Origin of the sequence: Kitasatospora sp. NBC_01246, assembly GCF_036226505.1 — a bacterium.
Classification (GTDB): domain Bacteria; phylum Actinomycetota; class Actinomycetes; order Streptomycetales; family Streptomycetaceae; genus Kitasatospora.
Map to the genome: position 1 here is coordinate 6,283,388 of NZ_CP108484.1, position 57,671 is coordinate 6,341,058.

Below are 57,671 nucleotides of genomic sequence, written 5' to 3' on the forward strand. Positions count from 1 at the left end.
GACCGGCACGCCCGGACCGCTGCCGGCCCGGATCGCGCTGATGGTCGGCGCGATCGTGCTGAACGGCCTGGCCACCGGCCTCTACATCGGCGCGCGCTTCGGCCCGGGCCCGCGCGACGGCCTGATGACCGGCCTGCACCGGCGCACCGGCCGGTCGCTGCGGCTGATCCGGACCGGAATCGAACTCACCGTGCTGGCCGCCGGAGTCCTGCTCGGTGGTACCGCGGGCGTCGGCACCGTCGCATACGCGCTGGCCATCGGCCCGCTCGCGCAGATCTTCCTGCCCTGGTGCACCGTGCCCAGCCCCGCCGAAACGCCCCGGAAGGGATGAACTTGAGGGGCGTGGAGTTGCCGCTCGTCGCGCGCCGGGGCCGGAACCTCGTAAGGTCGTCACCGTGTTGGACGAGATGCGGATACGGGATCTAGGGGTCATCGACGATGCGGTGGTCGAACTGGCCCCCGGCTTCACCGCCGTGACCGGTGAGACCGGTGCCGGCAAGACCATGGTGGTGACCAGCCTCGGCCTGTTGCTCGGTGGCCGGGCCGACCCCGCTCTGGTGCGCAACGGCGCCGGACGAGCGGTCGTCGAGGGCCGCCTCGAACTGCCCGAGGGCTCCCCGGCGGCGGTCCGCGCGGTGGAGGCCGGCGCCGAACTCGACGACGGCGCACTGCTGATCAGCCGGACCGTCTCGGCCGAGGGCCGCTCCCGGGCGTACGTCGGCGGCCGGGCCGTGCCGGTCGGGCTGCTGGCCGAGCTCGGCGAGGACCTGATCGCCGTGCACGGCCAGACCGACCAGCAGCGGCTGCTCCGGCCGGCGCGCCAGCGCGGCGCCCTGGACCGGTACGCGGGCGACGCGGTGGCCGAGCCGCTGGCCCGCTACCGCGAGGTCTACCGCCGGCTGCGGGAGGTCTCGGCCACCCTGGAGGAGCTGACCACCCGGGCCCGCGAGCGCGCGCAGGAGGCCGACCTGCTGCGCTTCGGCCTGGACGAGGTGGCCGCCGCCGAGCCCGTCGCCGACGAGGACGTCGAACTGGGCGCCGAGGCCGAGCGGCTCGGCCACGCCGACGCGCTCTCCTCCGCCGCCACCCTGGCCCACGCCGCGCTCGCCGGCGACCCCGCCGACCCGGAGGCGCTGGACGCCGGCACCCTGCTGGCCCAGGCCCGCCGCGCCCTGGACGCCGTCCGCCACCACGACGAGCGCCTCGCCGGCCTCGCCGACCGGCTGAACGAGGTCGGCTACCTGCTGGCCGACGTCGCCGGTGACCTGGCCGGCTACGCCGACGACCTGGACGCCGACCCGGTCCGGCTGGCCGCCGTCGAGGACCGCCGGGCCGTCCTGGCCCAGCTGCTGCGCAAGTACGGCGGCCCGGAGAACTCCCTCGCCGAGGTGCTCGCCTGGGCCGACAACGGCTCCGCCCGGCTCGCCGAGCTCGACGGCGACGACGAGCGGATCGACGAACTCGGCGCCCAGGAGACCGCGCTGCGCGCCGAGCTGGCCGAGCTCGCGGGCGAGGTCTCGACCGCCCGGCAGGCCGCCGCCGGCCGCTTCGCCGAGGCCGTCTCCGCCGAGCTCGCCGAACTCGCGATGCCGCACGCCCGGGTGACCTTCGCGATCGCCCAGGTCGACGACCTCTCCGGCATCGAGGTCGACGGCCGCACCGTCGCCTACGGCCCGCACGGCGTGGACGAGGTCGAGGTCCTGCTCGCCCCGCACCCCGGGGCCCAGCCCCGCCCGATCGCCAAGGGCGCCTCCGGCGGTGAGCTGTCCCGGGTGATGCTCGCCGTCGAGGTGGTCTTCGCCGGCGCCGACCCCGTCCCCACGTACCTGTTCGACGAGGTGGACGCCGGCGTCGGCGGCAAGGCCGCGGTCGAGATCGGCCGCCGGCTGGCCAAGTTGGCCGAGTCGGCCCAGGTCGTGGTGGTCACCCACCTGCCGCAGGTCGCCGCCTTCGCCGACCGCCACCTGGTGGTGGTGAAGACCAACGACGGCACCGTGACCCGCAGCGGCGTCAAGGTGCTCAACGACGAGGAGCGGGTGCGCGAGCTCTCCCGGATGCTCGCCGGCCTGGAGGACTCGGAGTTGGGCCGCGCCCACGCCGAGGAACTGCTGGCCGCCGCCCGGGCTCCGCGCCACCGGTAGCCTCCGCCACCCGGCCCGGCGGCCCTCCGGCGGACCGCGACGCGCCCCCCGTGGCGCCGACTGTCCAAGAGGGCCGCCGACCTGGCATGGTGGCGGCTGGACACTGGCTTTCCAGTCCCGAGCGCCGTCGGCGGGCAATCCTCGCGACGCGGCGCGCGAACCTGATCGAGTCGGATGCGAGACGAAGTGGACCATTCCGCCGCCCGGGCCACCGCGGCCGCCCCAGAACCGGGTCAGCTGCACGTGGTGCTCGTCCTGGCCGCCAGTACCGGCGGCATCGGTGCGCACGTGCGCTCCCTGGCACAGGGCCTGGTCGCGCACGGAGTGACCGTCACGGTCTGCGCGCCCGCCGGTACGGACGCGTTGTTCGGCTTCTCCCGCACCGGAGCCAGGTTCCATCTGGTCGACATCACCCCCACGGCGGGCGCCCGCAGCGACGCCACCGCGATCGGCGAGCTGCGCCGTGCCTTCACCGGCGCCGACGTGGTGCACGCCCACGGCCTGCGCGCCGGGCTGCTGTCGGACCTGGCGCTGCGCACCGCCGGCCGCTTCCCGGGCCTGCGCCCGGAGACCCCCCTGGTGGTCACGTCGCACCACGCGCTGCTGGCCACCGGCATGGAGCGGCGGCTCCAGCGGCTGATGGAGCGCCGGGTGGCCCGGGCCGCCGACCTGGTGCTCGGCGCCTCCTCCGACCTGGTGGCCCGGGCCCGCGAGCTGGGCGCCACCGACGCCCGGCTCGGCCCGGTGGCCGCCCCGCCGGTGCCCGAGGGCCGGCTGGAGCGGGCCGAGGCCCGGGCGGCGCTGCTCGGCGACGGCCCGGACCGTCCGCTGCTGCTGGCGGTCGGCGGACTCGTCCCGCAGAAGGCTTTCGGGGTGCTGCTGGACGCCACCCGCGAGCTGGCCGGGCTGGATCCGCGGCCGCTGCTGCTGATCGCCGGCGACGGCCCCGAGGCCGCCGGGCTGCGTGAGCGGGCGGCCGTGGAGAAGGCCGAGGTCCGGCTGCTCGGCTTCCGCACCGACGTGCCGGACCTGCTGGCGGCGGCCGACGTGCTGGTGGTCTCCAGCCGCTGGGAGGCCCGTTCGCTGGCGGTCCAGGAGGCGATGCGGGCCGGCGTCCCGGTGGTGGCCACCGCCGTCGGCGGCATCCCCGAGCTGGTCGGCGACGCCGCCGTGCTGGTCCCGCCCGGTGACGCGGCGGCGCTCGGCCGGGCGGTGCGCGAGCTGCTGGCCGACCCGGAGCGCCGCCGGCGCCTTGTGGCCGCCGGCCGGCAGCAGGCCGAGACCTGGCCGGACGAGGCCGCCACGGTGGCCCAGGTGCTCAGCACCTACGACGAGCTGGTGCAGCGCACCCCGTAGCCGGGCCGAGCGGCCGGTCCGAACCGCGACGGGTGGGGCCGGGCCTGCCCGGGCCGTGGCCGCCCGGGCAGGCACCGCTCAGACCGTGGCCTGCTCGACCCGGTCGACGGCCGGGGCGTCCGGCTGGGCGGAGAGGTAGGCCCCGCCGCAGGCGGTCAGCCGCAGCGCGGTGTCGATCAGCGGGACGTGGCTGAAGGCCTGCGGGAAGTTGCCGACCTGGCGCTTCTCCCGCGGGTCCCACTCCTCGGCGAGCAGGCCGAGGTCGTTGCGCAGCGACAGCAGCCGGTCGAACAGCTCGCGGGCCTCCTGCACCCGGCCGATCATGGCGAGGTCGTCGGCCAGCCAGAACGAGCAGGCCAGGAACGCGCCCTCGTGGCCGGAGAGGCCGTCGACGTTGTTGCCGCTCTCGTCGTGGGTGGGGTAGCGCAGTACGAAGCCGTCCTCGGTGGAGAGCTCGCGCTGGATCGCCTCGATGGTGCCGATCACCCGCTTGTCGTCCGGCGGGAGGAAGCCGACCTGCGGGATCAGCAGCAGCGAGGCGTCCAGCTCCTTGCCGCCGTAGTACTGGGTGAAGGTGTTGCGCTCCGGGTCGTAGCCCTTCTCGCAGACGTCGCGGTGGATGGTCGCCCGCAGCGTGCGCCAGCGCTCCAGGTGGCCGTCGGAGGGGGCGTCCTCGGGGTTCTGCTCCAGCAGCTTGATGGTCCGGTCGACCGCCACCCAGGCCATCACCTTGGAGTGGACGAAGTGCCGGCGCGGGCCGCGGACCTCCCAGATGCCCTCGTCTGGCTCCTGCCAGTGGTCCTCCAGGTAGTCGATGAGCCGCAGCTGGAGGTGGTGGGCGTGGTCGTTGCGGACCAGCCCGGTCATGTGGGCCAGGTGCAGGGCCTCGACGACCTCGCCGTAGACGTCCAGCTGCAGCTGGCCGGCGGCGCCGTTGCCGACCCGGACGGGCTGGGAGCCCTCGTAGCCGGGCAGCCAGTCCAGCGAGGACTCGGTGAGCTCGCGCTCGCCGGCGATGCCGTACATGATCTGCAGGTTCTCCGGGTCCCCGGCGACGGCGCGCAGCAGCCACTCGCGCCAGGCCCGGGCCTCGTCGCGGTAGCCGGTGCGCAGCAGCGAGGAGAGGGTGATGGCGGCGTCGCGGAGCCAGGTGTAACGGTAGTCCCAGTTCCGCTCGCCGCCGATGTCCTCGGGCAGGGAGGTGGTGGGGGCGGCGACGATGCCGCCGGTGGGGGCGTAGGTGAGGCCCTTGAGGGTGATCAGGGAGCGGATCACCGCCTCGCGGTAGGGGCCCTGGTAGGTGCACTGGCCGGCCCACTCGTGCCAGAAGTCCGCGGTGGCGTCGAGCATCTCCTCGGCGTCCGGCGCCTTGGGCGCGTCCAGGTGCGAGGCCTGCCAGGTGAGCGCGAAGGCGATCCGCTCGCTGGCCTGGACGGTGAAGTCCGCGTAGGTGGTGAGGTTGCGCCCGTAGGTGTCGGCCTCGCCGTCCAGCCAGACCGAGTCGGGGCCGGCCACGGCCACCGTCCGGTGGCCGCCGTCGGCCTGCTCGACGCGGTGCACCCAGGGCACGACGCGCCCGTAGCTGAACCGCATCCGCACCGCGGAGCGCATCCGGACGGTGCCGGACAGGCCCTCGACGATCCGGATCATCTGCGGGACGGAGTCCCGGCCGGCCAGCGGGCGCGGGGGCATGAAGTCGATCACCCGGACGCTGCCGCCCCGGGAGTCCCACTCCTGTTCCAGGATCAGTGAGTCGCCCCGGTAGCGGCGCCGGTCGGCGGGGACGGCCGGCGCGGCCGCGGTGGGCGGGGGGACCCGCAGGTCGCCGGTGTCGGTGTACCGGACGTGTGGGGTGTCGGGGGCCGGCGCGGGGGTGGCCGGCAGCTCGGCGGCCATCACCTCGGCCGGGCCGATCCGCCAGAAGCCGTGTTCATCGGTGCCCAGCAGGCCGGCGAACACCGCCGGCGAGTCGAAGCGGGGCAGGCACAGCCAGTCGACCGCTCCGTCCCTGCTGACCAGGGCAGCGGTCTGCATGTCCCCGATGAGTGCGTAGTCCTCGATACGGCCGGCCACGTGGATCTCCAGTTCGCAATGTGGTCACGACGCATCGGCGATCCGGGGAGAGCCAGCGGGTCTGCGGGGCCGGGGGTCACCCCGGGACGTCCGGCCTGCCGGGGGTGGTGGCAGGCCTTGCTGGAGTGTCCGCGCGGGGCCCGGTCGAGCCCCAGGGTGGGTGGGGAGGTGCTGGATAACGGGGAGGTCCGGTCGCGCATCGGGGACCGAGAGGTGTCCTTGCCCTCCCACGCCCTCCGCTTGCTCGTGCTGTCGGCGATGCGTCCGTGCAGCTTACGACGGACGAAAGGGGCGAAGCACGCGGGCGCAGCCCTGCGTGGCGCCACAATTCGGCGGAAATGCCGTGCATCGTGGGGGAGCCGTAAAGGATGGCTCGGAAGGATCACCTCCGGATGGTCCGTCGGGAGGGGGCTCCATGACCCGCCCGAGCGCCGCGGAGTGGCCCGCTCGGGCCGGTGGTGCGACCGGTGTGACGCGTGCGCCGGGTGGTGCGCCGGTGGTGCGCCGACGGAGTGGTTCCCGAGCGCCGCGAGCGGGCCGGAACGCGTCCGGGCCGGGGCACTGATACCCTGGTATCCCGTGGACCGGTGGGATCAAACGCCCCGGACCAGCCGAACCGACGACTCATCGAGTGCCGTGCACCACACCGCACTCCCGTCGCGCCAGGCGAGCCGAGAGCTTCCCGCCCACGTCACCTTCGACACGCGACCCACGGGAGCCCCCTCTTGGCACAGCCCCATTCCGGCAAGGCATCGAACGGCCGCGCCGTGACGACCAAGCACCTCTTCGTCACCGGGGGTGTCGCCTCTTCGCTCGGCAAGGGCCTCACCGCCTCCAGCCTGGGCGCCCTGCTCAAGGCCCGCGGACTCCGCGTGACGATGCAGAAGCTCGACCCGTACCTCAACGTGGACCCGGGCACCATGAACCCGTTCCAGCACGGCGAGGTCTTCGTCACCGACGACGGTGCCGAGACCGACCTCGACGTCGGCCACTACGAGCGGTTCCTCGACACCAACCTGCACGGCTCGGCGAACGTCACCACCGGCCAGGTGTACTCGACGGTCATCGCCAAGGAGCGCCGCGGCGAGTACCTGGGCGACACCGTCCAGGTGATTCCGCACATCACCAACGAGATCAAGGCCCGGATCCGCCGGATGGCGACCGAGGACGTCGACGTGGTGATCACCGAGGTCGGCGGCACGGTCGGCGACATCGAGTCGCTGCCCTTCCTGGAGGCCGTCCGCCAGGTCCGTCACGAGGTCGGCCGGGACAACGTGTTCTTCGTGCACGTCTCCCTGCTGCCGTACATCGGCCCCTCGGGCGAGCTGAAGACCAAGCCCACCCAGCACTCGGTGGCCGCGCTGCGCAACATCGGCATCCAGCCGGACGCCATCGTGCTGCGCGCCGACCGCGAGGTCCCGCAGGCCATCAAGCGCAAGATCTCGCTGATGTGCGACGTGGACGAGGAGGCCGTGGTCGCGGCCATCGACGCCAAGTCGATCTACGACATCCCCAAGGTCCTGCACGGCGAGGGCCTGGACGCGTACGTGGTCCGCCGGCTGGACCTCCCGTTCCGCGACGTGGACTGGACCACCTGGGACGACCTGCTGCGCCGCGTCCACGAGCCGCAGCACATCGTCAAGGTCGCGCTGGTCGGCAAGTACATCGACCTGCCGGACGCCTACCTGTCGGTGACCGAGGCGCTGCGCGCCGGCGGCTTCGCCAACAACGCCCGCGTCGAGATCAAGTGGGTCACCTCCGACGACTGCGAGACGCCCGAGGGCGCCCAGGCGCAGCTCGGCGACGTGGACGCGATCTGCGTCCCCGGTGGCTTCGGCGACCGCGGTGTGGACGGCAAGGTCGCCGCGATCACCTACGCCCGGGAGAACAGGATCCCGCTGCTGGGCCTCTGCCTGGGCCTGCAGTGCGTGGTCATCGAGGCCGCCCGCAACCTCGCCGGCCTGCCCGAGGCCAACTCCACCGAGTTCGACGCGGCCGCCAAGTACCCGGTCATCTCCACCATGGCCGAGCAGCTGGCGATCGTCGACGGCAAGGGCGACCTGGGCGGCACGATGCGGCTGGGCCTCTACCCGGCCAAGCTCGCCGAGGGTTCCATCGTCCGTGAGGTCTACGGCGGCGAGCAGTACGTAGAGGAGCGCCACCGCCACCGCTACGAGGTCAACAACGCGTACCGCGCCGACCTGGAGAAGACCGGCCTGCAGTTCTCCGGCCTCTCCCCGAAGGGCGACCTCGTCGAGTACGTCGAGTACCCGCGCGAGGTGCACCCCTACCTGGTGGCCACCCAGGCCCACCCGGAGCTGAAGTCCCGCCCGACCCGCCCGCACCCGCTGTTCGCGGGTCTGGTCAAGGCGGCCATCGAGATCAAGACGGCCGCCCAGTAGCCGGTACCCGGTAGTCGGTACCCACTGCTCGGCGCCCGGTGAGTCGGCGCCGACCAGTGGGCGCCGACCAGGAGTAGTCGTCGACACGTCACCGGACGGCGGCCCCGCGATTCCCGCGGGGCCGCCGTCCGGCGTTAGATTGTGTCGTACTGACGAAAAGGGGAGAGCGATGGACGACCAGAGCATCTTTGACGTGGCCGAGGAGTGGGAGACCCGGGGGACCGCGACGCCCTTCCAGGGCAAGGTCACCGGCGTGCGCTCCGAGGAGGTCCGGATGCCCGACGGCAGCTGGGCCCGCCGCGACTACCAGACCCACCCCGGCTCGGTCTCCGTCCTGGCGCTGGACGACCAGGAGCGGGTGCTGATCCTGCGCCAGTACCGCCACCCCGTCCGCCAGCGGCTCTGGGAGCTGCCGGCCGGCCTCCTCGACGTCCCCGGCGAGAACCCGCTGCACGCCGCCCAGCGCGAGCTGTACGAGGAGGCGCACTGCAAGGCCGACACCTGGCGGGTGCTGGTCGACTTCTACACCTCGCCCGGCGGCACGGACGAGGCGCTGCGGCTCTTCCTCGCCACCGACCTCACCGCCGCCGAGGGCGAGCGCTACGAGGCGCACGGCGAGGAACTGGAGATCGAGACCGCCCGGGTGCCGGTCGCCGAGCTGATCCGGCTGATCCACGCCGGGGAGCTGCACAACCCCACCCTGATCACCGGCACGCTCGCCGTGCACGCCGCGCTCACCGGGCCCGGCGGCCTGGCCGCGCTGCGCCCCGCCGACTCGCCGTGGCCGGCGCGGCCCTTCTCGGCGTGACACCTCCGGCGTGACCTCGGCGCGGCTGCTTCGCGCGGTGTCGCTTCTGCGGTGCTGCTTCGTGGGGTGACCTTCCCGGCGTGGCGGTGGACGGCGCGTCACCCCGCGGTTGACCCGCAGGGGTGACTTACCGGTTCGTACGACCGGATGTCACCTCGGCGGAGCCGGACGGTCGAACTACGCTTCGCAGACAGGGCGCCCGTCCCGGGCCGCCTCCGCTGAGCGCTGGGTGACGTCGGGAGTGGCACGGGTGGCGAGGAAGACGGCGACCATGGACGCGGGGCCCGGCGTATCCGTCGAGGACGTTCCCGGGCTCGACCGGCTGCCCGCCGGTCCCGCGCTGCTCGTCGGCCGGCGGGCCGAGCTCGCCGCCCTGCGGGCCGCCGCCGCACGCCCGGCCGAGGGCCGCAGCCGGGTCCTGGTGCTGGCCGGCCGGCCCGGCTCCGGGCGGACCACCCTGGCCGTCCGGTTCGCCCGCACGGTCGCCGCCGACTACCCCGACGGTGTGCTGTTCGCCCGGCTCTCCACCCCGGACGGCGGCCGGGTGCCCCCCGCCAGGGCCGCCCGCCGGCTGCTGGAGCAGCTCGGCGCGGACATCGCGGGCGTCCCGCTGCCCGGCGCCGTCGAGGACAGCCGGGACGAACCGGCCTGCGTCGCGCTGCGCGAGGCGCTGGCCGGGCGGAAGGCCCTGCTGCTGCTGGACGACGTGCGGGACGCCGGACAGCTCTGGCCGCTGCTCGCGGACGAGCCCGGCTGCCTCGTCCTGGCCACCACCGCCGGGCCGCTCACCGGCATCGAGGACATCGACCCGGTCATCCTCGGCGGGCTCGACCGGCAGGCCTCGGGGGAGCTGCTCGGGGACCTGGTCGGCGGGACGAGGATCAGCTGCGACCCGGTCGGCGGGGCCGACCTGGCGGAGGCCTGCGCGGCCCGGCCGGCGGCACTGCGGCTGATGGCGGGGTGGCTGCGGGGCAATCCGAAGCTGGCGGTGACGGATGCCGCGAAGGAGTTGGCGCGGGCGGTGCGGGAGGCCGACGCCAAGCCGGCGGGGGGCGCGAAGGCGGCTGGTGGGGTGCACGCGGCCGGGGAGACGGCTTCTGGGGGGAAGGAGGGCGCCCGGGGCGGGCCCGGCGCGTCCGGTGGGCCGGAGCGTACGAAGGGCGGCGCCCTGCACGCGGGAGCCGGTGCGGGGGTCGGTGCGGGGCCCAAGGCCGGGACCGGGGCGGACGGGCGGGCTCCGGTCGGCGCCGGGACCGGGGCGGACGGGCGGGCTCCGGTCGGCGCCGGGGCCGGTCCGGGGGACGGGAAGGGTGTCAGGCGTCCCGCCGGGCCCGCGCGGGGCGGCGCGAAGCGCGGCGAACGGCGCGGCGGGACGCAGCCCGCGGAGCACGTTTCCGGGCCGGCTCCGGAGCAGGTCCCGGCCCCGGAGCGGCCCGGCCGGCCGGGCGGGGCCGGAAAGCCGGGGACCGCCGGTACCGCTGCGGGCGGTGCAGTCGGTACGGCCGGGACGGCAGGGACGGTCGGCTCGAAGGCCGAGCAGGTGGAGTCGGCCGCTGCCGCCGCTGCCGCCGTCCCGGTGACGGACCCCGCGGCCTGGGTGAAGCCCGCGCCCGAACCTGCCGAGCCCGTTCCGGTGCCGGACAACGATCCGCTGATCGGCGCGTTCACCCTGCTCTACGGCACGCTGTCGGCCCCCCAGGCGCGGATGCTGCGGGCGCTCACCCTCGCACCGGGGCAGACGGCCGACCTGCGGACCGCCTCGGCCCTGGTCGGCTGCCCGGCGCCGGAGGCCGCCACCATGCTGGCCGCGCTCGCCGAGCGGGAGCTGCTCGGTGCGGAGCCCCCCGCCGCCGACGGGACCCCGCGCTACCGGGTGCCCGGCCGGCTCTACCCCCGGCTGGTCAGGCTGCGCGAGAGCGAGGACCGGCCCGCCGAGGTCGAACTGGCCCGGGCCCGGCTGCTGGAGCGGCTGGTCCGGCTCACCGAATCCGCCCGCGCGCTGCTCGACCCGGCCGGCGGCCCCGGCCCCGACCCGCTGCCCGGCCCGCTCCGGCTGCGCTCCGCCGCCGACGCCCGGCAGTGGCTGCTCGGCGAGCGCGACGTCCTGCTCGGCGCGGTCGCCGACGCGATCGGCCAGGGCGATCTGGACGGCTCGGCCGGCCGGCTGGTCACCGCCCTGCTCCGGGCGCTGCCGCTGACCGGCGCGGCCGCCCCCGCCGACCTCTACCAGCTGCACGAGCAGGTGCTGACCGTGGCCGAACGCCACGGCAAACCGCGCCGGGCCGCCGCCGCACTGCTCAATCTGGGGGACCTCCAGGCCGCGGCCGGCCGCTGGGAGCAGGCCTGCGCGCACTACCGGGCGGCCCTGGAGCACGCCCGGTCGGCCGACGACGAGGCGCTCTGCGCCCGGGCCCTGGAGGGCGCGGCGGGCTGCTACCGGGCGCTCGGCGAGGCGGTTCGCGCCGCCGACTGGTACGGGCGGGCGCTGGCCCTTCGGCAGGCGATGGGCGACCACGCGGCCGAGGCCCGGCTGCTCGCCCGGGTGGCCGAGGCGCACACCGCGCAGCGCCGGTTCGAGGAGGCCGAGCGGGAGTACCGGGCCTCCCTGTCGGTGCTGCGGAGGCTGGGCGACGAGCGCGGGCAGCAGGTGGTCGGCGACGCCCTCGCGGAGCTGCGGGAACGCCTCGACGGCGGGTGGTAGGGGCGGGTTCCGGAGTATTGTCGGAGATGCCCGGTTGGCATTGCTTTGGCGGGAAGATCGCTGGGGAAGCCTACGAACCTGCCAATGTGTCCGGCAGATTTGTTCGCTTTGGAAGGCTGACACGCCGCCTGGGCTTCATTACACTCGAACTCAGTCGCGCAGCGATCCATGCCCCGGTGTCGTCCGGAGGCTTCCCCACGTGCGCGTCGCCCGCCGGTCTTCTCCGGTAGGGACCCCCATGGCAAGAGGACGTGTTTAGCCGTGAAGGTCGGCATCCCCCGCGAGGTCAAGAACCACGAGTACCGCGTGGCCATCACGCCCGCCGGCGTGCATGAGCTCGTCCGCAACGGACACGAGGTCTACATCGAGGACAACGCCGGTCTCGGCTCCTCGATCCCCAACGAGGAGTACGTGGCCGCCGGCGCCACCATCCTCCCCACCGCCGACGAGGTGTGGGCCACCGCCGACCTGCTGCTGAAGGTCAAGGAGCCCATCGCCCAGGAGTACCACCGTCTGCGCAAGGGCCAGACCGTCTTCACGTACCTGCACTTGGCGGCCGACCGCGCCGGCACCGACGCGCTGGTCGCGTCCGGCACCACCGCGATCGCGTACGAGACCGTGCAGCTCGCCAACGGCGCCCTGCCGCTGCTCGCGCCGATGTCCGAGGTCGCGGGCCGGCTGGCCCCGCAGGTCGGCTCGTACCACCTGATGCGCCCGGCCGGCGGCCGCGGCGTGCTGCCCGGTGGCGTGCCCGGCACCCACCCGGCCAAGGCCGTCGTCATCGGCGGTGGCGTCTCCGGCTGGCACGCGGCCACCATCGCCATCGGCATGGGCTACGAGGTGACCCTGCTCGACCGCGACATCAACAAGCTGCGCGAGGCCGACAAGGTCTTCGGCACCAAGATCAAGGCCATCGCCTCCAACGCCTTCGAGCTGGAGAAGGCCGTCCTGGAGGCCGACCTGGTGATCGGCGCCGTGCTGATCCCGGGCGCCAAGGCCCCGAAGCTCGTCACCAACGAGCTGGTCTCCCGCATGAAGCCGGGCTCCGTGCTCGTCGACATCGCCATCGACCAGGGCGGCTGCTTCGAGGACTCGCACGCCACCACGCACGCCGAGCCGACCTTCCAGGTCCACAACTCGGTCTTCTACTGCGTGGCCAACATGCCGGGCGCCGTCCCGAACACCTCCACCTACGCGCTGACCAACGCCACGCTGCCCTACATCGTGGAGCTGGCCAACCGCGGCTGGAAGGACGCGCTGCGCCGTGACCCGGCGCTGGCCAAGGGCCTGAACGTGCACGAGGGCCAGATCACCTTCGGCGCCGTCGCCGAGGCCTTCGGCCTGGAGTCCGTCTCCCTGGAGAGCGTGCTCGCCTGATCTCGGGTTCCCCCCGGTTCGGGACGGTCCGCGCCACGCCGGCGCGGACCGCTCCGACCTGGGCCGTTCCCGGTGGGACGGCCCGTAGGCCCCCGACCCTTCCTCCTCGTCCGCCAGCGGGCCGGAGGTCCCCGGATCGGGGGCTTCGCCATGCCCGCGAACGGCGCCGACGCGGGCGGGAGAACGGCGTCCACGGGGGCGGGTGAACGGTGCCGACGCGTGCGGGTGAACGGGGGCGGTCGGGGTGGGTGAGCGGCGCCGGTCCGGGCGCGTGAACGGGGGTGATGCGGGCGGGTCGCTCTGTCGTCAATTTCTGTGGGTCGTGTCACCCGACCGCAGAAACGTTAGGGTCAAGGGCCCGCGCATCCCTTGACAGAGGGTTGCCCGATAGTCGACACATCCTGCCCACTACCGTGGATTGTGTTGCTGCGAACGCCTTGAACGGCCTAGAGTCGCAAACCGTCGGCATGCTGCCACGCTGACGAATCGACATAGAGTCCTGGATGCCCAAGGAGGTAAGACGACTTGTGAATGAGTCGACATTTGCTCCCGGGGGTGGTCAGCCAGGACTGGCGGAGCACACCGCCGTCCAGCCGAGTGAGGAGTCCGGGGCCCGGCAGGCCACCGTGGGCTCGGCCGAGGTCGGCTCGGTCGCACTCCGCACTTTCGAAGCACGACAGAACACAGCACAGGTGACCACGGTGACCGACTACGACGTCGACCTGCCGGCCCACGGCCTGGCCTACGGCGAGTTCGCCTACGGCGCCTACGACGACCCGGACGCCGAGTACGAGCCGGACCCGGAGTACGCCGCCACGCTGGCCCCCGACGCCGCGCGCCAGCGGCGCGAGCGGGTCGGCCCGACCGGCCGTCCGCTGCCGTACTTCCCGATCCCCGCGCCGGTGGCCGAGCACGGCCCCGCGCAGATCATCGCGATGTGCAACCAGAAGGGCGGCGTCGGCAAGACCACGTCGACCATCAACCTGGGCGCGGCGCTGGCCGAGTACGGCCGCCGGGTGCTGCTCGTGGACTTCGACCCGCAGGGCGCGCTCTCGGTCGGTCTCGGCGTCAACCCGATGGAACTCGACGTCACCGTCTACAACCTGCTGATGGAGCGCGGCCTGACGGCCGATGAGGTGCTGCTGAAGACCGCGGTGCCCGGCATGGACCTGTTGCCCTCCAACATCGACCTCTCCGCCGCCGAGGTGCAGCTGGTCAGCGAGGTGGCCCGGGAGTCCGCGCTGGCGCGCGCCCTGAAGCCGCTGCTGCCCGACTACGACTTCGTCATCATCGACTGCCAGCCCTCGCTGGGCCTGCTGACGGTCAATGCCCTGACGGCCGCTCACAGCGTCATCGTTCCGCTGGAGTGCGAGTTCTTCGCGCTGCGCGGTGTCGCGCTGCTGACCGAGACGATCGAGAAGGTCTGCGAGCGGCTCAACCCCGAGCTGCGCCTGGACGGCATCCTGGCCACCATGTACGACTCGCGCACCGTGCACAGCCGTGAGGTGCTGGCCCGGGTCGTCGAGGCGTTCGGCGAGCACGTCTTCCACACCGTCATCGGGCGGACCGTGCGCTTCCCGGAGACCACCGTCGCCGGTGAGCCGATCACGACGTACGCGACCAACTCGGTCGGTGCCGCCGCCTACCGCCAGCTCGCCAGGGAGGTGCTCGACCGGTGCCGCCCCGCCGAGTGAGTCTCCCGGGTGCCGACGAGCTGTTCCGGACCACCGGCGGGATGGCGCTGTCGCCGTCCCTCGCGCCGCGTCCGGCCGCCGAGGCGCCCAGACCGGAGACCGCGCGGGCCGTCAACGGTGCCGGCCCGGACGGTGCCGAGGGCGCCGACGACGGCACCGGCGGTGCCGCGGGTCGGGCGACCGGGGGCGCCGCGAACGGCGGCGAGGCCGGTCGGCCGCGCGAGCACCACTCGGCGGGCGGCGCCCCGGTGCCGGCCCCCGCCCAGCCGGGCGGGGCCCAGGGCATCGGGCAGTCCGGCGCGGCGGGCAGTACGGCCGGTGGCGCGGCGGGTGCCGCGCAGGCCGGTAAGACGGCTCAAGGCGGCCGTGGCGCCGCTCCGGCGCCGCGCCAGCACGCGGGTGCCACCGAGGACCAGGCGGGCGCCACAGGGCGCCCCAGGCCGCGTGGACGGGCACCGCGCCGCCCCACCGGGCGGGAGCGGCACGACGAGAAGATCACCGTGTACGTGTCCGCCGAGGAACTGATGGACCTCGAACACACCCGGCTGGTGCTCCGCGGTGAGCACGGGCTGGCGGTGGACCGCGGCCGGATCGTCCGGGAGGCGATCGCGGTCGTGCTGGCCGATCTGGAGCAGCGCGGCGAGGCGAGCATCCTGGTGCGGCGGCTGCGCGGGCGCTGAGGCCTGCGGGGCGCCTTGAGGCGCTTGCGGTGCCGGTGGTTGCTGGTGGTTGCTGGTGGGCTCGTGATGCCTCTGGGGGGCGCTGGGCCGGTGGTCCGGCGTTGTACCGGTGACCGGCGGCGCCCGGCGGTGCGTGCGGCGTGTCGGCGGCCCCGGCGCGGGGCGGGCGGTGGCCGCCGGGTGAAGATGGACCGTTATGCCGAGCAACCCCGAACCGCCCGCCGCCGGGTCCGTCGCTGCCGATGGGACCGCCGGATCCGATGCGTTCCTCGGGGTTGGTGGGTCGGGTGGGGCCAATGGGTCCGTCAGGTCCGGTGAGACCGTCGACGCGGGCGTTCGCGCCGCCGCGGGGGCCGGTCCGGGTACGGCAGAGGAGTCGGCTGCGGCAGAGGGGTCGGGGACGGCCGCCGGTTCGCCCGGCGGTGGCTTCCGGGTGCGGCTGGAGAACTTCGAGGGCCCCTTCGACCTGCTGCTGAGCCTGATCGCCAAGCACAAGCTGGACGTCACCGAGGTGGCGCTGGCCACCGTCACCGACGACTTCATGGCGCACATCCGGGCGATGGGCGCGAACTGGGACCTGGACGCCGCGACCGAGTTCCTGGTGGTCGCCGCGACGCTCCTCGATCTCAAGGCCGCCCGGCTGCTGCCGGCCGCCGAGGTCGAGGACGAGGAGGACCTCGCCCTGCTGGAGGCGCGCGACCTGCTCTTCGCCCGGCTGCTGCAGTACCGGGCCTACAAGCGCGCGGCGGCCCTGTTCGGCGACCGCTGGGCCGCCGAACTGCTCCGGCGCCCCCGGACCGTCGGACTGGAGCCCCACCACGCGCGGCTGCTCCCCGAGGTCGTGATCAGCATCGGCACGGAGCGGTTCGCGCAGCTGGCGGCGCGGACGATGGCGCCCAGGCCGGAGCCGGTCGTCTACGTCGACCACATCCACAGTCCGCCGGTCAGCGTGCGGGAACAGGCCGGGCTGGTGGTCGGGCTGCTCACCGAGCTGGGCGAGGCGTCCTTCCAGCAGCTGGTCGCCGACGCGCCGGACACCCTGGTGGTGGTCGCCCGCTTCCTGGCCCTGCTGGAGCTGTACCGGGAGCGGGCGCTCGCCTTCGAGCAGCCCGAGGCCCTGGGCGAGCTGCTGGTGCGCTGGGTGGCCGAGGAGGACCGGGGTGTGGTCGAGGTGACGGACGAGTTCGACCGGCCGGCCGGTGAGCAGAAGGAGGAGCGATGACGACTGGGGCGGACGGCGGGGAGCGGCCGGTGCGGCGTCCGCTCGGCGTGCCGGGGCAGCCGAGGGCCCAGGAGTGGCTGGAGCCGGCGCCGGGGGTGGGGGTGGTCGGGGAGGCGGCGGCCGAGGAGGGGGAGGTCGTTGCCGCGCCCGTGGTTCCCGTGACTCCTGGTGCTTTCGCTGCTCCTGGTGGGGCTGCTCCTGGTGGATCGGCTCCTGGTGGGGCGCGGGGGGTCGAGCCCGGTCCGGTGGCGTCCGAGGCCCTGGTGGTGCACCAGAAGTCGGTCCCGTCGACTTCCGGTGCGGGGGGAGGCGGGCGGGTGTCCGCGGCGCCTGTGCCTGTGCCTGCGCCGCCTGCGCCTGCACCAGCGCCTGCGGCGCCCGCGTCCGGGCCCGTCGGGCTTGAGGCGGCGGACGGGCCCGGGCTGAGGGCGGAGCTGGAGGCGATTCTGATGGTCGTCGACGAGCCCGCCCGGGAGGCCCACCTGGCGTCCGTCCTCGAACGGTCGCGGGAGGAGGTGGCGTCGGCGCTGCGTGAGCTGTCCGCCGAGTACACCGCCCAGGGCCGGGGCTTCGACCTGCGGCTGGTCGCCGGCGGGTGGCGGTTCTACACTCGGGCCGACTGCGCGGCGGCCGTCGACCGCTTCGTCCTGGACGGCCAGCAGGCCCGGCTGACCCAGGCCGCGCTGGAGACTCTGGCGGTCGTCGCCTACCGGCAGCCGGTGTCCAGATCACGGGTCTCAGCCGTCCGTGGTGTGAACTGTGACGGCGTGATGCGTACCCTGGTACAGCGAGGACTGGTGGAAGAGGCCGGATCCGAGCCCGAAACAGGTGCGATCCTGTATCGGACGACGAACTACTTCCTGGAACGGATGGGGCTCCGCGGCCTGGACGAGCTGCCGGAACTCGCTCCCTTCCTGCCCGAGGTCGACGACGTGGAAGCGGAGTCCCTGGAGGGCACGATGATCGCGGAGGCGGTCGCCGCCGCTGCCGCGCAGGCTGCGGACGGCAGTGGCGAAGCCGATCGGGCTCCGCTCGATCGATAGGGGGGCGGTGAGGTCGGCCGAAACGACCGCACAGCCCAATCCCAGACGGAACGACGTACGGACACTTTGATGCGTAGCAGTGGCAACGGCAGGAACAGCAGCGGCGGCGGCGGCGGTCGCGGCGGACAGGGCGGGGGCCGGAGCGGCGGCGGCTCCCACGGGGGCGGCGCGGGCCGTGGCGGATCGGGCGCTCCGCGCGGGGGCTCGTCCGGCGGCGGCCAGCAGGGCGGCGGTTCGTACGGCGGGGGTTCCTACGGCGGTGGCTCCGGCTCCTCGCGGGGCGGGTCCGGTTCGTACGGCTCGGGTTCGCGCGGCGGCTCGTCGAGTGGTGGGTCCTACGGCGGCGGCTCCGGCTCCCGCGGTGGGTCCGGTTCGTACGGTTCGGGTTCGCGCGGCGGTTCGTCGGGCGGCGGGTCCTACGGCGGTGGCTCCGGCTCGTCGCGTGGCGGTTCGTACGGCGGCGGGTCCGGCTCGTCGCGCGGTGGGTCCTACGGCGGCGGGTCCGGCTCGTCGCGCGGTGGGTCCTACGGCGGCGCCTCCGGCGCGCCGCGCGGCGGCTCCGGCTCCTACGGTCGGCGTGACGACCGCCGGGACGACCGGCGCGACGACCGCGGCTTCCTGGAGCGCCCGCTGCGGCCCGAGGAGCGGCGCTACGACCGCCCCGAGTTCGGCGGCGGCCCCAACGCCACGCCGGCGCGCGGCGGCTACTCCGGGCGCCGTCCCAACCCGGCACCGCGGCCGCGCCGTGAGGGCCAGGGCGCCCCGGGCGACCCGCGCCGTCAGCCGCAGCGCTCGCGCGAGCTGCAGGCCAAGATCGAGGACGCCGTTCTGGCCCGGCACGACAAGCCGGCCGTGAACCTGCCGAAGACCGCCGGCGAGCCCGAGGGCGAGCGCCTGCAGAAGGTGCTGGCCCGGGCCGGCATCGGTAGCCGCCGGGCCTGCGAGGAGCTCATCGAGCAGGGCCGGGTCGAGGTCAACGGCAAGCGCGTCACCGAGCAGGGCAAGCGGGTCGACCCGCAGAACGACGAGATCAAGGTGGACGGCCTGACCGTCGCCACCCAGTCGTACCTGTTCTTCGCGCTGAACAAGCCGGCCGGCGTGGTCTCCACCATGGAGGACCCGGACGGTCGCCAGTGCCTCGGTGACTACGTGACCAACCGGGAGACCAGGCTCTTCCACGTCGGTCGTCTGGACACCGAGACCGAGGGCATCATCCTGCTCACCAACCACGGCGAGCTGGCCCACCGCCTCACCCACCCACGGTACGGCGTGACCAAGACCTACCTGGCCGCGATCCAGGGACCGATCCCGCGTGACCTGGGCAAGCAGCTCGCCAAGGGCATCGAGCTGGAGGACGGCTTCGCCCGGGCCGACAGCTTCAAGGTGATCTCCAACGTCGGCAAGAACTACATGGTCGAGGTGACCCTGCACGAGGGTCGCAAGCACATCGTCCGCCGGATGCTGTCCGAGGCCGGCTTCCCGGTCGAGAAGCTGGTGCGCACGCACTTCGGCCCGATCGCGCTGGGCGACCAGAAGTCCGGCTGGCTGCGTCGTCTGACCAACCCCGAGGTCGGTCAGCTGATGCGCGAGGTCGGCCTGTAGGAATCTGTGGACCGGTCGATAGAGGGGTTCCTCTGTAGACCGGTCGACATATTCTGGCGATCTCTGTAGATCGGTCTGCATAGTCGGGGGGCCGGTTCTGTAGACCGACCGACATATTCGCGGAGCGTGTCTGTAGACCGGTCTGCATAATCCGCGCGAGCGGGACTGCGTCGGTAGACCGGTCTACATATTCGGGTGTTTCGGGAGGGTCTCCCCGTCGAGTGGCGGGGAGGCCCTCCTGCTGTTCGGCGGGTCCTGCTGTGAGCAAGGACGCATCGCCTGGTCATCGCCTTGTCAGCGCGATGATCCGTGGCCGAAGATTGCCACCTGACCACGACCCGCCGAGTGGCGGGACTGCGCCACCGGGGGCGCGGGCGGGAGTCGAGACGGGGGAGCGGCGTCGTGTCCGATGCACCACTCAGCACACTGGGACTGGCCGCGCCGGACGGTCAGGTCTACGCGGCGCTGGTGGCCAACCCGCAGTCCACCGCGGAGGACCTCGCGACCTGCTGCGGTCTGACACTCCAGCAGAGCGTCCGCGCGCTGGACCGATTGGCACAGCAGGGCATGGCGACCAGGGCACCGGTGGACCGCCACCGCTTCCTCCCGGTGGCGCCCGATGTCGCGATCGGCACGCTGATCGGCCATCGCGAGTCCGAGCTGCGGCACGCCAGGGCCGAGATGCACCGGCTGATGGACGCCTTCCGGGAGGCCTCGCGCTACACCGACCCGGCGCACTCGGTCGAGGTGTTGACCGGCGGCGAGGCGATCGCCCAGCGGCTGGAGCACATCACCGAGACCAGCCAGTACCAGGTCCGCGGCTTCGACTGCCCCCCGTACATCCAGGACCCGGTCGCCAACATCCCGCTGCAGCGCGAGCGGATGCGGGAAGGGCTGCGGTTCCGGACCATCTATGACCGGGAGGCGGTCGCCTGGCCCGGCCGGCTGGAGAAGAACATCCTGGCCGGCGTCGCGGACGGCGAGGAGGCGAGGGTCCGGCCGGTGCTGCCGATGAAGATGATCATGTCGGACGACCGGATGGCCATCATCCCGATCAGCGTGGGCGACAGCGTCCTCGACGCGGCCTACGTGATCCACCCGTCGGCGCTGCTCCAGGCCCTGGACACGCTGTTCGAGGCGGAGTGGGAACGGGCGGTCCAGCTCCAGTCCGCGATCGGCGCCGCCGAGGGCGCGCTGGAGCCGGAGGCCGACCACCGCAAGCTGCTCGGCCTGCTGGCGGCCGGCCTCACCGACGAGTCGATCGCCCGCTCGCTCGGCTGGAGCGCCCGGACCACCCAGCGCCGGCTGCAGAGCCTGATGCGCGAGCTGGGCGCCACCACCCGCTTCCAGGCCGGAATGGCGGCCCGGGAGCGGGGCTGGCTGTAGCCGGGCCGGTGGCGGTTCAGCTCCAGGGCGTGAGGTTCGCCCAGTGGCCGTCCGGGCCGCGCTCGACCTTCTCCAAGCCGACCACGGCGGACCGGTTCAGCCGCCCGTAGATGTGCGGGAACAGCACACCGGGGGTGGCTCCGGGCGGCGGTGCGCCGTTCGGGGCCTCCCACTTCACCATCGGTTCCACCAGCGACTCCTCGATCAGCAGCACCATCAGCGGACCGGGAGTGTCGGCGTAGAAGGCGTTGGCCACCGCGAGCGCCGTCCGCTCGTCCGCCGAGCAGTGGATGAACCCGTCGGTGAGCAGCGAGGCGGTGGCGTACGGCCGGCCGGGGTCGGCCAGCCAGTCGTCGAGGGGGGCGAGGTGCAGGATCATGTTCCTGTTGTACCTGAACGGTCGTCACGGCGAGGGCGCGGCCGACCGGGTTCGGGCGCCGGTGTCACAGGTGGTGGGGTCACAGGTGATGGGGCCAGAGGCGCCGGTGTCACAGGTGATGGTGTCGCAGGCAGTGGGGTCACAGGCCCGCCACCTTCGCGGAGGCGGAGATCTCGTACACCAGCGTCACCGTCCGGCGGGCGCCCGGGCCGAGCGGGAGGTCCCAGCGGACGATGCCCTCGGCGTCGAAGGCGTCCGGAGCGGGGGAGCACTCCTCCTTGCGCAGCCGCACCTCGACCGCCGAGACCTCGGAGACCGGTACCCGCTCGCGCACCGTGACCAGCTGCTCGTCCCGCTCCTCCGGGCCCGAGAAGCGCGAGATGTGCAGCCGGACCGTCCGGGTGGTCACCGAGCGCTGGGTGAGCCCCGCGGTGCCCTGCCGTTCGTCGGTCTCCCGGACCACCCGGTAGCCGTCCGAGCTGCCGAACGCCAGCTCCGCCTCGGCGCCCGCGGCGGTGAAGGGCAGCTCGCCGCGGCCGGTGAAGCCGCTGCCGCGGATCAGTTCCACCGGGCCGGCGAGCAGCGCGTGCCCGGCCGCGTTGCGGAACCGGACCACCTGGGTCACCAGCGGCGACAGCTCCGGGGCGCAGGCGTACTCGCCGGTGGCGGGCGCGGTGAAGGAGCCCAGCGGCACCCGGTGCGCCCGGCCGTCCGAGGGCACGGTGGCCGGCGTGGGGGCCCGCAGGATCCGGACCTCGCCGCCGTCGTCCACCCCCGGCACGGCCTCGGACGGGCCGAGGGTGCTGATCGTCTCCTCGCGCAGTTCGACCTCGACCGTGCGCCGCTCCTCGGCGCTGCGCTCGCGCAGGGCCAGCACGTCCTCGCTGATCGCGGGCGGTGCGGTGGCCAGTGCCGAGCGGGCGGTGGAGAAGGTGAGCCGGGCGCCCGTCCAGTCCTCGCCGGTGCGCTGCCAGACCACCGCCTCGGACTCCAGGTGGAGCGACCCCTCGGCGAGGGTGGCCCGGTAGGAGGGCCGCCAGACCGCGCACGGCACCAGGTGGCTGACGGTCAGCCGGGCGGGTCCTGCGGCGGCCGCCTCGACGGTGAGGTCCAGGTGGGCGACCAGCTCGGCGGGCGCCTCCTCGGCCTCGTCGAGGGCCGTCCGGGCCTCTGAGCGCTCGACCTCCAGGTCGCGCAGCCGGGAGTGGGCGGCCCGCAGCTCCTCGCCGTACCGCTCGCGCTCGGCGTCCACCCGGTCCAGCTCGCGGGCCCAGCGGGCCCGTTCGACCTCGCCGGCGCCGGCGCCCTCGCCGACCTCGCGGAGCAGGTCGGCGGAGAGCTGGGCGAGCAGGGCCAGCCGGGCCTCCAGGCGGTGGCGCAGCTGGTCCTCCTGGCGGGCCCGCACGTCGAGCTCGTGGACGCGGTGGCGCAGCGCGGAATCGTCCGGACCGGGCGCCAGCGGGGCGCGCGGGGTCCAGGCGCGGACGATCCGGGCGTCCAGGACGCGGGGGCCCGCCACCCTGGGCGACTCGGCGTCGGCGGGGGCGAGGCCGGTGGCTTCGGCCCGCAGGGTCCGGTCGACGGCGAGCGCGGTGATCGGGCCGAGGCGTAGCCGCTGGACGCCTGCGGCGAGGTCGACGGTCACGGCGCGCTCGACCTGGCCGCGGTCCTCCAGGCAGGTGACGGCGGTGACCGGGAGGGGGATGGTGTCGCTGCTCATCGTTCAGTTCCTCCGGTTTCCACCGACGATGGCCTTTCCGGCCGGGATTCTGATCTGGTACCCGCCGTCGAGTTCGGCCCGCCCGCCCGGCGGCAGTTCGACCCGCCAGAGCCGGCTGCTCGGCGGGCACTCCGGGGAGGGGACGGCGGGCGCGTGCCAGTCGGCCTGTTCCTCGATCCGGATCTCGCTGTCCGGGGTGACCGGCACACGCTCGCGGACCTCCACGGTGACGGCGTGCCCGAGCCGGTTCGCGAGCTCCACGTGCACCCGGTGGTCGAGCACGGTGCTGGTGTTCAGCATGCCCGTGGTGGACTCGTGCAGCTCGGTGCGGCGCGCGACCTCGACGCTCTCGGTCACGCCGGTGCCGAGCCGGCACGTCCCGCCCGGCGCGAGGGTGGGCAGGGCGGCGGTGAGCAGGAACTCGTCGTCGACGGTGACCTCGACCGGACCGGCCAGCACGGCGTGGGCCGTCCCGTTGGCCAGTACCAGCGTCCCGTACACCTTCTCCTCGACGGAGGGGACGGTGACGTACTCGGGCCGGACGGTGACCGGGATCTCGCCGATCGTGACCGTATGCCAGGTGCCGTCGGACGGGATGTCGGCGGGGGCGGCGGCGTCGAAGCGATGGTCGAAGGAGCCGGCCGAGGCGCGCGGCGGTACGGCGTGGCGGGGGAGCGGCAGGCCGCTCAGGGTGGAGCCGGTGGGGGTCGGGCGGGTCGGGGCCGTGGGGTGGAGGGTGCCCCGGCGGGCGGCGGGCTCGTCGGGGCCGGCCAGGACGAGCGTGGGGTAGTCGAGCAGCGTGGCGCCCGGGGCGGGGGGAGCCGGGGGCGCGGGCGGGGCCGCGGCGGCGCCGAACTCGTCGGCGAACGGGGCCTCGGCCGCCCCGGCGGCGGAGCGGCGCGCGGAGCGGTCCCGGCGGGCGAGCGGCGCGGGGGCCGCGGCGGCCGCCGGCGGGGGCAGCGGGGCACCGGGCTGCGCGGGCGGCGGCCCGCCGTAGCCGGCGAAGCCGAGGGACGGGGCGGGCGCCTCGAAGGCCTGGACGCCGCCGCGGGTGCCGCCCGCCAGGGGTGCGCCGCCCGGTGCCATCGGGGCGGGGGGCGGTACGGGGCGCGGGAGCGGGGCGGCGGCCCCGACGAGGACCGGTCCGCTCCGGCGGGGCTCGGGGCGGGGGCCCACCGCGTCGTAGCCGGTGAAGAGGTCGCTCAGCCCGGCCGGGGGCTCGCGCCAGCCGGAGGGCGGCGGGGCGGGCTGGCTGCGGCCGATCCGCAGCGAGCGCAGCTTCGGCAGGTCGGTGCGCCGTTCCAGGTCGGCGGTGGAGAGGGCGAGGCGGACGCCGGTCCAGTCCTCGCCGGTCCGCTGGGCGACGGAGGCGCGCAGGACCAGCCGGCCGGTGTCCGAGCCCTGCTGGTAGGAGAGCCGGTAGGCGGGCACCCAGCGGGCGGCGGGGACGCCGTATTCGAGTTCGATGTCGATCTCGGGGGCGGGTGCGGTGTCCTCGGGCCGGGAGTTCGCGGGCGCGGGAGCGGTGAGGGTGAGCAGGACGGTCGCGGAGGTCTCGACCGGCCGGGCCGGTCCGGCGGTGGACGAACGCGCCAGCCGGTCGGCCAGCGTCTCGGTCGCGTGCTCGGCCCGTTCGAGCTCCTCGGCCAGCTCGTCGGCGCGGAGGTGGAGCCGGGTGAGCCGCTCGTCGACGAACTCGGCCAGCTCCAGCCAGGCGTCGGCGGGCGTGCGGCGGAGCGGTTCGTCCCGGCGACGGGCCGGCGGGACGGCGCGCAGCGCGGTCGTCTCCGCGATGGTGTCGAGGACCAGGCGCTGCCGCTCGCGGACGGCGGACTCGTGTTCCCGGGCGGCCTTCAACCGGCTGTGGAGCTCGGGGAGTTCGTCGGGGGAGCGGAGTTCGGCGACCGGTTCGAGGCGGGCCTCGGTGACGGCGGTGCCGGGCGGGCCGGAGAGCACCCGGGCCCGCAGCGACCGCCCGTCGAGCACCTGCGGCAGCCCGGTCAGCCGCAGTCGCCCGCCGGGCGGCAGGGCCACCCGGGCGCGCCGGCGGCAGACCGCGCCGACGGCGTGGACCACGACGGAGTCGAGCTCCGACGGATGGGCCGGTACCGCGGTTCGGTCGGACTGCTGTTCGTCGTCTGCCCTGTGCTGGTCGTCCACCCGGCCTACCCCTTCGTTCGCGCCGCTCGCGCCGACGGCGCGCTGCCGCCCCCTGGGCGGTCAGTCTGCCTCGCATCGGCGCGGGCGTCCTCGGATTTCGCCCGTGCTCGGCGTGTGCGGCGTGCGTGTGCGGCGGTGTGTGTCCGCGCGTGTGCGGTGCGTGTGCGCTGGTGCGGTGCGTGCGTGCTGGTGCGGTGTCCTGTGGTCGCGGTGTGTCGTGTTCGCGGTGCGGTGCGGTGCGGTGCGGTGCGCGTGCGATGTGGTGCGCGTGGTGTCGCGTCAGGGGGACGGAGCCGGTGGCCGCGCGGTTGCGGTCGGCGGGGGTGGACTGTGGCCGCGGGGGTGGTGGGGATGCGAGAGGATGGGCGGGCACGTCCAGGCCAGCCCCTTGAGGAGAGCCACCCCGCCATGCGCACTGCCGCCGTCGTCGGTACCGGACTCATCGGCACCTCCGCCGCCCTCGCCCTGACCGGACGCGGGCTGACCGTTCATCTGGAGGACGCCGACCCGGACGCGGCCCGTACCGCCGCGTCGCTCGGCGCCGGCACCACCGAGCCGGCCGACGGTCCGGTGGACCTCGCGATCATCGCGGTGCCGCCCGCCCTGGTCGGCAAGGTGCTCGCCGACTGCCAGCGGCGCGGACTGGCGCGCTGGTACACCGACGTGGCCAGCGTCAAGGACGGGCCCAGGGCCGAGGTGGCCGCGCTGGGCTGCGACACCGTCCACTACATCGGCAGCCACCCGATGGCCGGCCGCGAGCGCTCGGGCCCGCTGGCCGCGCGCGCCGACCTGTTCGAGGGCCGGCCCTGGGTGCTCACCCCCACCGCCGACACCGACACCGAGACGCTCAACGCCGTCCTGGAGCTGGTCGCCCTCTGCGGCGCGATGCCGATCGTGATGGACGCCGCCGCGCACGACCGGGCCGTCGCCCTGGTCTCGCACGCCCCGCAGCTGGTCTCCTCGCTGGTCGCGGCCCGGCTGGAGAAGGCCGACGAGACGGCCATAAGGCTCTCCGGCCAGGGTGTTCGGGACGTCACCAGGATCGCGGCCTCCAACCCGGGCATGTGGGTGGACATCCTCTCCGCCAACGCCGGCGCGGTCGCCGACATCCTGGAGGAGGTCGCCGTCGACCTCGGCGAGACCGTCGCCGCCCTGCGCTCGCTGCAGGCCACCGAGGAGGGCGAGCGCCGAGCGGGCGCGGCCGGGATCGAGACCGTGATGCGCCGGGGCAACGCCGGCCAGTCGCGGATCCCCGGCAAGCACGGTGCGCCGCCGACCCGGTACGAGACGGTGGCGGTGGTCCTCGGCGACCAGCCCGGCGAGCTGGGCCGGCTCTTCGGCGAGGTCGGCGCCGCCGGGGTCAACATCGAGGACGTCGTCATCGAGCACTCGTCGGGGCAGCAGGTGGGCTTCGTCCAGCTGTCGGTCGCTCCGGGCGCGGTGACGCCGCTCACCGTGGCGCTCCGGGCGAGCGGCTGGAGCGTCCGGGACTGAGGACCGGTACCCGAGGGGCCGGTGCGCGGCCGCCGGTAGGGGTGCCCTGCCGGTACGGGGCCGGATCAGGGGCCGGTGCGGGGGCGGCGGTACGCGGCCGGCACGGGGCCGGTTCCGGTGGAACGGAGCACCGGGGCGGGGTCTGGCGCCGGTCCATTAACCTGGAGGGAGACATCCCCCGGTTTCAGGCTGTGCGGCTCGCGCCGTACAGGATTCAGGTTCGGGCTCAGGCCCAGAGAGAGGTTCGCCCCGTGGACACTGCCGACCGAGCGCACGCCCCGGTCGTCGTCGCCATCGACGGACCCTCCGGCTCCGGCAAGTCGACCGTCTCCCGGGCGGTCGCCGCCCGGCTGGGGCTGAGCTTCCTGGACACCGGCGCCATGTACCGGGCGCTGACCTGGTGGATGCTGGCCAACGACGTGGACATCGACGACCCGGAGGCCGTGACCGTGGCCTGCGGCAAGCCGGTGATCGTCTCCGGCACCGACGCGGCCGGCCCGACCATCACGGTGGACGGCCAGGACGTGTCCGGTCCGATCCGGGGGCCCGAGGTGACCGCGCAGGTCAGCGCCGTCGCCGCGGTGCCCGCCGTGCGGACCCGCCTGGTGGAGCTGCAGCGCGGCTGCGCCGAGGTCGCCGAGCGCGGCATCGTCGCCGAGGGCCGGGACATGGGCAGCGTGGTGTTCCCGGACGCCACCGTCAAAATCTTCCTGACCGCCTCGGTGGCGGCCCGGGCCGAGCGGCGGGCGGCCGAGCTGCGCGCCAAGGGCGTCGACGAGGCCACCATCGCCGAGATGGCCGCCGACCTGGTCCGCCGGGACAAGGCGGACTCCTCGCGCGAGACCGCTCCACTGACCCAGGCCGCCGACGCCGTCCTGGTGGACACCAGCGAACTCAGCCTGGAGCAGGTCATCGGCACGATAATCATGCTGGTGGAGGAGCGGGCCGGGCTGTCGGCGGTCTGAGCCGCCACCGGGCGCCGCCCGGGGGTCCCATCCCCCGCGCCGTCCGGGATCCATCACTCCGGGCCCACCGCCCGGGGCACACCCTCCGCGGCCTTCGCCGGTCGCGGCCCGCTGTTCGGGAGCGCCCGCGGGGCGCCTCCCTGGAAGTACGGAAGCGCCCGCGGGGCGCCTTCCTCGAAGTACTCGCGCTGCCCCGACCGGGGCAGGTACGCACGGCACGCCCCTGGGAAGGGCCGCGCCGGGAAACGGAAAACACGAACATGACCGCAGAGCACTCCGCCACCGAGCACGGTGAGCTGGACGCCGCCGAGTACGCCGAATTCATGGCGCTCGCCGCCGAGGAGGGGTTCGACCCCGAGGACGTCGACGGGCTCGGGGGCGCCGACCACGCGCCGCTGCCCGTGCTGGCCGTCGTCGGCCGCCCGAATGTCGGCAAGTCGACCCTGGTGAACCGCATCATCGGCCGCCGCGAGGCCGTCGTCGAGGACAAGCCGGGCGTCACCCGCGACCGGGTCAGCTACGAGGCCACCTGGAACGGCCGCCGCTTCAAGGTCGTCGACACCGGCGGCTGGGAGATCGACGTCCTCGGCATCGACGCCATGGTGGCGGCGCAGGCCGAGCTGGGCATCGAGACCGCCGACGCGGTGCTGTTCGTGGTCGACGCCACCGTCGGCGCCACCGACACCGACGAAGCCCTGATCAAGATCATTCGCCGGGCCGGCAAGCCGACCGTGCTCTGCGCGAACAAGGTCGACGGCCAGTCCACCGAGGCGGAGGCCGCGTACCTGTGGTCGCTCGGCCTCGGCGAGCCCTTCCCCGTCTCCGCCCTGCACGGCCGCGGCTCCGGTGACCTGCTCGACGCCGTCATGGCCGCCCTGCCCGAGGCCCCGCCGCAGACCTTCGGCGTCGCCGCCGGCGGCCCGCGCCGGGTCGCGCTGATCGGCCGGCCCAACGTCGGCAAGTCCAGCCTGCTCAACAAGGTCGCCGGCGAGGAGCGGGTGGTCGTCAACGAGCTGGCCGGCACCACCCGTGACCCGGTCGACGAGATGATCGAACTGGGCGGCAAGACCTGGAAGTTCGTCGACACCGCCGGTATCCGCCGCCGGGTCCACCTGACCGCCGGCGCGGACTTCTACGCCTCGCTGCGCACCTCCGCCGCCCTGGAGAAGGCCGAGGTCGCGGTCGTGCTGGTCGACGCCAGCGAGACCCTGGCCGAGCAGGACACCCGGATCATCTCGATGGCCGTCGAGGCCGGGCGCGCCGTCGTCATCGCCTACAACAAGTGGGACCAGCTCGACGAGGAGCGCCGCTTCTACCTGGAGCGCGAGATCGAGCGCGATCTCGTCCAGGTGCAGTGGGCGCCCCGGGTCAACGTCTCGGCGAAGACCGGCCGGCACATGGAGAAGCTCGTCCCGGCCATCGAGACCGCCCTCGCCGGGTGGGAGACGCGCATCCCGACCGCGCGCCTGAACGCCTTCCTCGGCGAGCTGGTCGCGGCGCACCCGCACCCGATCCGCGGTGGCAAGCAGCCGCGCATCCTGTTCGGTACCCAGGCGGGTACCCGCCCGCCGCGCTTCGTGCTGTTCGCCTCGGGCTTCCTGGAGGCCGGGTACCGCCGCTTCGTCGAGCGCCGGCTGCGTGAGGAGTTCGGCTTCGTCGGCACGCCGATCTCGATCTCGGTGCGGGTGCGGGAGAAGCGCAAGCGCAAGTAGTCGCCGCAGCTGCGCCCGGTCGGCCGCCGCGCCCTGGTGGCGGGCCGGCCGGCCCGGTGGTCCGGTGGCCCGGTGGTCTGTCGGCCGGGGGTCGACGGAACGCTTGGACAGGAGGGCCCCCGCCGTTTCGACGGCGGGGGCCCTCCTGCGTGCGCGGGCGGGTGCCGGGGCGGGTGCCCCGGCGGGTGCGGGCCGGTGCGTGGGCCGGGTCAGTGCTGGTCGCTGCTGCGGCCCGGGGGGAGCGAGAGCAGGTTGCGGTGGCGTCCGCCGGTGGCCGGACCGGCGGTGGTGCCGCTGCCGTTGCTCATCACCGGCGCCGGTGCCGGTGCCGGGGCGGGCATCGGGTGCGGCACGGGCCCCAGGTAGCCGGCCGCGACCCAGCCCTGGCCGTTGGCGAACTGGGCGGCGGGCTGGGCGGGTTGGCCGACCTGGCCGAGCCCGTCGCTGGTGGGGTCCGCCGGAGTGTGCGGGGCTCCGGTGTGCTGGGTGCCGGTGTGCTGGCTCGCGGTGTGGTGGGCGTGGTTGGTGTGGGTGCCGGTGCTGTGGGTGCTGCCGGTGTGGCCCTGGCCGTTCTGCTGGTTCGGCATGAACTGGGGGAGGCCGGCAGCCTGGCCCGCGTACGTCTGGAACGCCTGGTGCTGCGGCGGGTACGGACGGGGCTCGGCGAGCACCGGGTAGCCGTCGCGGACGGCGAAGCCCGCGAACCTCAGGTTCTCCTCGCCCGAGCGGTCGCCGGGCAGCGCGCGGAACAGCCGCCGGTACTCGGAGTACAGCTCGTCGTAGATCGGCGTGGCCGAGTGCGGGTGCTCAGCGTCGAACGACGGGCGCATGCCCGGGATCACTCGGGGGGCGGTGGTGGACCGGCGGTGGGATGCGGAGACGTCGTAGCTGTACACACAGGGGCCAACGAGCGAGTCCCCCGGGGGATGCGGGGTGCCCGGCCCCGGCCGGAAGGTTGGCCTGTGCCGGTCGGGGTGCGGACCGGTCCGTGGCGGGCCTTCCGGCCGGGGGAGGGCTTCCGGACGGGGGTTTCCGGCGGGTGTGGGCTTCCGGCGGGTGTGGGTTTCCGGCCGGGGCGGGGCGAGGCGTGCCGGGGGCGTCGGGGAGGCTCAGGTGCCCGCGAGCGGGAGGGAGGCGCCGACCACCTGACCCAGGGCGACGGCACGCTCCAGCGCCTGGCGCAGCAGGTCCTCGCGCGGCTGCCGGCCCACCATGCCCGCCGGGACCGCGTACATGGTCACCTCCGTGAGCTGGTTGGCGGCGAACCTCCAGGCGTCGGTGACCTGGAGCGGCTGGTGGGCCTGCCACCAGCCGGTGCTGCCCCCGGCGGCCGCGGGCTGCAGGATCGCGTGCAGCTTGCCCATCGCCACCAGGACGGACCAGCCGGCCAGTTGGTCCGGCGTCTTGTCGAGGTCGGTGACGGGCTGGAAGCCGGCGTCCTGGAGGAGGTCCAGGAACTCGTCGGTGCCCGAGGTGTTGCCCGGCCGGCCGACCGGTCCGGTGGGCTCGACGACGACCGCGGCGTGACCGGTGTCGCCGTGCAGGACCAGCCCGCAGGTGATGCCGAGGATGGCGGCCTGGCCGGGCGCGGTGGCCTGGGCGCCGGCGGACTGGGCCGGGTTCGGGACGGCGGGTCCCGGGATCGCGGGGCCCGGGACGGCGGGCGCCTCGGTCTGCGCCTGGCTGATGCTGCGCACCGCGCCCACCAGCTGCTCCTCGGAGACCGGCACCACCTGGGAGGGGATGCAGCGGGCATGGGCGAAGGCGAGCACCGCCGTCTCCTCGCCGACGAACAGCACCGTGCTGGTGGGCTCCTGGAGCGAGTCACCGGGGGTGCGGCAGGACGTGCACTCGTAGCTGTCGGGTGTGTGGGCGCCGCCGAGCAGGCGGTCTGCCTCGTCGTCGCCGATCTCGGATCGGACCTCGTCGCTGACGGCGAGCATGCGCGGCACTGGGACTCCTCGGTTGTCGGGTTCGCCGGCGGTCAGGGGTGACGCGGGCGGGGGAGGGGAGCGGGCGGTGGGGCTGGGTGTGGCTGGGTTGGCTGGTGCAGTAGGTGGAGCGGGTAGCGCTGGTGGGGCTGGTGGGGCTGGAAGAGCTGGTGGATCGGGTGGAGGCCGCTGGGGTGGGCGCTCGGGTCGGGCCGGGGTCGGTCGTCGGGGGTGGGACCGGGTTGGGACGGGGCGGGACGGGCGGTGGGGCAAGGGGCCTTTCCGGCCGCCTTTACCAACGGACCCCTGTGGCAGGGGTCACGGGTGGACACCGAGGGTGACGGGAATTGCCCCTGATCCGACCGCGTGACGTGGTCGAATGCTCACAATCTGTCGATGTCGGCGGCAGGAGTGCCGGAATGAAACCGTGAGGTGGGTCACGGCCGGGCAATGTTTGATCTAGGAAATGACGGTTATATCGGACATTCTGGACATGCTTGCATGGTCATTACCGCCGGTAACGCCTTGCTGAGCTGGGCAGACCGTCGGGTGTTTGGTTCCGTGGCGACCTGACTCGTAGCTTCATTGGCGGTGCAACGAGCACCACCCGGGTTCACCTCCGACGCACAGCCCACCGGCTCACCCCGGCGCGGGCCGTGCCCACCGATGCGACCGCTCGATCTGGTCGCCGGTGCGTGGTGGGTGGCCGGGGCGGCGCGGCACGTCCGACACGTGCCCGGCCGCCCGATGGACGCGGCGAGCGATTCGGCTCCTTCGAGGGTCTGGTTCCGCATGCCCGCCCGGGGCTGTCGAGAGGAACCTCATGACCTTCCGTAACGAGACCGCCGCTGCCACCACCTCCACCGTCACCAAGCGCAACCGCGTTCGGATGGCTGTTGTCGCGGGTGCCGCTGTCGCGGCCCTGCCGGTGGCCGGCCTCGTCACGGCCAACTCGGCCTCCGCCGCCTCCGTCTCGACCTGGGACGCGGTTGCCCAGTGCGAGAGCGGCGGCAACTGGGCCATCAACACCGGCAACGGCTTCTACGGCGGCCTGCAGTTCACCTCCAGCACCTGGGCCGCCTTCGGTGGCACCGCCTACGCCGCGCAGGCCAACCTGGCCACCAAGGCGCAGCAGATCTCCGTCGCCGAGAAGGTGCTCGCCTCGCAGGGCCCGGGCGCCTGGCCCGTCTGCTCCGTCAAGGCCGGTCTGACCAAGGGCGGCACCCCGGCCGCCGTCGACACCTCCGTCGCCGCGAAGCCGGCCGCCCCGGCCGCCACCGCTGCGCCGAAGGCCGCCGAGGCCCCCAAGGCCGCGCCCAAGGCTGCCGAGGCCCCCAAGGCCGCGCCGAAGACCGTCGAGGCCCCCAAGGCTGCCGAGGCCCCCAAGGCCGCGCCGAAGTCCTCGGACGCCGCCGCCTCCTGGAAGGCCGAGAAGCCGGCCAAGCCCGCGAAGCCCGCCGCTCCGGCCTCGAACGACGCCAAGCCGGTCACCGGTGGCAGCTACACCGTGAAGGCCGGTGACACCCTCAGCACCATCGCCGCTGCCCAGGGCACCGACTGGCACGAGCTGTACAACGCCAACGCCAAGGTCATCGGCGGCAACCCCGACCTGATCTTCCCGGGCCAGACCCTGACCGTCTGACCTTTCGGGGACTGTCTGATCCCTCGGGGACCGCGTGATCCCTCGGGGTCGGCCGACTTCTCGGGTCCGACGGACCTCTCGGGTCCATAAGGATCCCGCCCGTCCGTCGTGCCCTCCGGTCCGTCATGCCCTCCGGTCCGTCGTGCCCTCCGGTGCGACCAGGGCCGCCGGTTCGGTCGGGCCGCCTGTTCCAGGTGGCCGCCGTACTCCGGACATGCTGTTCGAACGGCCGCTTCTCCGCTGTGCGGGGGAGCGGCCGTCGGCGTGTCCGGCGCGTCGGGACGAGCCGGCGAGAGGCGCGCTTAGGGTCGGCTGCTGTGCCTTCTCAGCGTTCATAGGATCAGCCGTGAATCCTTCGTACCGACCGGTCACCCGGTGCGGTCCTCGGCTGCCGGCGCCCTCCTCGCGCCCCTCGTCGCCCTCGTCCTCGCCGTCGCGCTGGCCCTCGTGCTCCTGCCGGCCGTGGTGCCGCTCCCGGCCGGCCGGGCTCGGGCCGCTTCGACGGTGGCGGACATGATCTGGGACGAGCTCGCCGAGTGCGAGAGCGGCGGCGACTGGCGGGCCGCCACCGGCAACGGCTACTTCGGCGGCCTGCAGATCTGGCCGCCGACCTGGGAGGAGGCGGGCGGTCTGCGTTTCGCCGACCGCCCCGACCGGGCGAGCCGGCGCCAGCAGACCACCGTGGCCGAGGAGATCCTCCATCTGCAGGGGTGGGAGGCGTGGCCGGCCTGTGCCCGGGAGATCGGGATGATCGGTGGAGGGTCCGACCGCGACTGATCGGGTCCTGCGCTCGCTCCCCTGTCGGCCGCCCGGGGGGTGCGGGAGGATGGTGGCGTGATCCAGGGCGAACTGTTCGGTACGGGTGCCGGTCGCGACCTCGGGTCGGGTGCCGGTCGTGTCCCGGGGTCCGGTGCCGGTCGTGACCTCGGGTCCGGGCGCGTGCTCGGGTCCGGTGCCGGGTCGGGCGCTGACGGGGCTTCCGTGCCCGAGCGGTCCGAACCGGCGCCCGGCGCGGTGCTCGTCCCCGGCTGGCTCGACGCCGAAGCCCAGCTCCGCCTGGTCGCCGCGTGCCGGGAGTGGGCCCGGCCGCCGGCGGGGATGCACGCCGTCCGGATGCCGACCGGCGGCATGATGTCGGTCCGCATGGTCGCCCTGGGCTGGGACTGGTACCCCTACGGCTACCGTCGCGTCGCGGCCGACGGCGCACCGGTCAAGGCGTTCCCACCGGAGCTCGCCAGGCTCGCCCGCGGCGCGGTCGACGCGGCGTACGGCGAGGCCGTCGACGCGATCGCGGGCGCCGCCGGGTACGAACCGGACATCGCGATCGTCAACCACTACCCGCACGGCGCGAAGATGGGGCTGCACCAGGACCGCGACGAGCGCACGGACGCGCCCGTGGTCTCGCTCTCCCTCGGCGACACCTGCCTCTTCCGGCTCGGCAACACCCGGACCCGCACCCGGCCGTGGACCGACCTGGAACTGCGCAGCGGTGACCTGCTGGTGTTCGGCGGACCGGCTCGCTTCGCGTACCACGGGGTGGTGCGCACGCTGCCCGGCACGGCGGATCCGGCGCTCGGGCTGACCGGCCGGCTCAACATCACCGTCCGCCAGTCGGGTCTGTGACGGCGGCGCTGTCGGCGTCCGTGTGCGGAGCCTTCGGCGTCCGGGCGGTGCTCGCGGTGTCCGTTTGGGGCGCTGGCGGTGCCCCTTTGCGGTGCTGGCGGTGCCCGGTTGCGGCGCTCGCGGTGCCCCGTCTGCGGTGCTCGCGGTGTCCGGGCGGAGCTCCTACGTCGGCGTGTTCGAAGCGATGGGTCCTCGTTCGAGTGAATCGGTGGAGGGGTGCGGGGTCGAGGGGAATGCCCTGGCTCGCTGAAGGATTCGACTGGGCGGGAGAATTCGATAGAACGGGCGTCGGCAGCCGGGCGGGCATCTCCGTCCGGGTCGGCCACCCGGAGAGGAAGCGCACGCATGGGTACCCCTGTCGACGAACTCGTCGAGCTGCTGGACCTTGAGCAGATCGAACTGAACATCTTCCGCGGGCGCAGCCCGGAGGAGGCGCTGCAGCGGACGTTCGGCGGCCAGGTCGCGGGCCAGGCGCTGGTGGCGGCGGGGCGCACGGTGGACGGCGACCGCCCCGTCCATTCGCTGCACGCCTACTTCCTGCGCCCCGGCGTGCCCGGCGTGCCCATCGTCTACCAGGTGGACCGGATCCGGGACGGCCGCTCCTTCACCACCCGCCGGGTGCTCGCCATCCAGGGTGGCCGCTCGATCTTCGCCCTCACCGCCGACTTCCACGTCCCCGAGGAGGGCAGCATCGAGCACCAGTACCCGATGCCCGCCGTCGCCGCCCCCGAGGACCTGCCGAGCGCGCTGGAGGAGGTCGGCTCCCGGCTCGGCGAGCTGCCCCCGTTCATCAGCCGCCGCCAGCCCTTCGACATCCGCTACGTCGACCGGCTGCGCTGGACCAAGGAGGAGCTGGCCGGCGTCGAGGCCCGCAGCGGTGTCTGGCTGCGCACCAACGGCGCCCTGCCCGACAACCCGCTGATCCACGTCTGCGCGCTCACCTACGCGAGCGACATGACGCTGCTCGACGCCGTCCGCGCCCCCGTCGAGCCGCTCTGGGGCACGCGCCACTTCGACATGGCCTCGCTCGACCACGCGATGTGGTTCCACAGACCGTTCCGGGCCGACGACTGGCTGCTCTACCAGCAGGAGTCCCCGATAGCCCACGGCGCCCGCGGTCTCGCGCGCGGGCAGATCTTCGACCGCCACGGGCAGCTGGTCGTGTCCGTGGTGCAGGAGGGGCTCTTCCGGCCGCTGAAGGGCTGACCCGCCCCTCGGCGCCCGGGTGAGGCCCGCCGTCCGTCCCGTCGGACCTGCCGGGAATGATCCACCCCGGTGATCGGCGTTGACGTGATGACGGACACCGCACGGGCGGTGCCGGACTGTCCGCCGGGCCCCGGTGCCCGGCGGACAGTCCGGCGGGCCCGGACCGACTGGGAGGGCACACCGATGACGGCGACAGCCGCGGAGGACTGGAAGCACTGGAGCGAGGGCCGCGCTGCGGCGGTGAGCGCCCGCCACGGCCAACTGGCGCTCACCGGTACGCACTGGTTGGAGCCGGACCCCGCCGGGATACCCGGCGTGCCCGGCCGCTGGTGGGCCGACGCGGAGGGCGTCCGGCTCCGGGCGACGGCGTCCGACGGCATCACCGTCGCGGGCGCGTCCGCCCCGGTCGACGGCGAGGTGCTGCTCCGCCCGGACACCGACCCGGCCGCGGACACCGCCTCGGCCGGGGACGTGCTGCTCGTCCCGATCGAGCGCGAGGGTGAACTCGCCCTGCGGGTCTTCGACCCGGCCTCGCCCGGGCGGCACTCCTTCGCCGGCATCTCCGCGTACCCCTACTCGCCGGAGTGGGCCGTGCCGGCGCTCTACACCCCCTTCGAGGGCGAGGCCCGGGCCGTCCTCGTCCCCAACGCGGACGGCAAGGACCGCCCGCTGACCCTCACCGGCCGGATCTCCTTCACCGTGGCGGGCGAGCACCGCACCCTGACGGTCGGCAGCGCGGGCCGCGGGCTCAGCGGGGTCATCGCGGACGCGAGCAGCGGCGCGGACACCTACCGCTTCCGCTTCATCAGCCTTCCCGAGCCCGACGCGGACGGCCGTACGGTGCTGGACTTCAACCGCGCCTACCTGCCGCCGTGCGCCTTCGCCGATCACTTCATCTGCCCCTTCCCGCCGCCGGGCAACCGGCTGGACTTCGTGGTCGAGGCGGGCGAGAAGCAGGTCCTGACCCGGTAGCCGCCGCCACCGCCGTCGCTGCCGCGGCTCACCGGGGGTGCGGCCGGCCCGTGAGGCCGCCCAGCCCAGCGGGGCCGCGGCCGCTCGGCCAGGACCCCGGTGGGCTGGGCGCGCGGGCGGAGGTCGAATATGGGGGGCTGTGTCGACCAATCATCCTGCCAATTCGGATGCCGCGCCGCCCGCGGCCGCCTCCGCGCCCCCGGCACCTGTCGTGCCCCGGGTACCTGTCGTGTCCCCGGTTCCCGCGGCGCCCCCGGGGCCGGCCGCGCCCCCTGGGGGTCCCGAGGGTGGTCCCTCCCCGGCCCCGGCCGTGAAGCCCCCCGCCGCGTCCGTCGAACCTCCCGCAGCGTCGGCAGAGCTCCCCGCCTCGTCCGCGCGCTGGTACCGCAAGGCCTTCGCCGACCTCAGCCCGCTGCGCGACAACGTCGACTACCGGCGGGTCTGGTTCGGGCAGGCGGTCTCGTCGATCGGCCAGCAGATGACCGCCGTGGCCGTCTCCGTCCAGGTCTACGACATGACCGGCTCCAGCTTCGCCACCGGCCTGGTCGGGCTCTTCTCCCTCTTCCCGCTGGTCGCCTTCGGCCTCTACGGCGGCGCGATCGCCGACACCGTGGACCGGCGCAAGCTCGGCCTGATCGGCTCGGCCGGCCTCGCCGCGGTCTCCGCCGTCCTCGCCGCCCAGGCCTTCGCCGGGCTCGGCCTCGTCGCCGTGCTCTACGCCGCCGTCGCCGTCCAGGCGGGCTTCTTCGCGCTGAGCTCGCCCGCCCGGTCGGCGATGATCCCCCGCCTCGTCCCGAGCCACCAACTCCCCGCCGCCAACGCCCTGAACACCGTCAGCATGAACCTCGGCCTCACCGTCGGCCCCATGCTCGGCGGCGTCCTCATCGGCGCCTGGGGCACCCAGGCCGCCTACCTGGTCGACACCGTGGCCTTCGCCGCCACCCTGTACGCGATGTGGCGCCTGCCCGCCATGCGCCCGCTCGGCGACCGCCGCGGCCGCGCCTCCGTCCTCGACGGCCTGCGCTTCCTGCGGGAGCAGCCGAACCTGCGCACCAGCTTCCTGGCCGACCTGGCCGCGATGATCTTCGGTATGCCGCGAGCCCTCTTCCCCGCCATCGCGGTCACCTTCTACGCCGGCGACGCCCGCACCGTCGGCCTGCTGGTCGCCGCCCCCGCGGTGGGCGCCCTGACCGGCGCCCTGTTCTCCGGCTGGGTCGGCCGGGTCAACCGCCAGGGCGTGGCCGTCCTCGCCGCCGTCGCCGCCTGGGGCCTCGCCATCGCCGCCTTCGGCCTGATCCACAACCTCTGGCTCGGCCTCCTCCTGCTCGCCGTGGCCGGCTGCGCCGACACCGTCAGCATGATCTTCCGCAACACGATGATGCAGGTCGCGGCCCCCGACGAGATGCGCGGCCGCCTCCAGGGCATCTTCATCGTGGTCGTCGCCGGCGGCCCCCGCCTCGGCGACTTCGAGTCCGGCACCGTCGCCTCCCTCACCAACCCCGCCACCTCCGTCATCAGCGGTGGCCTGGCCTGCGTCGCCGCCATCGCCCTGCTCGCCGCCCGCCGCCCCGCCTTCCTCCGCTACGACGCCCGCCACCCGACCCCCTGACACCACCGCCATACCTGGCAGCGAGCACCCCCCGACGTGCTGTATTGTTTTCCACGTCGCCGGGACAACGGCGACAAGGTCGAGAAGCCCCACAGCAGAGCCCCCCAGGCCCCGCCGAAGGCACCGAGACCACGGGACGTGGCGCAGCTTGGTAGCGCACTTGACTGGGGGTCAAGGGGTCGCAGGTTCAAATCCTGTCGTCCCGACAGAATGTCGGAAGGCCGCTGGCCGGGAGAAATCCCAGGCCAGCGGCCTTTTTGCTGATACTCCGACAGGTGATCGACGGCCTGAGTGGCGACTTCTCGCGATCTTGCCAGGGACCAGCCGGGGACCGGAGACACTGACCAACGGGACCGCCGCCACCTGCGGGCACTCCTGGATCCGTGCAGGCGGGCCCGCACGGTCGAGCCCTACTGGACGAGACGCAGGTGGCGCACTCCGGCCTCCGCCGGCACCGAGCTGGCTGATGTTGCCTGCGGAGTGCGCCGGTCCGCCGACAGGTGCCTGCTGAGGCTCCGGCCGGCCTTCTCGATGGAGCTCTTGTCCGGGTGCAGGTAGCGCTGGGTCGTCGTGATGTGGCCGTGGCCAGCGATCTTCTGGAGGACGTGGATGGGGACGCCGGCGTCGGCGAACCAGGTGAGGCCGGTGTGCCGGAGGTCGTGCCGGCGCAGGTACTCATAGCCGAGGCTGACGACGACTTCGTCCCAGTGGGTTGCGTCGCGGAGGATGGCTGTGGTGACCCGGCCGCCGCGCGGGCCGGTGAAGAGGCGGGCCATGGGGTCGTTGCCGACCACGTTCATGCGCCAGTTCACGAGGTCGCGGATCTCTTCGATGATGGGGACGGTGCGCCGCCGTTTGCCCTTGGTGCCCTTGTCGATGAGGCCGCCCGGGGCAGTGGTGGTCTGGCGGCACAGGTCCCAGGTCCAGTCGAAGCGGTTGATGTCCTTGACGCGGACGCCGGAGACCTCGCCGATGCGGGCGGCGGTGCAGGCGGCGAAGCGGACGATGTCGCCCCAGCCGCGGTAATGGTTGTGGGAGCGTTCGACCAGGGCGGTGGCGAGTTCGTCGAGGGTGTCCCAGTCGTTGAGGGCGAGGGAGCGTGGGTCGTCGAGTTCGTCCTCGGCTTTCTTGTAGAGGCGCTGCCAGCCGCTCATGCGTGAGGGGTTGAAGTCGATGAGGCCGTCGCGGACGGCCTGCTCCATGACGCGTACGAGCGGGGCGAGGCTGTTCTTGACGGAGGAGACAGTGAGTCCGTCGGCGACCCAGAAGTGGAGGGCCCGGTCCGTGATGCCGTTGGTGATGTTGACGACGGGTATGTGGCCGAGGACCGGGACGACGCGGAGCTTTCACCCAGCGGTGTAGGGGTCGAGGGTGGTGGTCTCCAGGCCGCGCATCGCCAGGTCCCAGTTCTCGTCGCCGTACTCGGCGAGGGTCATGGTGAGGGTCCTGGGGGTGATGCCGCGCCCTGCGGCCCGTTCCATGCGGGAGATCCAGGCCTCGGCTTCTTCCTCCGTGGGGACGGAGGAAGAAGCCGACTTGCGGCCGCCGCCGTTGGGGTCCGTCCAGCGCACGCGGGCGCGGTAGCGGAACTCCTGGCGGCGGTCGGGGCGGTGTTCGATGTCAGTGGTGAGCTTGACACCCATGGGGATGAGCTGGGTGTGGTCGGACATTCAGGCTGCCTTGGATGGGTCGGTGCGCTTCTGGGCGAGCCACACCTGGGTGTCGGGGATGCTGTAGAGGTAGAGCCGGGGTGCGATCTGCACGAAGGGCGGTCCCTGCGGGGGAGTGGCGGAGCGCCAGCGCCGCAGGGTCGAGGGATCGACAGTCAGCAAGGCTGCGAGTTTCTCAGTCGAGTACCAGCCGCTGTGCAGAAGGTCGAACTCCGGTACAGCTTCAGTTTCGTGTGCGGGGCCGGGGGCGGAGCCCAGGCTCGGAGCTGGAAGTCGGCTCGCGGCGGAAACGTGGTGTCGGACGTGCATGGTCTCCCTCTGACGGGGTGGTAGAGCCGCGTGGGCTCGGCCGGACACGCCTACAGTCACCTGGCTACCCGAGACGGCGGAACAGGGTTTGGCGTGCTGAATGGGGCAGACCGTATGTGCGCGGTGGTCTTCAAGGCGTGTCGAGATCCCGGTGGCACGCCGCCCGCATTGCCACCTCACGTCTGCCGGCATCCGCCCAGACCACATAGGCCGCTGGTGTCTGTCCAGGTCACCGCGAAGGACTCGCTTCTCCAGGGTAGTCGTGGTTGCGGCAACGGCGCAGGTCGCAGATGGCGCTCTTGACGGGTGAATTGCGGCTGGACAGCGCGCAACGGTTGGGACGGGACACGCGACCGGTGAGCAGCCGCTACGGACGTAGCAGTCGAAAGGGAGCGCGGAACCGGCTGCGGTGGGGGCGTGGACGGACGCGGGTACTGATGGGCAACGCGCTGGCCAACTGGGTTGAATCAGAGCCCTCTGCCAGGTGGGGAGCCCGCCCGCTTCGTAAATGACCCTGCGTCAGCTGATCCGCGTTAAGGACGCCATCTGCGGTGCGCATGGCTCGTGACCTGCACGAATATGTTCGCGCATGTACCGCGAGTGTGGCCGATAAGACGTGCCGAGACGGATGGTGCTGGAGGTGGACGGCGGGACGAAAAGGCCCGAGCCGAAACAGGGTGCGGACATGACGACGACAGAGCACACTCCCGTCCTGCCCGACCCGCGGGTCCAGCCGACCATGACCGTGCCGGAGGCCGGTCGACTCCTCGGCCTCCAGAAGGTCGCGAGCTACAACGCGGCCCGGCGCGGCGACATCCCGACGATCTCGGTCGGCCGGCGCCTCCTGGTTCCTACCGCCAAGCTGCGCGCCCTGCTCGGCATCGATGCGGTCACCCCCACAGACGTTGCGGCCTGAAGCACCCGGCGCCCGATCACTCATCGGCCGGACTGCGGCCCCGGCACACAACCCCTGGTAGGAGACCACCGGCATGTCCTGGTTCGCTGTTGGAGACAGCACCGACGACCACTTCAAGACCCTCGCGGCGGGGAACGCAGCCCTCGGGCTGTGGGTTCGCTGTGGCGCCTACGCCAGCGCCCACCTGACCGACGGCGTGATCCCCGGGGCGGTCGCCGCCAAGAACGGCACTGCCTCGCAGATCCGCAAGCTCGTGGCGGTCGGACTGTGGCACGCAGCCCGGCACACCTGCCCAAGGTGCGCGCAGGTCCGCGAGGGCGACTTCGTGATGCATGACTACCTGGACGCCAACCCCAGCCGCCGGCAGGTCCAGGAGCGTCGCCGCCGCGCCGCCGAGAAGAAGCGCGAGCAGCGCGGCGGCGGTCGTCCGTCCGTCCGCCGATGATGACGCTCCCGAGGGCAACCGCGGAGTCGATCGCACGCCCGCTCAGGACACCGGCCCAGTTCAAGGCGCTGCGTCCCCCCGGGACCGGAATGATCCTCGCGCGCGCCTGGCCCCTGCCCTCCCCTCCCGAAGGGAGGGGGTTGATGTGTGTGGGGAGCCTGTACGTCCGTGGGCGCCGGCGCGCCGGCACCCACTTCCGGACGGCTTCGAACCCGATGAGGCGGCGCTGCTGTGGGCATCTTCCGAGGGGCACCTCGAGCGGCTCGGCGGCCGGGAGGGCCTGACGGCCACGACGGAGGCGTTCGTGGACTGGCACCGCGGCCGGGGCACGCGGGGCGCCGACTGGCAGGCGATGTGGCGCAAGTGGGTGCGGGAGCAGCGGCTGCGGCCCGGGGCGTCAGCGGACCAGGTCGCTGAGCGCCGTCCACGGTCGGCGCAGCACCGAGGGGTGGCGGATGCGGCGCAGGTGTCGGTGGCCGAGCGGTTCGCGAGCATCGAGCGGCGGATCGCGCTGGAGGGCGACTCGCCAGCTGCGGGGCCGAGGGCGCTGACGCTCGTGGACGCGCCGCCTGCTGGCGGGAAGCGCCCGGCGCCGGCGGTCATGCCGGGGCAGCGCCCACTCATGGCGGCGCTGCCCGGCGGCGGGCAGGGGGCGGTGGATCCGGTGGATGTCCTGGAGGCGATTGCAGGGCACGGCCAAGCGAACGCGGTGGCGATGTACGGCTGGCGGCAGGTGGCTGCGCTGCTGGCTGTCCCGGACCCGGTGGCCGGCGGGGTGTGAGCCGTGTTGCCGCGTGGAGGGCTGTCGAGGTGCAGCAGGTGCTGGCGCCCAGTATGCTGGACGGCGACCGTTTCGGGCGCGCGCCTGGCCGTCGATCCCGAGCCTTCCGACCGGGGGAACACCGCGGTCTATCGGGACGGGGTGGGGACGATGCGCTCACGCCGGCCCAGCCGGGAGCTGCCGGTGCTGCCGTACGAGCGGCTGTTCGTGCCACACGCGGCGACCTGCCCGCCCGGCCTGGCGAACCGGGACCTTCGGACCTGTGATCCGGTCCCGAAGCGTCGATAAGCTGCGCGGTTCGGCGTGATGGGCCTGCCAGCCAAGGAGCCAACATGCCGCACGTCAACCACGGAGACACCCTCACCAAGATCCGCCCGCTCGTCGGCGGCGCCGTCTCAGGCATCAAGCAGGTGTGCCGAGTCGGGGACGTCATCCTCGTCGCCTCCCTAGCGGAGGCCATCCGCGACGAGTGGTACGACGGCATCACCGTCCGAGTGCTCTCCCACCACGCCGGAGAGCTGGACGTCAACCACTTCCGGTTCGCTGACCACGGAACCCCTGCCGCACCACGACGGCGGCCTGCTCACCGCCTACAACGCGCACTTCCTGGACGAGCCCGGCGCGCTGGAGCCCCAGGGTCTGCGGGACGCCATTGGCCGCTACGTCGCCAGCATCTGCTGACAGGCCGCCGGGGCCCGCCGCACGCGCTGCGGCGGGCCCCGGCGCGCCACGCCGGGCCGGAACTCCCGGTTCGTTCCGCAGCCAGCAGCCTCACAGGGGGACACGACATGGCCGGCTTCCCGGTCCGCTACCACGGCAGCATCACCGAGCTTCACGGACTCACCTTCACCGCCACCGTCAACGACTGCGACGACGACCACGGTCAGGACATCGAAGGCCGCGACGAGGGATGCCACACCCTCGTGCACGAGGCCGGCGAGTCCATCACCCACGTTCGCCGCAGCAGCATCACCCCGATCGCGCCCGACGGCGACGACCTCCACCGGGCCGCCCGAGACGGCGACTGGATCCACCTGCCCGGCCTCGGTGAGGTGCGATTCGCCTACCAGGAGTCCGGCCCCACCCGCCGGACCCTGAGGATCCACTACTACGTCTGCTCCGGCCGCCGCTGGAGCATCTCCGCGCGCCTCGTCTCCATCTACATGTCCTCCGCCACGCGAACCCACTACACCGCGCCGCAGGAACGGCTCACCTGGCAGCTGCGCATGGCACTGGACGAGCTCGCCGAGACCTACGCCCAGCCCCACCTGCGGCGGATCTTCGAGGAACAGGCCGACCTGGTCGAACGCCTCACCCAGCAGCAAGAGCTCAATGCCGCCGCGCTGGCCGGCGGCCTGGCCGGACGGGGCAGGTGACCCATGAGCACCCAGATGTGGATCGGCCGCATCAGCAGCAGCCCCGAACATCACCGCATGCCGGGCAGCCCCGTCCAGGACGTCACGTTCACCCTCGAAGATCGCCCCGTCCTCGCCGAACGCGGCAAGCGCCGGGCCGCCGGCGGCCCGCTGCTCCTGCGGTGCGTCGCCTGGCGCGGCCTCGCCCAGCTGATCGCCGACACCTACAGGACGGGCGACCGCGTGATCGTGATCGGCTCCCTGCGCCAGCGCACCGCGCGCGCCGCGACCTCGGTCGAGCTCGAGGTGTCCGACATCGGAGCGCTGCTCCACGAGGGCACGCCCTTCCTGCGCGCGCCGGCCATCCACGGCGAGCCGGACTGAAGCGCGGGGAGGGTGGCGCGAGCGCTCCTCGCGCCGCCCTCCGGCCGCCTGATAGACATGACGTCGTACCCCCGTCCGGGAAGCCGGACCATCACGCGAGGAGGATCATGAGCGGCAGGGAGCCGAGCACGAAGCTGGCCAGCGCCGCCAAGGCCCTCCAGGAGGCGGTCAAGGCCCTCGAGGACGCTGGCCTCACCCACGTCGAGATCATGGAGGCCCTGCGCGAGCCTCTGTCCGAGGTCGACGCGACACTGACCGACATGCGCAGGCTGCGCCGCGAGGCCGTCGTGGCCGCCTACCCGGACCGCACCCGCACCGTCTACGAGCTGTCCGAGGCGTCGGGGCTGGAGTCCGCCCTGATCACCCGCTACGCGAAGGAAGCCGGCCTGGAGCTGCGCAACCGCAAGCGCGGCCAGTAGTACCCCCGCCGCCCCGGGACGGCCCGGCCCTCGTCACCGCGGCTTCCTATGGCGGCCAGTTCCCCGCCCGAGGTTCGGCGCCGGCACCGGCCGGACAATGCCGTCCCCGTCGATCCCGTGCAGTAGGCGCTGCACCGCCGCGTAGTCGGCGACGACCGTCTCCGGCAGCCACTGCACGCCATCCCACCGCAACACCAGCCTCGGTTGCTCCGGCTGGACGTGCGCGGCGCCCTCGCTGCCGTCGAGCCGCACCGCCTTCAAGGCGCCCACCGGACGGCGGGACGCATCCCGCCGGGCCATCCACGACTCCAGTGGCTCGTCATCCACCAGCCGGGCTCCCTTCCTGCAGCGCAGCAGCGTGAGCGCGCGGAGCCCCAGCGCACTGGCCGGGCACCGCGCCGGCGGCGCTCCGCGAGGACCCCGCCGAGTGTGTCAGCCGACAAGCCGTCAGGCCAAGCCGATCAAGGTCTGGCGCTCGCCAGCCCCCGGCTACCTTCTCCTCGAGTGTGGCTGCGTCCCCTCCATCGCGCTTGCTGCGAGCCGAAGTTGGGTGTGCCCAAGGGTGCGCCCCGGCATCTAGACTTGAGTCAAGAAAGCGGACGAGAGTCCGAAAGGTTGCCAGTTCGGGCCGCGAACCCGGACCACACCACACAGGAGACCACCCATGCGACAGAGCGACGTCATCACCGGCCGCGCCGACCTCGGGGCCATCGACAACACCACCGGCGAGGCCGCCTTCTACTCCCACCGTCAGCCCGCCTGGCACGGCCTCGGCACGGTGACCGAGGAGGCAAAGACCAGCGAGGAGGTCCTGCACCTCGCCAAGCTGGACTGGCAGGTCGAGAAGCGCCCGCTGCTCTCCATGCACAAGCGCAAGCTCGGCAAGAAGATCCCCAACCGCTTCGGCACCTTCCGCAGCGACACGGGTGACTGGCTCGGCGGCCTGGTCGGCAACACCTGGACCCCCATCCAGAACCGCGAGGCGTTCGCCTTCCTGGACGTGCTTGTCGGCGGTGGCCACGTCACCTATGAGACCGCCGGGGCCCTCGACGGCGGCCGCGTCGTCTTCATGTCCACCATGTCCCCGAGCATCACCCTCGACCCCGAGGGCGCGGCTGACCGCATCGACCTCTATACCCTGTTCGCCAACAGCCACGACGGCCGCTCCGCCGCCGTCGCCGTCGAGACCCCCATCCGGGCCGTGTGCACCAACACCCTGGACCTCGCGGTCAACGAGGCCCAGCGCACCTGGAAGATCCGCCACACCTTCGACGCCCTGTCCCAGCTGGAGGAGGCCCGCCGGGCCCTCGGCTTCACCGAGCGGTACGCGGCCGCCTTCGAGGCCGAGGCCACCAAGCTGTTCCAGACCGCGATGACCAACCAGGAGTTCGACAAGCTCATCGCCCAGCTGTGGACGCCCCCGGCCGAGGGGGCTCGCAAGAACCTGACCGCGGCCAACGCGGAGCGCCGCGACTGCCTGCACCACCTGTTCGCCGAGGCCGACACCCAAGACAACATCCGGGGCACCCGCTGGGCCGCCCTCCAGGCCGTCATCGAGTTCGACGACTACTTTCGCAACGTCAAGGTGCCCGAGGCCCTGACCGAGCAGGAGCACCGCAACAACCTGGCCATGACCACCCTGCTGCACGACCAGAAGAACGACCTCAAGGACCTCGCCAAGAGCCTGCTGCTCGCGGCCTGATCCTCCCCGGCGGCCGGGAGCGCTGCTCCCGGCCGCCACGGCGCCCCCTTCACGTCACCCCGGCCGCGCCGACGACCGGCGCGGCCCTCCGCAACGAGGAGAGCCATGTCCAGCCACACCCCCAACGCCCCCACCCTGCCGGAGATGACGCGCGCGCCAGCGCCCTCGTTCAGGACGTCTTCCACGACTTCGCCGATGAACTGACCGCCGCCGGCCATGAGGCCATGGGGCCGCCGGACGGGCGACGTTCCGCCGCCCGGCCGGGCCGGCCAGCCCCTGCCCCACGGCCGACCCTCGACTGAAGAAGCTTTGGCCAGATAGATCCGTTTTGCCGCCCGAACCTGGCCATGGCCAGGGCCTACTCCTCGTGGATCCGGCCCTCGATGTCGGCAAGAGGACGGCTGCTCGGCGGAATCAATGCTCGGGCCGCTACTTCCGGGACCGCGCTCACCACGCGGTGACGAGGAGCCACGCAGGTGCGTGGTGTGAACACCCACACTCCTCGGGAGTAGGTGGCCCCCAGCACACGTCCTTTACCGCGCAGCCATGGATGGCGGCTCTGGAGTTCGATGTAGTTGTCGTTGGTCACGATCACTGCGCCTGTGTCGTCCGCGATAGCCGCCACGAGCGCGTCGCCTTTGCCCTCGGTGCCGGCCGGTGGCTGGATGACGTTGCCCTTGCTCAGTGCTGCCTCCACCGCAGCACGCTCCTCCTCGGCCACCTTGTGCCGGAACGTCGCATCCACGACGACATGGATCTCAGCCCCTGGGTAGCGCGACGCCAGCGCAGCCCTGGCCGATTCCAACTGGGCGTAGCCCGGTCGATCCCCGCTCTCGTACACCCCTGGCTGCCGAGGGGACCGACCGATCCAGGCCAGGTTCGAACCATCCACCACCAGGACGCGAGGGGCTCCGACCGCACCCGGCGAGGCGGCCTTGACATTCGACGGCACAGGTTTCGGAGGAGTCGGCACCGGACGGCCAGGGTTCTGGGCAACAACGCTCGCGGGCAAATCGAGGGCCGTGGTGCCGGTCATCAGGGCGTCGAGTTCCTTAAGGACTTCGGGAGTGGGACCACCGGAGCCGAAGCTCTTGACTTCCTCATTGAGGACCTCCTCCCCGGTGTGCTCTAGGGTCGCCTTGACGTGGAGCAGCCCGTTGGTGTCGTAGGTGTACTCCAGCAGGAACCGTGACTCTTCCCGCACGCTCGGGCGCGGGTAAGCCAGCGTGAACTCGGTCAGCTGGACGTTGTCCGGATGGTCGAGAGGCCGGTCCGGGTCACCCTCCCAGATCTCCACCGAAAGGCCGCGGGCGTAATCGCCCAGGGGCGTGTAGCTCTTGCATTCCTTCCACGGCAGCGGCGAGTTGCGCGGAATGATCTGGCTGAACTTCTTCCTGCCGATGTTGTCCTTGACCACCGTGCCGAGTGCGTGGCCGGTCGCCACCTGGATCACGCCGTCGACCTCGCCGGCCAGCACGGCTGCGGCGATCGAAGCACCTCGTGCGACTGCCGTCATGGGATCGCAGAGGGCGACAGCCACGGGCTCCTTCTGCATGACCTCCGCCACTGCCGCGCGGACGCTCGGGATCTGGCTGGTGCCGCCGATCATCAGCACCGCGTCCACGTCACGCGGCGCCATGTGCAAGTCGTTCAGGCACTGCTCCAGCGGGGCGAGAGCCCGGTCCACCAGATCGGTGATGGCCTCCTCAAGCTCTCCCTGCCAGATCTGCACGGCCGCCCCGTCCGGAGTCATGACGGTGACGGACTCCTGAGACGACAGGAGGATCTTGCTGCGTTCGACGTCGAGGCCGAACTGCCTCTGCTGCGCCGGAGTCCATGCCGTGCGCGCGGGTGCCCTCTCGAGGACGAGCGCCCGCAGGCGGCGGTCGATCTCCAACCCGCCGAGCTCGGTCACCCCCCGCGAAGCACGCTCTTCGAAGAAGCCGTCCTGATGGTCGAGCATTGTGACGTCGATCGTGCCGCCACCCCAGTCGAACACCATGATCTGGACATCCTCCTCCAGATCGTGTACGTAGGAGATCGCCGCCGCAGTGGGTTCGTTCAGCAGTGCCTGGACCTCGATGCCGGCGAACCGCGCCGCCGCCCGGGTGCGGTAGCGCGCCGCCCCGGTGGCATTCGCGGGAACCGTGATCACGGCTCGTTCGATGGTGGTGAGGTTGTGCTGCGCGCCGTCCCGCATGGCCTGGAACACGCTGGCGGCCACCGTGGTGGCGGCGTACCGACGGCCCCGGATCTTGACGTACTCGTCGCTCTTCAGCAAGCGTTTGCAGGCCTCTGCGGCCTCCTCCGAGCGCAGCTTGGCCTCCCAGCCGAAGAGCGGCCCCCGGCGCAGGGAGCTCATCCCGACCACGGAGGGGAAGAGGAAGTCGAAGCCGGGTCGTCGCCAGTCCGCGTCGATGTGGTGGGCGTCCAGCGCGAGCACTTCGGCCTCGTCGCCCAGCCACTGGGCCACGACCGAGTTGGTGGTCCCGAAGTCGATGCCGGTGGCGGTCACTCGCTCTCCTCCAGATCCGCTGCCCCGCCCTCGTCCAGCTGCTCGGTCTCGCTGGGGACAGGGAGACGGCGCAGCTGACCGGACAGAATCAACTTGCCGGTGGCCTGGTCCAGGTAGGCAGGGCGCAGAACCTCGAACGCGTCCCCCTCACCCTCCACCACGACGAAATGCTCCTGTTCCTCCGGGGAGTCCATGCAGCGCACCCCCTGATCGACCAGGACGCTGCGGATACTCCTCCGCAGTACAGCCGCGCTCTGGTTGGGCATGCTGGCGACCATGTCGGTCTCCACCATGCGGGCCAGGTACTCCTCCCTGGTCCGGAACGCTTCGAGTACGGCTTGACGCAGGGCGCCAGCCACCGAGGCCTGCGTCGGCCGCTCATCCTCACCCAGCTCGGCGATGAGCTGCTGAGCTCGCTCTGTGAACCGCGAAAGCAGCCCAGCCGGGCTGAGAAGCTCCTCCGGCCGGTAGGTACGAGGCCCCTCAGTCGCTGTCGGGGCCTCGTTGCGTCGTTTCTCCCGACGGTGCTTGAGGCCGTTGTTCCCCTTCACGGGCTTGGCAGGGGCGACAGGAGTCCTGTTCGTTCGTTGGCGTCGAGACGGATGCTTCATGTGATGGTCCTGTGGTGGTGGTCCGGGCGCCTGGGCGCGTTGAGCAGAGTCGGCAGGAGATCCGTGATGGCACGCCGGCGCACCAGCTCCAAATCTGCAGGCGAGCAGGCAATGGTGCGCCGCTCCAGCGGAGCGAGCGGGGGAACCAGTGAAACTGGGGTCGTGTCCGGAAGCCTGAGCAGGTCGGCGTCCAGTGGCAGCACGAAGAAGTCGGACCAGTTCTCCTCCTGTTCCGCCTCCCGGATGCTCTTCATCGCGCGATTCAGTCGCGCGCTCATGTGCACGTCCCTGGCGAACTCTCGACGCAGGTCGCGGTACCGCGTCTCCCACATCGACGAGGTGTGTGGCAGTCCCAGGTCTAGATAGGGGTTGGAGGCGGGACGGCGGTCGTTGCGGGGGACAGTCCGGCGCCGTTCGATAAGTGCCAGATTCGCCGCAGCCCGTGGATGGATCTTACGAATCCGGCTGAGCGCGATGACGGCAGCATCCAGCTTCTCTTCGAGCAGGAGTAGGTAGGCCTGGAGGTTGAAGACCTCGGCCAGGTACTCTGGCTCTGCCGCTTCGAACGCCACCAACTTGCCTATCTGGGAGCCGGCGTGCTGGATGTCGCCGCTGCAGATCAGGTCGTACGCCCGCCGTAGAGCCATGAGAGCGTGCAGCGGACTCCGCGCAGGGTTCACTGCGGCTTTGGGCTCCCAGAGGGCAAAGATCAGTCGCCATAGCCCTCGGTCGTCCACAATATCCCGCTCCCAGGTGCCGGTCAGGGCGCCGCCCTGAATCCGGCGGAGCAGCAGAACCAGTTCACGTGGCAGAAGCTGCTCGAGATACTTGAGGGCCGAGGTCTCGCCATCAGCAACCCTGCCGAGAAGGTCATAGAGTCCACTGCTTGGCGGCTGCGTGTCTGTACCTGAGAGGAAAGCGTCGCGGTGAAGCTTCTCCAGCCACTGGATCTTTTCTGCTTGGGTATCCGTGACCTGGTGTGGCACCAGCCGAGCCATCAGGTAGGCCGACTCGTGCTCGTCCGTCCGGTACTGCCATGGCTCATGAGCTGAGCTCAGAATCTGCGCATCTATCAGGTCGTCCATGATGCCCAGGGGTATCCAGGGCAGGAGGCGCGACAGGGTCTGGGGGGAGAGCTCTGGAAGCCGATTGCCCGCGAGGGTCGCGAGCAGGGCGAACGCGCCCCAAGGATCCTCCTCTGCCGGAGGGCTCGCACTGCCGGCAGGCAGACCGGCGCTGTCCGAGAGCACTGCCAGCCTCAGCGCACCGCTGTCGGACAACCACGTAAAGCCCGCAGCATGGATCGTCGTCAGCGCTTCGGCAACCAGCTCAGGACTGGCGTCGGCGAGGACAGCGCGGACCGCGGGCAGCAGCTGTGCGCTTGGCTCACCGTTCAGGGCACTGCGGAACGCGTCCAGTGCCCAGCCTGCCATTGCCGGATCAGCCTGCGCAGTGAGCTCATGCAGCAACGCCTGCGCGCTCTCGACCGCTTGGACGCCGAAGACGCCCGCCTTCCGCCACTTGCGCACGGTGAAGCCGTCTACCGCTGCATCGGCGCCGTCGGTGTCCCGGAGGGCCCGTTGGACACGCAGCCGCTCACGTTCGAGAGCGATGGCTTCCGCGCGTGAGCCCGGTGCAGGGCGCCCAGAACCGCCTGGCTGGGGATCAGTTCTCACTCTGCCTCGCGTGATCTGCTGGGCTGGGATTTGGCACATTGTGGCAGGCAGGGAGGCGCGCTGTCGCGGGTTGGCGAGCTCTGGCCTGCCCGACCGACTGAGGGCTGGATCCCGGACGGTCTGGTCTGCCTGGATTGAGCGAATTCCTGGCCGCAGGAGGCCGCAGGTCGGCTACCGCCCGAGGCCGAATTCTGGCGACCTGGGCCGCAACCCCATGGCCGGAGGATGGAGCTTGTTGCCTGGCTCTTCGCAGTTGAGGGTCTAGCCCCGGGGCGTGGCGGTCGCGGAGCTGGGTCGCGCCCGTAGAGGGATGCTCAGTGGGAGGGACTCGCTTGTCCAGTCCCCCGAGAGCCCACGGCTGACGGTCGGCGCTTGCTCACTCCTCTTCGCCGCGCTCTTCGCTGGCAAGGGCGGCGCGGCTCGCCCAGACCCCAGCAACCCCCACGGCCAACACACCCGTCCCTATGGCCGCTTTGCGCCCCGCCTCTGCGGCTGCGTTCTTCAATTGCGCCGGGTCCCGGGCCGCGTCCCACCATTGTGTCGCCTCCAGCGAGCGTCGACCAGACTCGATTCCGAGCGGCCTGTGGAAGTCATCGACGACGATGCCGACACGGTTGATCGAGCCCACCACGGTCCGGTGCGCGGGCAAGTGCAGCAGTACATTCGAGTTGGCCGTATCGGCGGCCGCATCCATACGTGCCATCAGGTGCTCAATCCTCTGTGAGATGAGTTCCCGCCGCTTCTGCCGGTCCTCCTTCAGCAAGAGCCGACGCCCGTCCAGCTTGTCCGGAGACTCGTCCAGCAGCCTCTGCAGTCGCAGCACGTCGAGCGCGTCCTGAAGTTCGAAGCAGCGAGCCACAACGGCGAGCAGCTCCTCAACCTCGGCCCCTGCTTCCTTGACCGTCTTGGCGAGATCACCGATTTTGGCCGTGCTCTCCAGCCTCTCCGCAAGTGCGTCGAGTCGGCCCAGTGTCCAGCCCAGGGCGTCCGTGATCGTATGGGTCCTCGCCTGAACGGTCGACCACGTGTCATCGTCGACCCGGCCCTCCCGTTCCAGAACGTTCATGGCGGACTCGATGTCGAGGCCCGCTCCGAACACCTTCCCCAACTCGGTGTCCCTCTGGGCGCGAATAATGTCGTCGACCTTCTTGTCGATCGCCGCGAGATAGCTCTTGATCTCACTCATCTCATGCTGCATCGCTAGCTGCGCCATGATCCCCGCAGCGCCGGAAAGAACCGCCGGATTGGCTAGGAGCGAGCCAGGCTCCTCCGCGATCTGGAGCCATGACTTGATTGAGCCCGGCTTCCCCACCATCGCATAACTGATGCCTGGTGTCTTGCTTTCCATCAGTCCGAACTTCTTGACTAGATATGCAGACTCCTTGGTCAACTTCAGCCAGCAAGCTGAGTTGGCGGAAATCTCAGAACCTGCCTGTGCGATTCCAGCTGCGGTGCGGAGGAGAGGTCCGAGTCTCTGCAATCCGAGATCCTTCGAAAGCGACAGTAGCCCCTCTGAGGTAAGGAAGCGCTTGACATCTGTCGGGTTCCCGATGACCGCAAGACCATCGCCGTCACTGATCATCCGAATTTTGTTGTCCATCGCCTGCTCCTGTAGTGAATAATCGCAGTTGAGGGTAGTTGAGGTGGGCGTCACGCGAGCCGCTATCGCCGGAGATGTTGACCTCTTCCCGGCTGCCGACGCACGCACTGCACCCTCGCGGCGGCTACGGCTGCCTCGAACGTCGAACGGCCGGAAGTTACTGGGCTGCCCAGCCCTTCTTCCACTTCTCCAGAACCAGCCAGAACTCGCGAGGCCATGACATCGTCAACGGGTCGAATGCGTAGTTCTCGGCGGAAGCCGTCTTCCAGAGAGTGAGCGCGTTCTCCGCCTCATCCGCAAGGAGTCCTGCGGTGGCCAAGAGGTCTCGTGCGGTGCCGTAGTCCCTGCGCTCTGCAGCGTCTGCGAGACTGGGCCAGAGTTCCCACACCAGATGTTGCTGGAGCTCTCGAAGGTGATCGCCGGTCTTGCACTCCACGTAGCCGCGCACGTTCCGGGCCACCTCCTCATCCTGGCGGTCGAGTTCACCAAGCTGGTCGTCATCCCAGCCGTGCTCCTCGACGAGCTCCCTCCAAAACGCCCAGGCGCGCTCAGCCTCGGTCCGTGCGTACTCGTTAAGCCCTTCCTGAGTCAGCCGAGGGAATTGCAGGGCATCCAGCTCATCGGAGCCGGGAGCCCCCATCGGTGAACCCGGCCCGTTGCCGTACCGGATCTGCGTGAGGACCTCCAGCAGGCGGAGCGAGGATGCGACCTCCTCATCACGAATCACATGGCAGATGTCGGCAACATCCTGGACGACCTCTTCCCAGCTTTCCTCCGCGATGTGGTCATCGAGCTGATCGGCCAGTGAGTCCGCCGAGCCTCGCCCGCGCAAGTCACCCAGAAGCTCCTCGATCTTGGAGTCAAGCCGCTCTACGGCCGCCTCAGGAGTCGACCGGTCGCGCCTTGCCGCGCCTTCCTTCTCTGCACGCTCGACAGCCTCCCGGCGCTGCTTGCGGGCTGTTTGGGAAGAAGGGAGACGGGTCTGCAAGGATCGCATCTCCTCGGCTTTCGCCGGGTCGACCTCGTCGAGCAGCCCGATAGCGTGCATGCGGTGTCCGGCCTGGACGATCGGATCCGATGCGAGGCAACAGAGCAGGCCCACGGCATCCTTCGGAGCACGTTGTGCCACGGCCACGGCAAGCGCGAGACGGGCCGCGCTCGATGCACCCTGGTGTGCAACAAGCTGTTCCACGGCCTCAGGCACGTACCCGGCAGGGTGCTTGTGCTCGGCGAGAGCCAGACTTACCCGCACGCGGGTAGTGAGCGGGACGGTCTCGTCCGCGGCGAAGAGGTGTGCCGTCCACAGCGCCCACCCGTCACGTACGGCATCCGCCAGCCAATCCCAGCTGTTCCTGGGAAGCAGGTAGCGGGCTTCCAAGTAGCCCAGGTCGTCACGGCCGTGCGCCAAGGCGTCTGCCGCCTGGTGCCTCAGTCCGGCAGGGAGGCCCTTGGCGCCGGCGACGTAGCAGAGACCGACCGTGTACTCGGAGGCGGAGTAACTAGGCCGGTCAACCTGCACTCTGGACAGATGCAGGATCCGCTGCAAGTCCTCGTGCCAGGGACCCGGCGCCTGGACGATGAATGAGGCTGCCGCGAGCGCCGGGCCGCCGCGAATGTTGCATGCTTCCAGGTTGGAAGTCCGCCAGTGGTCGGCTAGCGACTCATCTGCCAACCTGACGAGGCATGTCAGGGTGGCCTCGCTCGGCTTCCTGGAACGTGCCGGTACCTCGCAGTTGGGCAGGAATTCGGGCCTTCCGGCGCTTCCCATGTATCCCCCTTGATCGACAGCCATGGGCATACTAGCCACGGCCAATGCGGTGCGGCGGCCATTTCACTTCTCTCCCGGCAGGCGGCCAGAAACAGCTCTTCCAACGCCACAGACGCTGCTCTGAGCCTGCATGTGTTCAGGTGCGAAGGGCCCGCAGCACGAATGCGACTTCGTCCCGCCACCCGAGGAGCTCACCGACCGTCGGGGGCAGCGCGAATTGCTGGTGGTGGCAGGCCACGCTGAGGTTGCGCCAGACTGCCGCGAGTCGACCGGCCAACCGGTGGTCGAGGTTGTGGGCGAGCCAGACGACCTTGGTCTCCGTCCGGCAGCGGCTGAGGGCCGACCGGTGAGCGGAGATGTAGGTCTCGAGTCCTCCTTCCAGGGCACGGCGGAGCAGGAACACCGCGGCACGCGGGTGCGGGGCCTCGGCGTCGAGAAGCGATGCGACGGCAGTCATGCGGTCCGCCGAGGTCAGCACATCGGTTGCAGCAGTCACAGGGATCGCAGGGGCACGTTCGTGGGCTCGGACAAGGCATGCAGGCACGACTCTGTGACCTCGGCGGTGAGAGGGCCGAAGACCGTGCGTGCCCACGGACTGGCGGAGTTTGCGTCTGACATGAGAATCCCCCGATCGATCGGAAACCGGATTGTGGCGGACGGTCAGCTGCCTGAACGGTGACTCAGTTCCCTTACGAGGTAGTCGACTTCGGCCCGCCAGGCCCGAACCTGGTCGTACGTGGGCCCGAGCTCGTACAGGTGGTAGTGGCATCCCAGGCTGAGCTGGGCCCAGAGGGCCTTCACGCGCCGAGCCGTCTCCGCCGCCGTGGAGGAGTGCAGGAGGAGCAGCTTGGCGCGACCCGAGGTGGGGTGGCGCAGGCCGGGCAGCGCGACCTGCAGCGTGAGGTCGACGCAGAGCTCCAGGGCCGTCCGAAGCGCGAGGCACGCTCCGCGATGCCTGCCCGTGGTCGTGACGCCGGCGAGTTCGCCGTCGAGCAGACGGTTGGCAGTCAGCAGCAGACCTCCGACAGAAGCGGAGCAGTGGGTGGTCATGCGGCCACCTCCGGCTTGCGGATCTTCTGCGCCAGATCCTCGACGTCCGAGACGAAGCGGTGGGGAACGGAGATCGAGGTGCCGTCGGGGTGGGCTCCACGCTGGCACTTCCGGATGAGAAGCCACGCCTGGTCCCTGTACCGGCGGCGCACCTCGGACTCGACGTCGCCGACGCGTCCCACATCACCGAAGAGGGCGATCGCCGCGACCTCCTGGAACCTCTCCGCGCTGTCGAGCGCGTCCTGGAGGTCCCGCTCCGATCCGCCGGCGCGGTGGTGGCGGATCCACGCGGCCTCCAGGAAGGCGTTCTCCAGGGCGATACGGCACAGGCCGGGCAGCACGTGGCTGTACGTCTCGGCGGGAAGGCCCCGGGTGGAGGCGATGGCCCGGGCGTCGCCGATGGCCTGGGCGACCGGGTCGTCGACGCACTCGACCTTCACCCGGGACCCCTCGCTACGCGTGACCTGGAAGACCGCGACCGGCAGTTCCAGGTCGGTGAACGCCTTCTGCAGGCGGGTGTCGTGCGTGAAGACGACGATCTGCTGGTGCCTGCCCATCTCGTGGAGCACCTGGGCGAGTCCGTACACCTTGGTCGGGTCCATGGACTGCACGGGGTCGTCGATGACAAGGAAACCGAACGGGCTGTCCGCCGTCGTGGCCCTCGGCAGAAAGAGGGAGAGCGCGAGGGAATGCAGCTCACCCTGGCTCATGACGTCGAGCGCGGGAGCGTCCTGGCCGTCGACGGAGGCCGCCATGACGAGCTTGCGGACGCTCGCCTTCTCGCTGCCCTTCAGGCTCACGGCCGTGAGGTCGACGTTGCTCTCCTGCCGCAGGCGCTCCCAGATGTCCTGCGTGGCGCTGGTGAAACGCTCCATGCGCCGCTCCCGCAGTTCGGTGGTGAGGTCCTTGAGCCACTTCACCGCCTTGCGGAGGTTGCTCAGCAGGGGCTTGTCCCGCTCGGCCGCGCGCGCCCGGCCCGCCCAGGCGGCGAGCCGGACGACGAGCGCGCTCCACCGCTCGTCACGCTCCTCCAACTCGCGGGCCGCGGACATCCTGATGGTGTCACAGGCGTCGGCCAGGACCATGGCGGCCTCCTCGGCGCTCCGGGCGAGCTCGACGGGGTCAGTGATCTGCCGGCAGTTGATCCACACCGTCCACGGGTCATCCAGGGAGGCGGGGATGCGCGCGGGGGATTCGATGAGGTTCTGGAGGTCCCGCGCGCCCGTCTGTACGGCGGAGCGCGCGTCCTCGGCGGCCTTCGCCTCGCGATGCAGCTCCGCGACCTGCCGGGAGGCGCGGTCGTACCACTCCCGTCCGAGGACCCGTTCCGTTCCGCACGCCGGGCAGACGTCGTCGTAGGGGTGCCGGTCGACGTGCGCGAGAGCCTTCTCCAGCAGGTCTGCGTGCAGCCGGGCGTTCTCGGCGTCGGTACCGCGAAGGTCCTCCACGTCGGCGAGGGCGATGCGCAGCCGCTGAACGGCCTGCCCGACCTTCTCCAAGTCGGGACCACCCACCCCGGCCTCGACGCGGAGCTCGGCGAGCCGGCTGTCGTCGGCCAGGGGGAGGCCGGCGAGGAGCTCGTCGATGGTGTCGAGGTCCAGGGCGCCCGGGGTGTCCACGGCGACCAGGGCCTGTACGGCGCGGTCGTCGTTCTCCAGCTCGTAGAGGGCGTCCTTCAGGCCGGGCAGGGCGTCCCTCATCTCCTTCGCGGCGGCGGTGAGAGCCTTCTCCCGCGCGTTCAGCCTGTTGGTCGCGGTGGAGAGCAGCTCCATGCCAAGGATGGCGGCGATCGCGTCGTACCGCTCGGACGGCTTGCCGGTGAGCATGAGGTCGAGGTCGGTGTACGAGAGGAACGGCCGGTGGTCCGCGAGGGCCGTGTCCCAGCCGACTCCGGCCAGGGGCACAATTCCGTGGCCCGGACGCTTGAAGGTGGCCTCGGAGCTTCCGAACTCCTTGCTCGTCCAGGTGCGGGTGAGGGTACTGCGACCAGTGTCGCCCCTGATCGCGAGCTTGACCTCGATCGTGGGGTCGTCTCCGGCATGGAGGTTGGACCAGCGGCCGCCGCGCGTGGCGTCCTGGCCCGGCCGATGGGCCCTGGCGCCGGTGAAGCCGACCTCGATGGCGTCGGCGAGGCTGGACTTGCCGGAGCCGTTACGGCCCACGACGAGGTTGACGCCTGGGCGGGGGCTCAGGCTCAGCCGGGCGCGGGGGCCGATGCCGCGGAAGCCGTTGACGGCGACGGAGTCGAGGTAGACGCGCCCGGAGGGAGCCGACGAAGTGGCGGTGCCGGCGGCGTTGCTGTCGAGCGCTTCACGGATAAGGGCTTTGACGGGTTCGGGGAGGGCCGACTCGGCCAGGCGCTTCGCCACCGTCTCGGCGAGGGGGAGCGCGGTCTGCTGGTGCTGTTCCTTCTCGGTCACGAAGGGCCTCCTGCGCGGTGTGGCGGGGTTCGGCGGTATCGATCCGCCTTCTGACAGGAGGAGACGATAGGGAGGAAGCAACCTCTTAAGCCTTCAAAAGTTGATAACTGGGGTTATCAACTTTCTCCTCTCTAAAGTAGTTGAGGGCCTTC

At 72.3% G+C, this 57,671-nt stretch carries 47 protein-coding genes and 1 tRNA gene (1 of these 48 cut by a window edge); 30 read left to right on the forward strand and 18 right to left on the reverse strand.

What is annotated here, in order from left to right; all coding sequences use genetic code 11:
* The 3 genes from yczE to OG618_RS27210 all read left to right on the forward strand — a co-directional run.
* A protein-coding gene (yczE, locus tag OG618_RS27200) for a membrane protein YczE (RefSeq protein WP_442906869.1) crosses the window boundary here: on the forward strand, positions 1-331 show its 3' portion. It extends 365 nt beyond the left edge of the window; only the last 331 of its 696 coding nucleotides appear in the window; the start codon falls outside the window, past its left edge; its stop codon occupies positions 329-331.
* Positions 332-407: 76 nt separating this feature from the next.
* Positions 408-2,141: a DNA repair protein RecN gene (recN, locus tag OG618_RS27205; protein ID WP_329492302.1), complete on the forward strand. Its 1,734-nt coding sequence runs from the start codon at positions 408-410 to the stop codon at positions 2,139-2,141.
* Positions 2,142-2,315: 174 nt separating this feature from the next.
* Positions 2,316-3,497: a glycosyltransferase family 4 protein gene (locus tag OG618_RS27210; RefSeq protein ID WP_329490164.1), complete on the forward strand. Its 1,182-nt coding sequence runs from the start codon at positions 2,316-2,318 to the stop codon at positions 3,495-3,497.
* A 78-nt stretch (positions 3,498-3,575) separates the two neighbouring features.
* Here the strand turns inward: OG618_RS27210 and OG618_RS27215 are convergent, their stop codons facing one another.
* A complete protein-coding gene (locus OG618_RS27215; protein WP_329490165.1) occupies positions 3,576-5,570 on the reverse strand; it encodes a glycoside hydrolase family 15 protein in 1,995 nt (664 codons plus the stop codon).
* A gap of 725 nt (positions 5,571-6,295) precedes the next feature.
* On the opposite strand from OG618_RS27215, the gene OG618_RS27220 reads away from it, so the two are divergent.
* The 10 genes from OG618_RS27220 to OG618_RS27265 all read left to right on the forward strand — a co-directional run bounded on the left by OG618_RS27220 (position 6,296) and on the right by OG618_RS27265 (position 20,485).
* Positions 6,296-7,972 carry a CTP synthase gene (locus tag OG618_RS27220; RefSeq protein ID WP_329490166.1) on the forward strand — a complete coding sequence of 559 codons (1,677 nt, stop codon included), beginning with the start codon at positions 6,296-6,298 and terminating at the stop codon, positions 7,970-7,972.
* A 169-nt stretch (positions 7,973-8,141) separates the two neighbouring features.
* Positions 8,142-8,780, forward strand: coding sequence for an NUDIX hydrolase (locus tag OG618_RS27225; RefSeq protein ID WP_329490168.1), 639 nt, complete (start codon positions 8,142-8,144; stop codon positions 8,778-8,780).
* A 250-nt stretch (positions 8,781-9,030) separates the two neighbouring features.
* Complete coding sequence (locus tag OG618_RS27230) at positions 9,031-11,481, forward strand: tetratricopeptide repeat protein (RefSeq protein WP_329490169.1); 2,451 nt, start codon at positions 9,031-9,033, stop codon at positions 11,479-11,481.
* Positions 11,482-11,742: 261 nt separating this feature from the next.
* On the forward strand, positions 11,743-12,858 hold the full coding sequence (gene ald, locus OG618_RS27235; RefSeq protein WP_329490170.1) for an alanine dehydrogenase: 1,116 nt from the start codon (positions 11,743-11,745) through the stop codon (positions 12,856-12,858).
* 626 nt (positions 12,859-13,484) lie between these two features.
* Positions 13,485-14,552: a ParA family protein gene (locus tag OG618_RS27240; RefSeq protein WP_380392235.1), complete on the forward strand. Its 1,068-nt coding sequence runs from the start codon at positions 13,485-13,487 to the stop codon at positions 14,550-14,552.
* Entirely contained in the window at positions 14,549-15,232 is a 684-nt protein-coding gene (locus OG618_RS27245) for a hypothetical protein (RefSeq protein ID WP_329490172.1), read from the forward strand. Before OG618_RS27240 ends, OG618_RS27245 begins: the two co-directional genes overlap by 4 nt.
* A 433-nt stretch (positions 15,233-15,665) precedes the next feature.
* Positions 15,666-16,454, forward strand: a complete 789-nt coding sequence (locus OG618_RS27250; protein ID WP_442906870.1) for a segregation and condensation protein A — start codon at positions 15,666-15,668, stop codon at positions 16,452-16,454.
* A 449-nt stretch (positions 16,455-16,903) separates the two neighbouring features.
* Complete coding sequence (gene scpB / locus OG618_RS27255) at positions 16,904-17,497, forward strand: SMC-Scp complex subunit ScpB (RefSeq protein ID WP_380392224.1); 594 nt, start codon at positions 16,904-16,906, stop codon at positions 17,495-17,497.
* Positions 17,498-17,566: 69 nt separating this feature from the next.
* The gene (locus OG618_RS27260) at positions 17,567-19,099 is read left to right on the forward strand and encodes a pseudouridine synthase (protein ID WP_329490174.1); all 1,533 of its coding nucleotides are present in this window, start codon (positions 17,567-17,569) and stop codon (positions 19,097-19,099) included.
* Between the two features lie 402 nt (positions 19,100-19,501).
* Positions 19,502-20,485, forward strand: a complete 984-nt coding sequence (locus OG618_RS27265; RefSeq protein ID WP_329490175.1) for a helix-turn-helix domain-containing protein — start codon at positions 19,502-19,504, stop codon at positions 20,483-20,485.
* 16 nt (positions 20,486-20,501) lie between these two features.
* Here OG618_RS27265 and OG618_RS27270 read toward each other — a convergent pair whose 3' ends face one another.
* The 3 genes from OG618_RS27270 to OG618_RS27280 form a co-directional block, all read right to left on the reverse strand.
* The gene (locus tag OG618_RS27270; RefSeq protein ID WP_329490176.1) at positions 20,502-20,864 is read right to left on the reverse strand and encodes a DUF952 domain-containing protein; all 363 of its coding nucleotides are present in this window, start codon (positions 20,862-20,864) and stop codon (positions 20,502-20,504) included.
* A gap of 139 nt (positions 20,865-21,003) precedes the next feature.
* A complete protein-coding gene (locus OG618_RS27275; RefSeq protein ID WP_329490177.1) occupies positions 21,004-22,584 on the reverse strand; it encodes a mucoidy inhibitor MuiA family protein in 1,581 nt (526 codons plus the stop codon).
* Positions 22,585-22,587: 3 nt separating this feature from the next.
* Positions 22,588-24,744, reverse strand: a complete 2,157-nt coding sequence (locus tag OG618_RS27280) for a DUF4139 domain-containing protein (protein ID WP_329490178.1) — start codon at positions 24,742-24,744, stop codon at positions 22,588-22,590.
* Positions 24,745-25,152: 408 nt separating this feature from the next.
* Between OG618_RS27280 and OG618_RS27285 the strand changes: the two genes are divergently transcribed.
* From OG618_RS27285 to der, 3 genes are all read left to right on the forward strand, one after another.
* Positions 25,153-26,238, forward strand: coding sequence for a prephenate dehydrogenase (locus tag OG618_RS27285; RefSeq protein WP_329490179.1), 1,086 nt, complete (start codon positions 25,153-25,155; stop codon positions 26,236-26,238).
* A 251-nt stretch (positions 26,239-26,489) separates the two neighbouring features.
* Positions 26,490-27,203: a (d)CMP kinase gene (gene cmk, locus OG618_RS27290; RefSeq protein WP_329490180.1), complete on the forward strand. Its 714-nt coding sequence runs from the start codon at positions 26,490-26,492 to the stop codon at positions 27,201-27,203.
* Positions 27,204-27,463: 260 nt separating this feature from the next.
* The gene (gene der, locus OG618_RS27295; protein WP_329490181.1) at positions 27,464-28,915 is read left to right on the forward strand and encodes a ribosome biogenesis GTPase Der; all 1,452 of its coding nucleotides are present in this window, start codon (positions 27,464-27,466) and stop codon (positions 28,913-28,915) included.
* Between the two features lie 209 nt (positions 28,916-29,124).
* On the opposite strand, the gene OG618_RS27300 is transcribed toward der, so the two are convergent.
* Together OG618_RS27300 and OG618_RS27305 are read right to left on the reverse strand one after the other, a co-directional pair.
* A complete protein-coding gene (locus tag OG618_RS27300) occupies positions 29,125-29,745 on the reverse strand; it encodes a hypothetical protein (protein ID WP_329492414.1) in 621 nt (206 codons plus the stop codon).
* Between the two features lie 279 nt (positions 29,746-30,024).
* Positions 30,025-30,867: a hypothetical protein gene (locus tag OG618_RS27305; protein ID WP_329490182.1), complete on the reverse strand. Its 843-nt coding sequence runs from the start codon at positions 30,865-30,867 to the stop codon at positions 30,025-30,027.
* Positions 30,868-31,669: 802 nt separating this feature from the next.
* Here OG618_RS27305 and OG618_RS27310 point away from each other — a divergent pair.
* The 7 genes from OG618_RS27310 to OG618_RS27340 all read left to right on the forward strand — a co-directional run bounded on the left by OG618_RS27310 (position 31,670) and on the right by OG618_RS27340 (position 38,104).
* Positions 31,670-32,488, forward strand: coding sequence for a transglycosylase family protein (locus tag OG618_RS27310; protein ID WP_329490183.1), 819 nt, complete (start codon positions 31,670-31,672; stop codon positions 32,486-32,488).
* Positions 32,489-32,863: 375 nt separating this feature from the next.
* Positions 32,864-33,265, forward strand: a complete 402-nt coding sequence (locus OG618_RS27315; protein WP_329490184.1) for a transglycosylase family protein — start codon at positions 32,864-32,866, stop codon at positions 33,263-33,265.
* Positions 33,266-33,469: 204 nt separating this feature from the next.
* Complete coding sequence (locus OG618_RS27320) at positions 33,470-34,111, forward strand: alpha-ketoglutarate-dependent dioxygenase AlkB family protein (protein ID WP_329490185.1); 642 nt, start codon at positions 33,470-33,472, stop codon at positions 34,109-34,111.
* A 345-nt stretch (positions 34,112-34,456) separates the two neighbouring features.
* Entirely contained in the window at positions 34,457-35,317 is an 861-nt protein-coding gene (locus OG618_RS27325) for an acyl-CoA thioesterase (RefSeq protein ID WP_329490186.1), read from the forward strand.
* Between the two features lie 183 nt (positions 35,318-35,500).
* Positions 35,501-36,289, forward strand: a complete 789-nt coding sequence (locus OG618_RS27330; RefSeq protein WP_329490187.1) for a DUF1684 domain-containing protein — start codon at positions 35,501-35,503, stop codon at positions 36,287-36,289.
* A gap of 310 nt (positions 36,290-36,599) precedes the next feature.
* Positions 36,600-37,898 carry an MFS transporter gene (locus tag OG618_RS27335; RefSeq protein WP_396491149.1) on the forward strand — a complete coding sequence of 433 codons (1,299 nt, stop codon included), beginning with the start codon at positions 36,600-36,602 and terminating at the stop codon, positions 37,896-37,898.
* Between the two features lie 132 nt (positions 37,899-38,030).
* A tRNA-Pro gene (locus tag OG618_RS27340) sits at positions 38,031-38,104 on the forward strand.
* 204 nt (positions 38,105-38,308) lie between these two features.
* On the opposite strand, the gene OG618_RS27345 is transcribed toward OG618_RS27340, so the two are convergent.
* The 3 genes from OG618_RS27345 to OG618_RS27355 all read right to left on the reverse strand — a co-directional run bounded on the left by OG618_RS27345 (position 38,309) and on the right by OG618_RS27355 (position 39,730).
* The gene (locus OG618_RS27345; RefSeq protein ID WP_329490188.1) at positions 38,309-39,100 is read right to left on the reverse strand and encodes a tyrosine-type recombinase/integrase; all 792 of its coding nucleotides are present in this window, start codon (positions 39,098-39,100) and stop codon (positions 38,309-38,311) included.
* Positions 39,101-39,244: 144 nt separating this feature from the next.
* Positions 39,245-39,568 (reverse strand): hypothetical protein, encoded by a 324-nt coding sequence (locus OG618_RS27350; RefSeq protein WP_329490189.1) that lies wholly within the window; start codon positions 39,566-39,568, stop codon positions 39,245-39,247.
* A complete protein-coding gene (locus tag OG618_RS27355) occupies positions 39,569-39,730 on the reverse strand; it encodes a hypothetical protein (RefSeq protein WP_329490190.1) in 162 nt (53 codons plus the stop codon).
* A gap of 775 nt (positions 39,731-40,505) precedes the next feature.
* Here OG618_RS27355 and OG618_RS27360 point away from each other — a divergent pair.
* The 6 genes from OG618_RS27360 to OG618_RS27385 all read left to right on the forward strand — a co-directional run bounded on the left by OG618_RS27360 (position 40,506) and on the right by OG618_RS27385 (position 44,177).
* Positions 40,506-40,793: a helix-turn-helix domain-containing protein gene (locus tag OG618_RS27360; RefSeq protein WP_329490191.1), complete on the forward strand. Its 288-nt coding sequence runs from the start codon at positions 40,506-40,508 to the stop codon at positions 40,791-40,793.
* A 73-nt stretch (positions 40,794-40,866) separates the two neighbouring features.
* Positions 40,867-41,238 carry a hypothetical protein gene (locus OG618_RS27365; protein ID WP_329490192.1) on the forward strand — a complete coding sequence of 124 codons (372 nt, stop codon included), beginning with the start codon at positions 40,867-40,869 and terminating at the stop codon, positions 41,236-41,238.
* Positions 41,239-41,542: 304 nt separating this feature from the next.
* Positions 41,543-42,019, forward strand: a complete 477-nt coding sequence (locus OG618_RS27370) for a hypothetical protein (RefSeq protein WP_329490193.1) — start codon at positions 41,543-41,545, stop codon at positions 42,017-42,019.
* Positions 42,020-42,807: 788 nt separating this feature from the next.
* A complete protein-coding gene (locus OG618_RS27375; protein ID WP_329490194.1) occupies positions 42,808-43,395 on the forward strand; it encodes a hypothetical protein in 588 nt (195 codons plus the stop codon).
* A gap of 3 nt (positions 43,396-43,398) precedes the next feature.
* Positions 43,399-43,758, forward strand: coding sequence for a single-stranded DNA-binding protein (locus OG618_RS27380; protein ID WP_329490195.1), 360 nt, complete (start codon positions 43,399-43,401; stop codon positions 43,756-43,758).
* Positions 43,759-43,865: 107 nt separating this feature from the next.
* Positions 43,866-44,177, forward strand: a complete 312-nt coding sequence (locus OG618_RS27385; RefSeq protein ID WP_329490196.1) for a hypothetical protein — start codon at positions 43,866-43,868, stop codon at positions 44,175-44,177.
* Between the two features lie 33 nt (positions 44,178-44,210).
* Here the strand turns inward: OG618_RS27385 and OG618_RS27390 are convergent, their stop codons facing one another.
* A complete protein-coding gene (locus tag OG618_RS27390) occupies positions 44,211-44,504 on the reverse strand; it encodes a DUF6087 family protein (protein WP_329490197.1) in 294 nt (97 codons plus the stop codon).
* 337 nt (positions 44,505-44,841) lie between these two features.
* Between OG618_RS27390 and OG618_RS27395 the strand changes: the two genes are divergently transcribed.
* Entirely contained in the window at positions 44,842-45,879 is a 1,038-nt protein-coding gene (locus OG618_RS27395; RefSeq protein WP_329490198.1) for a DUF932 domain-containing protein, read from the forward strand.
* Positions 45,880-46,237: 358 nt separating this feature from the next.
* Here the strand turns inward: OG618_RS27395 and OG618_RS27400 are convergent, their stop codons facing one another.
* The 8 genes from OG618_RS27400 to OG618_RS27435 all read right to left on the reverse strand — a co-directional run bounded on the left by OG618_RS27400 (position 46,238) and on the right by OG618_RS27435 (position 57,519).
* Positions 46,238-48,394, reverse strand: a complete 2,157-nt coding sequence (locus tag OG618_RS27400) for an Hsp70 family protein (protein ID WP_329490199.1) — start codon at positions 48,392-48,394, stop codon at positions 46,238-46,240.
* Complete coding sequence (locus tag OG618_RS27405; RefSeq protein WP_329490200.1) at positions 48,391-48,687, reverse strand: hypothetical protein; 297 nt, start codon at positions 48,685-48,687, stop codon at positions 48,391-48,393. Before OG618_RS27405 ends, OG618_RS27400 begins: the two co-directional genes overlap by 4 nt.
* Before the next feature lie 314 nt (positions 48,688-49,001).
* Positions 49,002-50,534, reverse strand: a complete 1,533-nt coding sequence (locus tag OG618_RS27410; protein WP_329490201.1) for a hypothetical protein — start codon at positions 50,532-50,534, stop codon at positions 49,002-49,004.
* Positions 50,535-51,057: 523 nt separating this feature from the next.
* Positions 51,058-52,281, reverse strand: a complete 1,224-nt coding sequence (locus OG618_RS27415) for a hypothetical protein (RefSeq protein WP_329490203.1) — start codon at positions 52,279-52,281, stop codon at positions 51,058-51,060.
* Between the two features lie 157 nt (positions 52,282-52,438).
* The gene (locus OG618_RS27420; RefSeq protein ID WP_329490204.1) at positions 52,439-54,073 is read right to left on the reverse strand and encodes a hypothetical protein; all 1,635 of its coding nucleotides are present in this window, start codon (positions 54,071-54,073) and stop codon (positions 52,439-52,441) included.
* A gap of 112 nt (positions 54,074-54,185) precedes the next feature.
* Positions 54,186-54,506, reverse strand: coding sequence for a hypothetical protein (locus OG618_RS27425; protein ID WP_329490205.1), 321 nt, complete (start codon positions 54,504-54,506; stop codon positions 54,186-54,188).
* 203 nt (positions 54,507-54,709) lie between these two features.
* Positions 54,710-55,099 (reverse strand): hypothetical protein, encoded by a 390-nt coding sequence (locus OG618_RS27430; RefSeq protein WP_329490206.1) that lies wholly within the window; start codon positions 55,097-55,099, stop codon positions 54,710-54,712.
* A complete protein-coding gene (locus tag OG618_RS27435; protein WP_329490207.1) occupies positions 55,096-57,519 on the reverse strand; it encodes an AAA family ATPase in 2,424 nt (807 codons plus the stop codon). Before OG618_RS27435 ends, OG618_RS27430 begins: the two co-directional genes overlap by 4 nt.
* Between the last annotated feature and the right edge of the window lie 152 nt (positions 57,520-57,671).

Coding starts and splice junctions, on each gene's coding strand:
- OG618_RS27350 (WP_329490189.1), bottom strand. CDS start 39,568: ATGTCCGACCACACCCAGCTCATCCCCATGGGTGTCAAGCTCACCACT.
- OG618_RS27345 (WP_329490188.1), bottom strand. CDS start 39,100: ATGGAGCAGGCCGTCCGCGACGGCCTCATCGACTTCAACCCCTCACGC.
- OG618_RS27225 (WP_329490168.1), top strand. CDS start 8,142: ATGGACGACCAGAGCATCTTTGACGTGGCCGAGGAGTGGGAGACCCGG.
- OG618_RS27430 (WP_329490206.1), bottom strand. CDS start 55,099: ATGACCACCCACTGCTCCGCTTCTGTCGGAGGTCTGCTGCTGACTGCC.
- recN (WP_329492302.1), top strand. CDS start 408: ATGCGGATACGGGATCTAGGGGTCATCGACGATGCGGTGGTCGAACTG.
- OG618_RS27310 (WP_329490183.1), top strand. CDS start 31,670: ATGACCTTCCGTAACGAGACCGCCGCTGCCACCACCTCCACCGTCACC.
- OG618_RS27330 (WP_329490187.1), top strand. CDS start 35,501: ATGACGGCGACAGCCGCGGAGGACTGGAAGCACTGGAGCGAGGGCCGC.
- OG618_RS27395 (WP_329490198.1), top strand. CDS start 44,842: ATGCGACAGAGCGACGTCATCACCGGCCGCGCCGACCTCGGGGCCATC.
- OG618_RS27405 (WP_329490200.1), bottom strand. CDS start 48,687: ATGGTGGAGACCGACATGGTCGCCAGCATGCCCAACCAGAGCGCGGCT.
- OG618_RS27375 (WP_329490194.1), top strand. CDS start 42,808: ATGGCCGGCTTCCCGGTCCGCTACCACGGCAGCATCACCGAGCTTCAC.
- OG618_RS27300 (WP_329492414.1), bottom strand. CDS start 29,745: ATGCGCCCGTCGTTCGACGCTGAGCACCCGCACTCGGCCACGCCGATC.
- der (WP_329490181.1), top strand. CDS start 27,464: ATGACCGCAGAGCACTCCGCCACCGAGCACGGTGAGCTGGACGCCGCC.
- OG618_RS27260 (WP_329490174.1), top strand. CDS start 17,567: ATGCGTAGCAGTGGCAACGGCAGGAACAGCAGCGGCGGCGGCGGCGGT.
- OG618_RS27385 (WP_329490196.1), top strand. CDS start 43,866: ATGAGCGGCAGGGAGCCGAGCACGAAGCTGGCCAGCGCCGCCAAGGCC.
- OG618_RS27380 (WP_329490195.1), top strand. CDS start 43,399: ATGAGCACCCAGATGTGGATCGGCCGCATCAGCAGCAGCCCCGAACAT.
- OG618_RS27285 (WP_329490179.1), top strand. CDS start 25,153: ATGCGCACTGCCGCCGTCGTCGGTACCGGACTCATCGGCACCTCCGCC.
- OG618_RS27365 (WP_329490192.1), top strand. CDS start 40,867: ATGTCCTGGTTCGCTGTTGGAGACAGCACCGACGACCACTTCAAGACC.
- OG618_RS27275 (WP_329490177.1), bottom strand. CDS start 22,584: ATGAGCAGCGACACCATCCCCCTCCCGGTCACCGCCGTCACCTGCCTG.
- OG618_RS27425 (WP_329490205.1), bottom strand. CDS start 54,506: ATGACTGCCGTCGCATCGCTTCTCGACGCCGAGGCCCCGCACCCGCGT.
- OG618_RS27210 (WP_329490164.1), top strand. CDS start 2,316: ATGCGAGACGAAGTGGACCATTCCGCCGCCCGGGCCACCGCGGCCGCC.
- OG618_RS27325 (WP_329490186.1), top strand. CDS start 34,457: ATGGGTACCCCTGTCGACGAACTCGTCGAGCTGCTGGACCTTGAGCAG.
- OG618_RS27415 (WP_329490203.1), bottom strand. CDS start 52,281: ATGGACAACAAAATTCGGATGATCAGTGACGGCGATGGTCTTGCGGTC.
- OG618_RS27270 (WP_329490176.1), bottom strand. CDS start 20,864: ATGATCCTGCACCTCGCCCCCCTCGACGACTGGCTGGCCGACCCCGGC.
- scpB (WP_380392224.1), top strand. CDS start 16,904: ATGGTCGTCGACGAGCCCGCCCGGGAGGCCCACCTGGCGTCCGTCCTC.
- OG618_RS27420 (WP_329490204.1), bottom strand. CDS start 54,073: ATGGCTGTCGATCAAGGGGGATACATGGGAAGCGCCGGAAGGCCCGAA.
- OG618_RS27360 (WP_329490191.1), top strand. CDS start 40,506: ATGGTGCTGGAGGTGGACGGCGGGACGAAAAGGCCCGAGCCGAAACAG.